Source organism: Neobacillus sp. PVCKKU3 (genome assembly GCF_058323225.1).
The window spans coordinates 1-57,671 of record NZ_JBLVQN010000037.1 but is presented as its reverse complement, the minus strand read 5'-3'; the positions used below and the strand labels follow the sequence as shown (position 1 = coordinate 57,671).

Genomic DNA, 57,671 nt, shown 5'->3' with positions numbered 1-57,671 from the left:
CTAAAGAATGATTTACTATTTACTTTTTTCAATCCAAAATTTGATCATATTTCTTTCGATTTCCGTTTTAAGGATGGTATGACCTGCATTTTTAGACCAAGCTGGCAGATCGTTTAAAGCTCCCATATCTGTAACATGCAGCTCCAATACTTGTCCGGCTTCCAATGACTCAAGACCTTTTTTTAATTTGATGATTGGCATTGGACAAGTTAGGCCAGTTACATCTATAACTGAATGGACTTTTATGTCATTTGTATTGTTTACTACAGTTTCCCCAAGGTCGTTTGTGGAGGTTTCAACATTTTTGTCTAAATTGCTTCCGTATACGGAGGAATATGTTTTCCAGCCGCCATCCACATTTTTAACCTGATAGCCGTAGTTTTTTAGAATCCTGGTCGCTAAATATCCTCTTAAACCGACCTGGCAACTGACATATATGGTCTGATCCTTAGGAAGCTCTTCTAATCGATTCCTTAAATCATTTAAAGGAATATTGATGGACCCTTCGATAAAACCAAACTCATGCTCCATTGGTTCACGAACGTCGATTAATACCCCTCCGTCTACCACGATTTTGTCAATTTCATGCCATTGTACCATTTCCAGCTCGCCTTCCATGATGTTGGAAGCCACATAACCAGCCATATTAACTGGGTCTTTTGCAGATGAGTATGGCGGAGCATAGGATAATTCAAGGTTGGTCAAATCTTCTACTGACAATCCACCTTTAATGGCGGTTGCAATCACGTCGATGCGCTTATCCACACCATCTGCCCCGACTGCTTGGGCGCCGAAAATTTTCCCGTTTTCTTTATCAAAGATTAATTTTAAAGCAATTGGTGCTGCTCCCGGATAATATCCTGCGTGTGAACTTGGGTGGATATGAACAACTTCATATGATACCCCTAAACGTTTTAATGTTTTTTCATTATTTCCAGTAGCTGCAACTGTTAGATCAAATACTTTGGCAATCGAAGTACCCATTGTTCCTTGATACTTCTCTTTTTTCCCCATCATATTATTTGCTGCAATCCGGCCTTGACGGTTTGCTGGCCCTGCGAGCGGAATCATGGCCTTTGTTCCGCTAATATAATCGACAACTTCAACCGCATCGCCAACGGCATAAATATCCTCATTAGAAGTTTGGTGGTATTCATTGATAATAATACCTCCACGCTCTCCAAGTTCTAACCCTGCAGTCTTGGCTAATTCATTTTCAGGTCTGACTCCGATAGATAGGATCGTCATATCGGTTTCTATTTCTGTTCCATCAGAAAGAATAACCTTCTTCCCTTGATCAGCAAATGATTGCACACCATTTTCTAAAATCAACTTTACGCCTTTTTCTTTTAAATGAGTGTGTAAAATACTGGCCATTTCAAAGTCAATAGGTGCCATAATTTGATTTGCCATTTCAATAATGGTCACTTCGATTCCTCTATCTACCAGGTTTTCTGCCATTTCAATTCCAATAAATCCGCCGCCAACCACAACAGCTTTTTTAGGGTTTTCGGAGTCAACATAATTTTTGATTTTATCGGTATCCGGTATATTTCTTAAGGTAAATAGTGTCTGATTTTCATTTAACCCTGGGATCGGTGGTACAATTGGTCTTGCCCCAGGTGATAATAATAACTTATCGTATGTTTCCTGGTAAACCTCACCATTTTGCAAATTCTTGATAGTTACTTTCTTATTTTCTGGATCAATGCTCATTACTTCACTTAAATTGCGAATATCAAGCTTGAAACGCTCTGACATTCCTTTTACCGTTTGTACTAATAACTTGCTTCGGTCTTTAATCGTTTCACCGATATAATAAGGTAATCCACAATTTGCAAACGAAATATGTTCCCCACGCTCTACAAGAATTATATCGACGTCTTCACTTACTCTTCTTAATCTGGCAGCTGCAGTAGCGCCGCCAGCAACTCCGCCTACGATGATTATTTTCTGTGTCATATTTGTTCCCTCCAAGTAATATTTATAAATCTTAACAACTAAGAAATAAAATTAAACATTATCAGATATACCCCAACGGGTTTTATACCTATATGGGTATTATAGAACGTAATAAAAAAATGTGAAGTTTCTTCATGAGATTTTCACATTTTCTTCACATTTAATTTTCACTAATTATTCACATTTAAGGAAAAGTGGGAGTCTAGTTTTTTAATATTAATAAAGTAAATATAATAATGCCCAAACCTGTTCATCTTAATTGGCTGATAGACAGAAATAAAAAATAGCGAAAAGCAGCAAAAATAGTATTTCCCATTAACACTGCAATCCGCCATTTTGAATTTTATCCTGAAATTGCCGGTAAAGAAAGGATGACCTCCGTACCTTTACCGGGTGAACTATGAATCTTAATCTTGCCATTCATACTTTCAATAATTCTATAAACCACCATCATCCCCAGCCCAGTTCCGTTTCCCGTCATGGTAAAATAGGGCTCGCCTAGCCTTTCAAGCACTTCTCTGCTCATTCCAACACCATTATCCAGTATATGGATGTGACATTTCCTTTCCTTGAGATCAGTTTTAATGGTGATATTTCCTCCATTCGGTAGGGCTTCAATACTATTTTTTAAGATGTTTCCCAATGCCTGTACCATTTTTGCTGGTTCTCCAAGTACATAACATTGGCAGCTATAGTGACGATTGGAGATTTGGACGTTAAACTGATTGGCATAAGGTTCCATAACCGAAACCGCTTCCTTTATGGAAACTTCTATATCCATTTTTTCCATTTGGTTTGGGTAAGGTCTTGCAAATGTTAAATAGTCTGTTACGACCCGGTCAACGCGATCCATTTCATCTAGAGCTAATTGAAATAATGAGTCCCTTTTTTCCTGAGACATGGTTTGGTCATATTTCAGTAATTGCATCATCCCGCGGGCAGTGGTTAACGGGTTTTTAACCTCATGGTTGACTGCAGCTGCTAAGTGGCTCACCGTCTCGAGCCTGGCCGCTTGAAATAGCTCCATCCGCTTTCGATAATTCTTCCGTATCGCTTCCTCAGACAAACTTACTAGAATGATCCCTAAAAGGTTCACAATGAGATAGTTAATCGAAAAATTTATGGTGTCTGATTGAATAAGGTGGTCAGATCCATAAAAAAGAACAACAACCGAAAAAAGCATATTAATGCCGGCAGCCAAAAACACTTTATTAAAAGTTTTCAATCGAAAATAAATAGGTCTAAAAAAATGACCAATGAAAAACAGTAAAATTGTACTAATGATAGAACCGAGTATACCCGGACCACCTTGAATGATTCTAATGAAAACGGTTTCGATTGCGAGTAAAAATCCGATGAAAGGGCCGCCATACAAGGTACCCAACCATAGTGGGATCCTCCGCAAATCAAAATTCAAACCGTTATCTTTATAGAAGGAAAATACCATACAAAACAATATAGCGATTCCATAGGTGATGAGAATTCCATACTTTTTTACAAATGGACTTTCAGGCTTACTTTCATTCCAAAATTGATGAACAATCATTGCGATTATGATAACCAATAAGTTAAAAAGCATATTACTGCTTTCATTAATCATTAAAAATTCCCCTTCATCTGCATTTCCTTCTATTAATTCTGCATCACATTTATTTAGTTCTTTTTGGATTAAAAACGGTTAACCTAAAAAGATATTATCATAGACGAAATAGATTTCCCATATTAGTTTAATCAAAATAGAGTGAATAATTAATCAAGAGTAGAAACGATCTTATCCTAATTTATTGTTTTAGAATTATGGTGAGTTTTTTGTGTTTTTTTTATTAATTTTTGCTGTAGAAAATAACTTCATTTAATTTGGAGAAAAATAATGAAGGATTAGCATGGATATGTTAATAAACAACATTTAGGAAAGGAAGGATGAAGCCATGTCGATTCAATCCTTTCAACCGGGACAAATAGTATATGTAATCATTCGCAACCCTCATGCACAGGATGTGGCCAATGTCCAAGAAGCAGCGGTTGTTCAAAATCCCGAGTCACCAGGTGATTTGGCGCTGTTTGTGTATGAAACCTATTATCCATTAAATGATGAAGTAGCGGTATTTAGCTCTTCTTCCGAGGCGGAAAATGCCTTTCAGGAAGCATTCGGCTACACAGAAATCGAGGGTTATTATGGTTAAACCCTTTGTCCCTCAACTTGTCTATGTAGAACCCGATGCATTGACCTATCCACTTGGAAAAGAGCTTGTGTCCAAATTTGAGAATATGGGGATTGAGATCAGGCAAACCACCTCCCATAATCAAATTCGGAATTTACCCGGGGAGAATGACTTTCAAAGGTATCGAGTCGCCAAATCAACACTCGTGGTCGGAGTAAGAAAAACGCTGAAATTTGATACCTCCAAACCTTCAGCAGAATATGCGATTCCCTTTGTGACTGGCTGCATGGGTCATTGCCATTATTGTTATTTGCAAACGACGATGGGCAGTAAACCCTATATCCGCACCTATGTCAACATTGATGATATTTTTGAAGCAGCCGAGAATTATATGAAGGAACGTGCTCCGGAACCTACACGATTTGAAGCATCCTGTACTTCGGACATCGTCGGTGTGGATCACTTAACCCACACCTTAAAAAAAGCGATTGAGTTTTTTGGTGAATCTGAATATGGAAAGCTTCGGTTTGTCACAAAGTTTGCCCATGTCGACCATTTGCTCGATGCCAAACATAATGGAAAAACCCGCTTTCGGTTTAGCATGAACAATGATTATATCATCAAAAATTTTGAGCCAGGCACCTCCCGCCAACAAGAAAGAATTGAAGCGGCCGGAAAAGTTGCGAATGCAGGATTCCCATTAGGTTTTATAATCGCCCCTATCTATTTACATGACGGTTGGAAGGAAGGCTATAAGGAAATGTTTGAAAAATTAGAGGCCGAACTTCCAAATGCAGCGAAAAAAGACTTAACCTTCGAACTGATTCAACATCGCTTTACCAAACCGGCAAAAAAGGTTATAGAAAAAAACTATCCGATGACGAAATTGGAATTGGATGAGTCGAAACGGAAATGGAAATGGGGACGCTACGGGATCGGAAAGTACGTGTATACCGACCAAGAGCAAGAGGATATCAAAGATACCTTGGGTGCATATATTCATAATTATTTCCCTGAAGCAAAAATTGAGTACTTCACTTAAAGGAGTAGATTTTCATGACAAATTCAGATCTAAAAGAAAAGGTCCAGAAGGTTATCTCTGACCACAAAAGGGGCATTCTATCGACAGTTGAAAATAATAAACCCCATTCCCGGTATATGACTTTTTATAACGACGAATTAACCTTATATACACCAACAAAAAGGGATACTGAAAAAATCGGGGAAATTGAGAAAAATCCGAACGTATCTGTTTTATTAGGCTATGAAAAAAAAGGACAAACTGATTCCTATGTTGAAATATCCGGAACTACCGCTGTTAATGATTCTGCTCAGCTGAAACAACAATATTGGGAAGAGTCATTTAATCAATGGTTCAACGGCCCTGACGATCCGAACTATATTTTTCTGGAGATAAAACCAGAAACCGTTCGTATTATGAATCTTAATGGTGAACCATCACAAGAATTGAATTTGTAGTTTCTCCCCCTTAAGGATTCAGTCGTGTAACTGAATCCTTTTTGTCTTCACGAACATATACCACATATTTGTGACAAATTTAAAATATTTTTTGACAATTTTGTGAACAAAGTTTTGACAATTTTGTGAACTCAGTGAATAATATATAGTATAAGAATTTTGGAAGTGTAAATATCCCATCCCAAGGAGGTCGTAATAATGAATTCACGAATGAAAATATTACATGCAACAAAATGGGCCGGCAGTGTTACCTTGCTAACAGGTATCATGATTTTTTTATACGGAATTGTAAGCGGTTTAATGCCGGTCACCGGGATTGGGATTGGTACCATTGTAGGAGCGGTGATGTTCTTTCTGATGGGAATGTTTTTTATCGCGACTGAGGAAATGGTAGAAAAGACGGATAAGGGATTAGAAATCACGACAATGCCAGTGAAACCGAGATTATATTTAGTAAAAAGATAAATGAAAACTCGCCGATTGGCGATTCCGATAGGACGAAGACAGAGGAGTAGTTGAATTTCATATTAGCAAAAAAGAGAGCGTCTGTAAAAGACGCTCCCTTTCTTCATTTATCTACATATCCCAAAGGAAAATGAGTAATGTTCCAAAAACGGTAATCAGGGCCATGGCAATCATAAAAAATACCTTGCCATAAATTACCCACTTATCTTCTGATTCGCCAGCGTGCATAAATACAACAAGCTGCAGAAGAGCCTGAACAAATGCTGTGGCAACTAGGACAACCATTCCTTGTGCAAAGGAGAGTTTCAAGAAATAGACTGCCAGAGCAGCTGCCGTTAGGACTAAGGAAAAGACAAAACCGATTATTTGTTTTCGTGGGAATAATTCGCTCATCTTACATCATTCCTTTCAAATAGATGAAGCTGAAGATGAAGATCCAGACGACATCCAAGAAATGCCAGTAAAGTGAAAAGATAAAGGATTTATTCGCAGTTTCAGGCGTTAAGCCGCGTTTTTTCACTTGCAAAAGGATAGCTGTTCCCCAGAATAATCCGAAGGTAACGTGCAGTCCGTGTGTACCTAATGTAGTCATCAGCATGGCAGTAAACGCGCTAGTCTGCAATGTTGCACCATCATGGATATAGGTGATGAATTCATCAATTTCAAAGCCTAAGAACCCTAAACCAAGAAGAAGTGTAATTACAAAGAAAGTCATCATTGCTTTTTTGCGTCCTAGACGCATTGCGTGAACGCCAAGTCCAATTGTAAAACTACTTGTTAATAACAAAAGTGTTTCTATTATAACCGGAGCTATTTCAAAAATCTCTGTACCACTTGGACCGCTTCCGGTTCTATGCTCTAACGTAAAGTAAGAGGTGAACAGTGTCGCAAACAGCATTATTTCAGCTGCAAGGAAAACCCAAAAGCCAAAAATATTCAGTCCGTTTTGTTTTGTACCATATTCTAATGGCAGCGAGTGATCGACGTTCATTATTTAGCACCTCGCAGTTTTGTTTCAGTTTCTTCTATTTCTTTAACAGAAATATAACGGCCATGGTCCTGTTCGAATGAGCGAAGAGCCATACATGCCAAAATCCCAATTAGTGCAAGAATTGCCGGAATCCATAAGGAGAAGACCAGTGAAAATCCTAACACGAAGAAGATCGCGCCCATAATAAATGGAACTCCGCTGTTATTTGGCATATGAATTTTTTCCACTTTACCCGGGAACAGCACATGACCTTTTTTCTTAGCATCCCAGAATGCTTCACTAGAAGCAACCTGTGGCTCAACGGCAAAGTTGTATTCCGGTACAGGAGTATGTGTTGCCCATTCAAGCGAACGTGCATCCCACGGATCTGCACCAATGTTTCTTGGTGAATAACGAACACTGTAATAAACATTATAGACAATTAACGCAAAGCTGATGGCCATAACACCTGCACCAACGAATGAAACCATATTTAATGGTCCATAACCTGTTGCTTCTGAATAAGTGTACATACGGCGTGCCTGACCGTCTAAACCAGTAATGTACATTGGGAAGAACGCTAAGCAGAATCCGATCGAAAGCGTCCAGAAAGACCATTTGCCGATTCTTTCATTCAACATAAAGCCAAACATTTTTGGCCAATAATAGGTTAGACCAGCAAGCATAGCAAATACTACACCCGGGATAATCGTGTTATGGAAGTGAGCCACTAAGAACATTGTGTTATGGTACTGATAGTCAGCAGCTGACATCGCTAGCATGACTCCTGTCATCCCGCCGATTACAAATAGCGGAATAAACCCTAGTGAGTATAACATTGGAACGGTAAATCGAATTTTCCCTTTCCATAACGTAAATAACCAGTTAAAAATCTTAACACCTGTTGGAACGGCAATCATCATTGTTGTAATGGAGAAGAAGCTGTTTGCAACTGCCCCCTGCCCCATCGTAAAGAAATGGTGCGCCCAAACCATACAGGATAGTGCTGAGATAATAACCATGGATGCAACCATTGATTTATAGCCATAAAGGTTACGGCCTGCAAAGGTTGAGATAACCTCACTGTAAATACCAAATGCAGGTAATATAAGGATATAAACTTCAGGATGTCCCCAAACCCAGAATAGGTTGGCCCAGAGCATATCCATACCGCCATTTGTCGTTGCAAAGAAATGAGTTCCGAACAATCTGTCCATGGTTCCCATCGCAAGCGCAACTGTAATGACAGGGAAAACCGTTACGATGATAAGGTTTGTTACTAAAACAGACCATGTAAACATCGGCATTTTCATTAAGGTCATGCCAGGTGCTCTCATTTTCATGATCGTTGTAATCATGTTAATACCGGTCATTAGTGACCCAATACCGGATATTTGAATCGCAATCATATAATAGTTCGTTCCGACATGTTGGCTGAAATCATTCCCTGCGAGCGGGAAATAAGAAGTCCATCCTGCATCAGGAGATCCGCCGATAACAAACGAGATATTAAACAGCATCGCACCAAAGAAGAATAGCCAGAAACTTATTGCATTTAATCTAGGGAATGCCACGTCACGTGCGCCAATTTGTAACGGCACAAGGTAGTTCATGAAGGCAAAGATAAATGGCATCGCCATAAACATGACCATGATAACCCCGTGTGTTGAGAAAACTTCATTATAATGCTGTGGATCTAGCAGTTTATTATCAGGTACAGCCAGCTGGGCACGCAGCATAATCGCGTCCACGCCACCGCGGAATAACATAATTAAGGCAGAGAGTAAATACATAATCCCAATCCGTTTATGGTCAACTGTTGTTAACCATTCGCGCCATAAATATCCCCATTTTTTGAAATAGGTTAGGCCTGCAATAATGGCAACTACTGTTAGGCCAATCGCTACCATAGATGCATAGATTGCAAGACTTGGATTTGGTATGGCAAAACGTTCAAAGAACTCCATCCTTTATTAACTCCTTTCGAGAGATTAATTTTTTCAATAATTTGTTCCATTAACCTTTTAACAATTACTCATGATTTTGGTGGTCTGACATATCCATATCCATTTCCATTTTTGAGTGGTCAGTTTGACCTTCCTCTGGTTTTGCAGATGGACTGTGATCGTGTTCCGGTGCTGGACTAAATTTTAAATGAGTCCCTGTGAATGTCATTTGTCCAAGGTGTCCCGGTTTTAATAACTCATCAAACTTTTTCTCTGATAAAGGTTTTGCCGTTTTCTTAACGTCTTTTACCCATTTATCGAAATCTTTTTCAGACATTGCTGTGACATTAAACGTATTTTCAGCCGTACCTTTACCGCTAAAGTTCGCGTTACGGCCCATCATTTCACCTGGTTCATCTGCAGCTAAATGCAGTGTGGTCACCATATCGGACATGGCGTATTTTTGTCCGCCAAGTTGTGGAATCCAGAAGCTGGTGATTGGTCCGTAGGAATAAAGCTTAAATTCAATCGGCCGGTCTGTAGGAATATACAAATAGTTGACCGTTTCAATATTTTGTTCCGGATAACTAAAATGCCATTTCCAGTCAGATGAGGATGCATAAATGACTAAAGGATCTTTATCCTGATATTTTATTGGTTTTGCTTCGACAATATTGTTACTTTGAACAGAAACGATTGAAAAATAAGTGACAATGATAACAGGAATACCGACGCAAATAAGCTCAACCCATTTATTTCCTTCAATGTGAGGCGGTTCATAATCTGGGCTTGCCTTTGAGGCACGATACTTAATTAGCACATAAATCAAAATAGCGAAAACTACAATTACTATGAACGACATGATCCCAATAGATAACAAAATATCGTGGGCTTGCCTTTCGGCTTGCGGCCCTTTAGGATCCAGAACCATAAGTGGTTCACATCCTGTAAGCACTGTGACAATAGTGAGAACAAGCAGTAACAAAGCCGATTTTACTTTCATGCTAGTACCCCTTTCTTTTATTTAAAAAATATCATGTTAAAAAAATTTTTTGTTTGTGATTTACATCACATCATTAGTAACTATCTTAATACCAAACATTATTAAAAGACACCCATTCAGAAGATTTGTCACCAAATGTTCAAAAATAATTCGACACTTTGTAAAAGTTAGGTCTATACATTTGCTTTTTTAATATAGATTTAATATTGGGCTGCGGATAGTTGAGAATTATGGAAAAGCACCCTTAAAATCCCTTCACATTTATGTTTCAATTTAAAAAATTCAGATTCACTGTATTGAAAAAAACAAAGCAAAAAAGCGATCACTACGGATCGCTTCTTTGCTTTGTTTTTTATTGATTTAATGCGCTAACAGCATTGATTAACCCAAACCCTGCCTTTTCATCATAGCCTGGTTTGAACACATCTTCCGCTGAAGATTGAATGATATTTTTTACTTGTGAAGGTTTTAATACGTCTTTTCCGTACTTCGCGATGACCACTCCCGCTAAGGCAGCTGTTTTTGGTGAAGCCATTGAGGTGCCGGCATAACCTGCATACCCCCCCGGTACCGAACTATAGCAAAGATAAGAATTGTCTCTTCCTGTTTTTGTAGCAGGATCATAATTAGGACCTAAATCTCCGCCTGGTGCCATAACATCAATTTTTCCTACCCCATAATTAGAATAGAATGCTAGATTTTTTAGAGCTCCTCCCGCTGAAACCCGAATCATGGTTTGACTGCTAGGGCTTCTGTGAACAGCACCTTTGTCGTCTCCTGCTAATTGTCCAGGACTGCTAATATCCACGCCATTATTACCGGCAGAACCAACAACTGTTACCCCCTTTTGGATGGCATATTGAATGGCTCGGTTAAATAATCGAACATCTGCTACAACATCTTTTGTAGCATACTCTGGATCTTGGAACCAGTCATAACCGCCAAGGGACATATTGACAACATCGACATTGTCGTCCGCTGCTGTCATCAGAGCCTCAGCAATATGAGCAGTTTCAGCTCCGCCAGTTGGCCCGAACACACGGTATGCCGCTACTTTCAGGTCCGGTCCAATTCCTAAAATTCTCCCCTTACCGGCAATCGAGCCAGCAACATGCGTGCCATGGCCGTCTTCATCCATTGCATCTGGATATCCCGGCACAAATGATTTCCCGTAGACGTAATTAGGTTTAATATCTGGATGTGTGTAATCAATACCCGTATCAATAACACCTACAACGATGTCATTACCGGCAACTGGCTTGCCGGTTCCTCCAGGCAAATTCCACGACTCACCATTGTTCGTTACCTGTTGGATATCCCACTGATAATTTTTATAGACATCTGCTCCGTCAGTTATATCATCCAGTGCAACTGCTTCCTGATATACTGGTTTTTCAGGGTAAATGGTATTCTCAACCCCTGCATCCAAAACAAGACTCGATTTTTTCACCTTATCTAGAAACGCAGTATTCGTTGAACTTACTTCAACAGCCCCCAGCTTATCCAGCTTCCCTGTCACTTTCCCGCCGGCGTCCTTAATCATTTTTTCATATCCTGCCGGAAGCTGGGATTGATCCTTAAAAATTACTATGTACTCCTTGTTCACAGGTGCAGCACTGCTTTTTGAAATCCCTCCGCTAAATATAACGGATGCTCCCAAAGCAACGGATAAAGCGCTTCCAATAATCTTCTTCTTCATCGTTTCAACCTCTCCCTTTCTCTTTTTCTCAATTTTCATTATATTATTTTAAAGAGACTGTAGACATTCTACTAAAGTCCTCATTACAATCTTTTTATACGCCGCTTTTTTCCTATTTTTGAATAATTACCCACCAGGACTTCCACCGATACCCAAATTCGTCCAATTGTTTGGATAACCCATGCAGGACAAACACTTTCCCAATAAAATAAATTACAAAACTTTTTAATGCTCCATATTTTAGGGAGTGGTCAAATGGGAGCAATTAACGGAAAAGAATTTATCGAACGTATGGATCGTTTAAACAAGGAAATTTGGCTGGATGGAGAACGGTTGGAAGGGAAAATTTCTGAACATCCGGCATTTAGAGGTCTTCTTCAAAGCAAAGCATCTTTATATGATTTGCAGTTTGATTCGACCATGAAAGAAAAGCTAACCTTTTTATCCGATGAGACCCAAGAGCAGATTGGGCTATCCTATTTACAGCCACGGACGAAAGAAGATTTAAAAAGAAGGCGGACCATGATCGAAATTTGGGCCAGGCATACCAATGGGCTGATGGGTAGAAGTCCGGATTATATGAATTCAGTCGTTATGGCCTTTGCCTCCTCCGCCTTATTTTTAAAAGGGAGTGAGAATTGCTTTCCGGAAAATATTATTTCCCTCTATGAAAGAGCAAGGAATCAAGATCTCTCGTTTACCCACACCTTTATAACCCCTCAGGTTAACCGGTCGCAAATCAACTTTGAAAAATCGAAAGAACCAATTGCCGCCAAAATTGTCGGGAAAAATGAAAAGGGAATTATTGTCAAGGGGGCTCGCCTGTTAGCGACCCAAGGCGGTTTAACGGATGAAGTTCTGGTTTATTCAGCCGGCGGAGTGACAAATGATGCGGATGCCTACGCATTTTCCATCCCTTCTGATACGAAAGGACTTAAATTTCTTTGCAGGGAGTCGTTTGTAGGCGGTAAGTCAGCCTTTGATTATCCGCTCAGCTCGCGTTACGAAGAAATGGATACGATTTTAGTATTTGATAATGTGGTAGTTCCCTGGGAGAGAGTCTTTTTTTACGAAAATGTCGATGCAGCAAATGAATTCATGGAGAAAAGCTCATTCTACCATCACGCCTACCACCAGGCCATCACTAGGCAGGTTGTGAAAACAGAATTTCTATTGGGACTTGCCGAATCCCTTTCGGATACAATCAATGTTTGCGGATATCAGCATATTCAGGAAAAACTTTCTGAAATCATCATCGGACTTGAAACGATGAAGGCGCTGCTGCTCAAGTCTGAGGAAGAGGCAGAATTGGATGAATGGGGTTATATGAGACCAAGCCTCATTCCTCTTAAAGTCGCTAGCAATGTCTTTCCAAAAATTTATCCTAGATTCAGCGAAATCATTCAATTAATTGGCGCAAGTGGAATGGTTACCTTGCCGACTGAAAAGGACTTTAATTCCCCTATAAAACAGGATTTGGAATCCTATCTGCAAGGTACCAGAAAACATGCTGAGGACCGCGTCAAACTTTTTCGATTGGCCTGGGACTTGACGATGAGCTCATTTGGCACAAGGCAAACCCAGTATGAACGGTACTTCTTCGGCGACCCTGTCCGCTTGTCGAGCGGCTTGTATCAGACCTATCCAAAAGAGGAATATTGCAAGCGAATTAAAGATTTGCTTAATTTAAAAGAATAGGATATCCCTGCATACGGGATATCCTATTCTTCTAACTATTTTGATGTGTCACCTGCACCTTCGACAGCAATGGTCTTTTATTTTCCCAAGAAACCCGAACCGGCAGATTAAAAAATTGGGTAAGGCTCTCGCTCGATAACAGTTCATTGGTGTTTCCGTACGCAAAAACCTGCCCCTCCTTTAGCAACAAGGTTTTATTGAATACAGGCAGAATCTCTTCAACATGATGAGTAACATAAATAATCGCTGGTGCATATGGGTTTTTAGCAATCGTTTCGATTGTTTCCAATAGTTTTTCACGGGCAATAAAGTCCAGACCGTTCGTTGGCTCATCGAGAATCAGCAAAGACGGGTCAGCCATTAACGCGCGGGCAATTAACACCCGCTGTTTCTCCCCTTGCGATAAAGTTTCATAATTTCTGTTAGCATAATCGATGCAGCCAAGCTCCTCGAGTAAAGAAATGGCCTTGCTTCGTATTTCGTCTGTAGGAGCTTCATAGAGACCAATGGAAGCGTATGCTCCGCTTAGTACCACTTCAAAGGCATTATCGCCCGGGTGAAATTTTTCCTGAAGTGAGGATGAAACAAAGCCAATTTGCTTGCGCAGCTTTTCAGCAAGATAGGTTTTCCCAAACTCCATTCCTAAAACATTAATTTTTCCCTTTGTCGGGAAATTATAGGCGTTCAGCAAATTTAGAATGGCCGTTTTACCAGAACCGTTTAAACCGAATAAAACCCAATGCTCCCCTTTTTCTATTTGCCAATTGACATTTTTTAAAATCCATTTGTCGCCCCGTTTGAGCGAAACGTCCTCTAGTTGCAGAATCATTATTTTACTCCCCTCTTATGATGATCTTTATACATAATATAGTATCAAAATTTTCTAAAAGTAAAAATATTGAGAGTTTTCCACTCAAAAAAAAAGCAATTATGAACATTCTTTGAAACTATTCTATTTATAAGGGTTTCCCCAACTTTGGCCGCATAATTCTACAAATTTCTTGGTTTACGATTGCTATATTTTGAACGTAAGGAAAATATTAATTTCCTTTTGTTCAATATTTCACAATAAATGATTTTAGGGAGGAACAATCAATGGCAGTGGAAGAAAAAATGTTACAGCAAAAGCAAACAGTTTCGATGATTGACCTTTTAGCTGCAAATGCAGCTCAGGCAGCTAAAGAGTTTCGCAGCTTTACGCAGGAAATGGTCGATGAAATTGTCAAGCAGTTGGCACTTGTTGCACTTGAGAACCACGATAAATTTGCCAGAATGGCTGTTGAGGAAACGAATCGAGGCCTTTACGAAGATAAAATCACGAAAAATATGTTTGCAACAGAGATGATTTATCACACCATTCGAAATCTGAAAACGGTCGGCATTATCAGTGAAAACGAGCATGAGGGCAGCTATGAAATTGCCGAACCTGTCGGGGTCATCGCCGCGCTGGTGCCTGTGACAAATCCCACATCCACTGTCATTTATAAATCTCTTATTTCTATGAAAACAAGAAATCCGATTATTTTTTCCTTTCACCCCGTTTCACAGAATTCGGGAAGGTTCACAGCTGAACTTCTTAGAGAAGCCGCTGTCCGTGCAGGCGCTCCTGAAAATTGTATTCAATGGATGGAAACTACCACTCTGGATGGTATCAATATGTTAATGAAGCATCCAAAAGTATCGCTAATTCTTGCTACTGGAGGTTCTAGCATGGTGAAAGCCGCATATAGTTCCGGCAAACCGGCAATTGGTGTCGGACCAGGCAATGTACCTTGTTATTTCGAAAAAACTGCCAATATCAAGAGCTCCGTCCAAGACCTGATTATGTCGAAAACCTATGATAATGGAATGATTTGTGCCTCTGAGCAAGCATTAATCATCGATAAAGAAATCTATACTGAAGTCATTACGGAAATGATCGCCAATAACTGTTACTTTTTAAATGAGGAGGAAAGGAAACAGTTAGAAAAAGTAGCAATAAAAGAAGAAACCGGCTTCCTCAATCCGATGATTGTCGGCCTTCCAGCCTTTAAAATTGCCCAAATGGCCGGAATCGAAGTTCCATTTGATACCAAGGTCTTAGTAATCGAGTTGGAAGGCGTAGGACCGAAATATCCGCTTTCCTGCGAAAAACTAAGCCCTGTCCTTGCCTGCTATAAGGCAAATAGCACAGAGGAAGCCTTTAACCTGGCAGAAGCCACATTAGAATACGGTGGACTCGGCCACACCGCTTCCATTCATACGGCTAATGACCAGATTGTTGAACAGTACGCGATGAGAATGAGAGCAGGACGGATCCTAATCAATACTCCTTCCGCCCAAGGGGCTACTGGAAACGTTTATAACGATTTACTGCCAACACTAACCCTTGGCACGGGCACATATGGAGGAAACTCGGTTTCAGTCAATGTCGGTGCCATGCATTTACTTAATATTAAAAAGGTCGCCAAACGCAATAATAACGCCCAAATCCTAAGGACACCGCCACAAATTTATTATCGTAAGAATTCTGTTCAGGCATTGGAAATCATCCCGGATACTAAAAGGGCATTTATTGTCACAAGCCCAAGTTCGGTGAAAAACGGTTATGTCGATAAAGTGCTTCATTTTCTAACGAAACGACCTGATTTTGTCCACTATGAGGTGTTTTCTGAGGTGGAGCCTGACCCTAGCATCGAAACGATCATGGCGGGTGCTGAATTGATGAGACACGCTAAACCGAATATGATCATTGCCTTAGGAGGCGGTTCTGTCCTTGATGCAGCAAAAGCGATGTGGTTATTTTACGAGGATTCTGAGGCAAACTTTAACACTCTGAAACTGAAGACTCTTAATCCGAGAAAACGAGTTGTGACTTATCCGAAGCTTCGGGAGAAGGCTAAGTTGATCGCGATTCCAACTACTTCCGGAACAGGTTCGGAGGTTACCTCCTTTGCCGTCATCACGGATAAAAAAGCGAATATTAAATATCCGCTTTCCGACCCGGAACTATTACCAGATGTGGCGATCATCGATCCACAGTTCTCGATGACTGTTCCGAAGGAAATCACGGCAGACACCGGAATGGATGTCTTAACACATGCTCTTGAAGCTTTTGTTTCAGTCGTTGCCAATGATTTTACAGATGGACAGATTATTAAGGCCATTCAGCTAGTATTTGAGTATTTGCCAAGGGCGTACCGTAACGGTTCTGATGAGCTGGCCCGCGAGAAAATGCATTACGCTTCCACGATTGCGGGCCTTGCATTTAATAACGCCTATTTAGGAATTAATCACAGCCTTGCCCATGCGGTTGGCGCCGAGTTCAATATCGCTCACGGCCGCGCAAACGCAATTTTCTTGCCGCTTGTTATTCGCTATAACGCGGTGAAGCCGACGAAATTTACGCCATTTGCCGGTTATGAGTATTATAAGGCTGATAAACGTTATGCTGAGCTGGCAAAAATGCTGGGGCTTCCGGCACGGACAACGGAAGAAGGTATTGAAAGCTTGGTTGAAGCGGTGATTAGTTTGGCAAGAGAGCTCGATATGCCTTTAAGTGTCGAGGAATGCGGTGTGAGCCAACCTGTATATGAAAGGAAGATTGCCGAGATGGCCTTACATGCCTTTCATGATCCTGATACAAACGTCAATCCGAAGCGTCCATTAACTAGAGAACTGATGGAAATCCTGCGTCAAGCTTATAAAGGGGTATTGTTTTAATATATGGGAGGTGCCTCAAGCGGGGATTTGAGGCACTTTTTTGTTTGGGTTTATCCAATATAACGATTCGCAGATATATTCGGGGATTCGCAGATATAATTGGAAATTCGCAGATATATTTCAAAATTCGCAGATATCCCTTAAAAATCCGCAGATATATCTCGGAAGCCGAATACGAGTATTGGGAATTTACCTATTTTTAATAAAAATTTTAAATTTCTCATAGATTTAATAATATCTTTCCAGTCTCTTCCCCAATATTAGCCCTACTTGATTAAAGAAAACCACTAAGATGACGCCAACTGGGATGCTGATCCATATCATTGGCCAATCAATAGCCTCAATCTCTAAGGTGAATTGGTAGAAATATAGACAAAACGGAATCAATAAAATAACGGCAGTGACTACACCAGGAGTATATCTTCTAAGAATGATAGCCTGGCCAATGTGGGTAAAGGTATGGATAAACAAAATAGAAACGACCGAAAGAATTCCTATCAAAGTCCAATCCTTTTCTTTCGCACCCATTGCCAGAATAATAGTTAGCAAAATACCCATATACTCAACCAATACAGCCAAAGCAAAACCGGCTGTATGCCTTGGAAACACACGAATGAAGTAGTTGTTGAACCTTTGCGGAAGGACCTTTAGGATATCCTTCTCATTCCGCTTTAGCCAGCCTTCCATGACAATGATTTCTTCAAAATCGTGGATGATAAAAGCACTTGCCACCGCCCAAATAAGCATGGTTAATGTCATCTTCCTCCTCCTCTCACAATAATAACTTATTATGCTAAAACCATGATATCAAATTGGGCAAATTATCCAAAACAAAAAAAGCCAGCCAATCAAACAGTTTTGATTTAGGCTGGCTTAATCCATCTTTTTATATCCTATTCTACTAGAGACCTGTATTTCCCGCTAAAATAAATAAGCGGTCCGGCGTTTGATTCTTCAATGGAAATTTCAATTACCCTGCCTATAAATAGAGTATGGTCCCCTTCCACATGTGCAGCTGTTACTTCACATGCAACCTGCGCCAGTGCCCCGGCGATAACAGGCACCCCGCCAAGCCGGTCAAACACCACTTCCCGATGCTCCTTCAGCTGCCCCGCGAAAATCATCGACAACTCCTGCTGTTCAGCCGACAGGATATTGACCGAGAATGTATTGGACTTTTTTATTTTTTCAAGCATAGATGCTTTTTCCGCAATTGATACGACAACAAGTTTTGGGTTGAGCGATACAGACATAAACGCATTTGCCGTCATCCCATGAGCCTTGCCATCTACCTCTGTTGCCACCACTGTTACCCCTGTTGCAAACTTCCCCATCGCATTTCGAAATAAACGATCATCCATTAGCAGTCCCTCCCAGCTTTCCACATTAATTTATAACTATGTTGCAAAACCAATATAAATGAATGGTAAAAGCAGGTACCTTATAAAAAGCACCTGCTTTTACCATTCTATAAACCACCCAGCCCGGAAATCAGGATCCCAAAACAAGCTGTAAATAATAGAATATTAATCCCGAGACCAATCAATGCCCCCTGGCCCATCCGCTTCCTTCCCTTTGTAAAACAAATGATTGGAATCACAATCAAGGCAATGGCGGCTATACATAGATAAGCAAAAAACATCGGGGAGAAAACTAACAAAACCAATAACCCCAGAAGATAAATCCCGATGGTGATGCCAATCCCAATCCATAGGTCTTTTAAACTCCCATCCTTTGAATTGTTCCCATGATTTTGGTTCATGCCTATTCCCCCCTTAAAGCTCAAAACTACTATTTTATGAATGTTCCTTCCAATTCCTGCTGAATTTTCTTCAATTCTTGTTCCTTTTCATCCCGATAAAATAAATTGTACGTATCAAACGGAATAATCCGGCCATCTGGATGGGCGATATGGACACAGGATTTTTTTACGGAGCGGACATCAAAGTTATGTGCATCTAAGAACTGCATAATAATCACCCGGAAGACGTTGTCATAGCCGATTTCTCCCGGCATTGCCACCTTTGGCAGGCAGCATAACAAGTCCTTCAAGGACAAGGCCGAGGAATCCGGAGAATGGTTCAAGGAGAACAATTTAAATATCATATTTTTAATATTATCGTCCTGTTCAAAAACGATGGTGTTGCGCTCACCTTCCAGCAAAATATTAGGATCGATTAATCCTGTTAGCGGCGTCACATCCCCATTAAGCTTTAAGGCATAGCCCATTGCCAGGCAATCAGGATGGCATGGGACTGGAATAATATCCTTTGAACCAAATACATTCGATTGGTCAATAATCATTTGCCGTACTTCACTCAGCGTTAAGCGGTTAACAGAAGGATCATATTCCTCCAATCTACCTGCTGCTTGAATCGGCTGAAAGGTCACCCCGCGGACACACTTCTGCTCCAGGCCGTATTGAATGATTTTGCCTACTTCATGATCGTTTAATCCCTTTTTCAAGGTGACAACAAGTGTAGTAGATATATTAAATTCATTTAAATGGTCAATCGCCTTTTGACGAATCTCTCGTAAATCTTCTCCCCTTAATTCCTCCAATGCTTCTTTTTCAAAGCTGTCAAATTGAAGATAGATTTCAAAGCCAGGAGAATACGAGGCTAAGCGCTTGACGAATTCCTTGTCATTTGCGATTCGGAGTCCATTTGTATTCACCATTATATGACGGATTGGCCGTGATTTTGCCATGTCCAGGATGTCAAAGAACTGCGGATGAATCGTTGGTTCGCCGCCGCTAATTTGGACGATATCAGGCTCACGCTCATTTTTAATAATGCTATCTAGCATAAATTCTATTTTTTCTATGCTGCGGAAGGTCCCTTTAAGCGGCGAGGAATCCGCATAGCAAATCGGGCATTTCAGGTTGCAACGCTCGGTAATCTCCAATAATGTCAAACAGCTATGCTGTTCATGGTCCGGACATAGGCCACAATCATAAGGGCAGCCGTATTTAATTGGAGTATTCCAGCGATATGGCATTTCCGAGGGCTTAATAAATTCACGGCACCACTTATAATAATCCACGTCCGTAGAAATCAATACCTTTTCCCTGCCGTGCTGCAAACAATTCTTAACCAAGTAAACCTTTTCATTTTCAATGATGACCTTGGCTTCCACTTTGTGGTGACAGGTCGAACAAATGCTGTTTGTTAGTTCATAAAATAAATAAGGCCGGTTAGGCATGGATTTCTCTCCTCTTCTCTGTTTGTTTTTTACTAATGAGCCATATGTAATACAGAATCCCCAGCAAGCTTGCCACTTGAATATTGTTTAAAAGCCAATAGGGGTGCGGGGTTGGTTTGATAAAATCAATCATGAAACGAAACGTTAAATAACCAAGCATGTACAGTTGAAATAGCAGGCCATCCCAGCCGATCCTATTTCTCTTTAGCTGAAAAAGCGCAAAGCCAAGAGCACCCAAAAAAGCTATTTCATAAAGCTGTGTGGGGTGACGCTTGATTCCGTCCCCAAAGTCCACCCCGGTGATCCAGGTCGTGGCGGTCCCATATGTGTGGTCATCCAGGCCTGTTAAAAAACAGCCAATTCGGCCAATCATCATTCCAACGGCAAGTGGCAAAACAAAATCATCGCCGGTCGAGCGCGTCCAGCCAATGCATTTTTTGGCTGTTTCGACACCGATTAGGCCGCCTAACAAGCCGCCGACGATTGTTTTTCCTTCCATTAAATAAATAAGATTATGCCAATTTTCCAGCGTTTCCTTAGGGTCTTCAAGCCAATAGAGAAATTTGGAGCCGAAAGCAGCGCCTAAGATTGCCCCAACAATGACCCAAAGGGCTTTATCCATTGGGATTCTATCTTTATTTCGTGTATATAAATAAACCCGGAAGCCGATAAAATAGGCTAATGATTCTAATAATAGATGGGGGTGAATGCCAAAAATATAGAAAGGGAAGTTCACTAAAACGTTATCCTCCTTTCAAAAAATACTCCATGTTTTCTTCTTTATCTTATCAGAATCATAGGAAAAAATTATCATATTTTTAAAAATTTTCTAAACGTTATTGTATTTCTTTCTTTTTTTCGATCCTCGATATAAACTGATAGATGAACAAGTTTTATCCGAGGTGAATCTGTGAACTTTCCAATCCTTGAAACCAAAAGATTACAATTAATCAAACTCACCCATCGCCATGTCGACAGTTTGTTTGAAATATTTTCGCAAGATGAAGTAACGAGGTTCTATGGAACCGAACGGTTTACCCTGCCAGCCGAGGCCATGAAATTAATTGATTTGTTTCAAAAGAATTATCAAGATAAACGGGGAATCCGCTGGGGAATTAAGCTGAAGGAAAATCAAAAGATTATTGGAACCATCGGTCTTAATAACCTGCAACTGAAAAACAAACGGGCCGAAATTGGCTATGAACTGCATCCTGCCTATTGGAGAAAAGGGTATGCGACTGAGGCCATTAGAGGAGTATTACAGTTTAGTTTTACGCAAATGGATTTGTATCGGGTCGGGGCCATCGTCTATCCGGAAAATGCAGCCTCGGTCAACCTGCTTCAAAAAATGGGCTTTACGAAAGAGGGCATTCTACGGGGCTATATGCATCAAAACAATCATATTCATGATACATATGTATTATCGATACTAAAGCCAGAATGGGAAAAGAGCCAGGAAAATAAGTAACCTGGCTCTTTTCATTCTTCAAAGTAATCTTTAAATTCCTTCGGATCCTTAGCCATTTCATTATGATAATAAGGATTATTTTCGGTAACGTTCTTTGGGTCCAAATTTGTTTTAATCACAAACATGGGTCCGGACGGATTTTCCGCGATGATTCGGTCATTTAACTTATCAAAATCAGGCATATTGCTATTTCCCGGTTGTTTTGGTTCCAAGTGATTACCACCTCCTAGAAATTAGCATGCTGATTTTAACCGTTAAACATGCATTCAAACATCTCTCGAAAAAAGAAAAACTAGGAAGCAAAAACCTCCTAGTTAAAGTTATTCTTCTTCGCCACCTACTAAGAAATCCGGACTTAATTCTTCGAATTCCTCGTCGTCAACATCCATGCCCCATTCATCATCATTGTCTCTGCATCCTTCAGGATTTACGCGAACACAAACCTTGGTTTCGCCAATGACTTCAACCAAGAACTCCCTTTCGACATGAACGATGATTTTGTTGCCATTTGGGGAAATGACGGCTTCACAGGTGTTTGGCTGCTGCAGTACTTTTGCTACAATTTCGCTGTCGTCCATGCAGTCATGGTCACGGTATTTTAACTTAATGACATCTGTGTATTGTACCCGTTCCGTAACCACTTCTGTTCTTGTGTTATCGTTAAAGGAGTACCAAGTATTGATGTCATAATGTCCGTGTATCTCAACTGTTTTACCAACTTTTTTCGCGTTATATTTATGGTTGATAACCCAACAGCCGAGAACGCTGGATGGATTGTGTGCCGGGCTAATCGTATGATTGGACTTTGTAAACTTCCGTCCCTTCGCTACTACGGCCTTCGCAAATATCTCTCTATATTCTCCCATTTTGCGCGAACCCTCCTCATTCAGTTTCATTTCATCCTATGCGAATGTCTATACTAGTGTGATATCTAAATCTGCGAATACTGGATAAAAGTTTAGTCATGATTCATCTTATGCGGGATGTCTAGGTGTGTGCCTTAAGGGGGTAGTCTTTTGCGGGAGGAATCCATATTAGGAAAAAAATAAGCCAGACTTCCGAAAGTCTGGCTTACATTTTTTAATGCTCGTGATCGCAATCATCGTGTCCCGCGCAAGACCCGCCATTTTTCATGCTGGCGCCGGTTTCCCCAAGCAGCACATCGCCGCCTGTTGAAATAATGATTTCATCTGTGACAGTATTTGAAATGGTTGTCGCAATTAACTGAAGCAATTCATTTACTTCGATTTGCGATTCCTTGAAATCTTGAACAACTGGAATGTCATCCAGCTCTTGTTCGATTGAAGCGATTTTTTCTTCAACCTTTTTCAATGCTTCCGGTTTGCCATAATGCTGCAGGTTTACAGCTTGCTTTTGCAATCCCTTAATATCAGCAATTAATGTTTTTACCTTTTGATTATCATGAATTTGCGCTTCTGCCCGTTTAAAGAAATCCACTTCCTGAGTATCTGCAATCATGCGAGCCAATTCTTTTGCACGAGCGACGATATCGTCTTTTGTATACTTCGTCACTTTAGTTCACCTCTGCTGGTTCTAGTTCTTCCACCATTTCTCCGTTTAATGACCATGTTTTTGCTTCATTAATTCTTACTTTTACAATTTTGCCAATCGCTGACTTAGGACCAACAAAATTGACTAATTTGTTCTTGCTTGTATAGCCGGCAAGGACATCCGGATTGTTTTTACTTTCCCCATCCACTAGTACCTCGACAATTTGGCCCTGATATTTTTTCATAGCCTCAGCAGAAAGCTCGTTTACAAGGTTGTTTAAGCGCTGTAAACGTTCTTTTTTTACTTCCATTGGGACGTTATCCTCCATCTTGGCCGCTGGAGTGCCTTCACGTGGAGAGTAAATAAATGTATAGGCAATTTCAAAACCTACTTCACGGTATAGTGACATTGTTTCTTCAAATTGTTCGTCGGTCTCGTTTGGATAGCCGACAATAATATCCGTTGACAATGCCACATCCGGAATTGCGGTTTTGATCTTTCTAACTAGCTCTAAATATTGTTCTCTTGTGTACTTACGAGCCATAATTTTCAGTACATCGGTTGAGCCTGATTGTACTGGCAAGTGAATGTGATTCATTAAATTGCCGCCCTTTGCTAGGACTTCAATTAAATGGTCATCAAAGTCGCGCGGGTGACTTGTTGTGAAACGAACTCTTGGAATATCAATTTTACGGATTTCATCCATCAAATCTCCAAGTCCATATTTCAAATCCTCAAAGTCTTTTCCGTAAGCATTCACGTTTTGACCAAGTAAGGTGATTTCCTTGTAGCCCTGTGCTGCTAACTGGCGCACTTCCTGGATGATTTCTTCAGGACGACGGCTGCGTTCTTTACCGCGTGTAAATGGAACGATACAATACGTACAGAACTTGTCACAGCCGTACATAATATTTACCCATGCCTTGATATTGCCGCGGCGTTCCTTTGGAAGGTTTTCAATTACGTCGCCTTCCTTGGACCATACTTCTACTACCATTTCCTTAGACATGTATGCTTCATGAAGGATATTAGGCAGTCGGTGAATATTATGAGTACCAAAAATCATATCAACTTGCTGATATGTTTTTAAAATTTTATTAACGACTGACTCTTCCTGTGACATACAGCCGCAGACGCCAAGAAGCAGGTCCGGCTTTTCCATTTTTAATGCTTTCAGGTGGCCAAGCTCACCGAATACTTTATTCTCCGCATTTTCGCGAATCGCACAAGTATTCAATAGAATAACATTGGCATCCTCAGTACGGTCAGTCGGCTCATAACCTAAAGCTAAAAAGATACCTGACATTACTTCTGTATCGTGTTCGTTCATTTGGCAACCGTAAGTGCGAATATAAAACTTACGGCCTTTACCCATTCCGCGAAATTCTTCTGGAATAGCAAAATCATTTTGGTACTTTACTTCTTCTTTACCACGCTTTTTTGCATCTTTTAAGGAAGGCCCAGTAATTACTTGTTCGAAGTATTTGCTGTAATCCTTGGCGGATTTTTTGTCCGAAGAATTAGCAGCGTTTACTTGCTGACCTTCTAATCGTTGCTTTTCGTTCATGTGGGTTAATCCCCTTTCTTTAAAAAATTACTTCTATTATTATAAAGAATGCCAATTTTTTACTGTGCATAGAATTAACGGTTAATCTGCACATTATAATAGTATAAAGGTTTACGAACCTGAAAACAATAGAAAATCTAGGCTGCTTTCGACAATCACACTCTATAAAAAAAATCCCGAGGGAGTGCCCCCGGGATTTTCTTCACCATTACATGAATTCAGCAACTAATTTATCGAAATAATTTTGATCAAGCTCAAGGTCTGCTTGAGTTAATGGAGTTTCTTTGTACCCATGAACTAATTCTTGGTAAGATTTTTGCTCCGTATTTTGATAAATAAGACCAGTTACTAAACCTTTATGCTTCATTAATGTTTGCATCGCTGCTTCGCGGTTATGTGGATCATAACCCTCGATATCGCTAAGCTTAGTAAGATTTTCTTTGAACCAGTCATAAGTGTTAACTTTATTATAAGTTACACATGGGCTGAATACGTTGATTAAAGAGAAGCCCTTGTGATTAATACCAGCTTCGATTAACGCAGTTAAATCTTTCAAATCTGTTGAGAAGCTTTGAGCAACAAAAGTTGCACCCACTGTCAGTGCCATTTCCATTGGGGAAATCGCTTGTTCGATAGAACCTGCTGGTGTTGACTTTGTTTTAAAGCCAGCAGCTGAGCGCGGAGAAGTTTGACCTTTTGTTAAACCGTAAATTTGGTTGTCCATAACGATATACGTAACGTCAATGTTACGACGGATTGCATGGATAGTATGACCCATACCAATCGCAAAGCCGTCACCGTCACCGCCGGAAGCGATAACTGTTAAATCACGGTTGGCCATTTTCACACCTTGAGCGATTGGCAGTGAACGGCCATGGATTCCGTGGAAACCGTATGAATTGATATAACCGGAAATACGACCGGAACAGCCGATACCAGAAATAACCGCTAAATTTTCAGGTTCTAAACCAACGTTTGCAGCAGCACGTTGAATTGCCGCTTGTACAGAGAAGTCGCCACAGCCAGGGCACCAGTTCGGTTTTACATCATTTCTAAAGTCTTTAAAAGTGGCCATTTAGAACAACTCCTTTGCTTTTGTATAAACTTCGTGAGGTAAGAATGGATTACCATCATATTTCACATGCTTTACAATCTTGTCTGCATGTCCAACGTTCATTTTGATAATATTAGCCAATTGACCAGTCGCATTATTTTCTAACACGACAACCTTCTTCGCTGATTGAATAAGCGGAAGAACCTCATTAGTCGGGAACGGATGGATTAAGCGAATATGAGCATGGTTCACTTTTAAGCCGTCATTTTCAAGACGTCCCATTGCTTCTTCAATAACACCGCGAGTCGAGTTAAAACCAACGAATAAAACGTCAGCTTCTTCATGCTTCGCATTTTTATACACAGGTGTATTAAAGCGAATATTATCTAATTTACGCATACGCTTATCCATCTGCGCTAGACGGTTTGCAGCTGATTCAGATGGTTTACCAGTTTCAGCATGCTCAACACCTGTTACGTGGTGAATACCATTTTTCATACCAGGGATAACACGAGGTGAAACACCATCTTCAGTTACCTCATAACGTTTGAAGTAGCCTTTTCCATCAATCTCTGGAAGATCGCCATTTAACAGCTTACCACGACGAATTTCAACGTTATCAACGTTTAATGGTTCTACAGTTTGCTTACCTAAGGATAATTGCAAGTCTGATAAAATAATTACCGGAACTTGATATTCTTCAGCAAGGTTGAAAGCTTCTGCTGTATCATAGAAAGCTTCTTCTACTGTACTTGGAGCCATAACGATTTTCGGAATCTCTCCATGTGTTCCATAAATCATGGCCATAAGGTCTGATTGTTCTTGTTTTGTTGGTAATCCTGTTGAAGGACCACCGCGCTGTGTATCAACGATAACTAACGGGACTTCAGTCATGCCAGCAAGGCCAATTGCTTCCATTTTTAAAGACAAACCAGGGCCTGCAGAAGCAGTAATTGTACGAACACCGGCATAGTTAGCACCAATCGCCATTGTAGCTGCAGCAATTTCGTCTTCTGTTTGAATTACAGTACCGCCAAGAGCAGGAAGCTTCTTAATTAAGTATTCCATAATCTCAGAAGCTGGTGTAATTGGGTACGCTGCCATAAAACGACATCCGCCTGCAATAGCACCTAGGGCAATCGCATCGTTACCGATCATAAACATGCGCTGTTTGCCGTCAGCTTTTTCAAGATGCATTGGCTCGACGCCTTGTCCAAGCTTATCTTTCATATTGTCAAAGCCAGCTTTAATGGCATCCATATTCTTTGCAACTACCTGGTCGCCCTTTTTGCCAAAAATTTCACGTACAACTACCTCAAATACTTGGATATCCAAATCTAAAACGGCCGCGGTAGCGCCAATTGCAACCATGTTCTTCATTAATGAAGTACCAAGCTCTGTTGCAATTTCCGTAAATGGAACTACAAATAAAGAAGCTTCTGTATCTTCAGGCTTAGTTGGACCAAATTTAGCATCAGCAAGGATTAGTCCTTTGCTGTGAAGTTCTTTGTAGTTTACATCAATTGTTTCTTGGTCAAAAGCGACTAGGATATCAAGATCATCAGAAATAGAACGAACTTCTGTCGTGCTTACTCTGATTTTATTATTCGTATGGCCGCCCTTAATACGTGATGAAAAGTGACGATAACCATACAGGTAATAACCTAAGCGATTCAGTGCGATTGCAAAGATTTCACCGGTACTCTCAATACCTTCACCTTGTTGCCCGCCAACTTTCCATGAAAGTTGCTTAATCATGACTTACACCCCTTTGGATATGTAAAAGATAATTAAATAAACATGTAGATTATAGCACATTTCCGAGTAAACCACTAGAAATTGTGATTTTTAATGCTTTAAAGCCCAAAAACTAGAGTCACGGAGATGTACTAAACGCTTACAATTCTAGACCTATAAAGTAAAAAATGCAACCCTTTGGCTCGAAATAATGTCTAAAATATGAATATTTTTTTATTATTTTAAATTACTTGATTTACCTTCTAAAAATATCAAGAATAAAGGGACAATTACAGTATTTTTAAACAGTTTTGCCAATTCTTCTGCCTTTTCGGTTATGCCCCAGTATTCCATTTTCAAAATATTCTATCATATATCAGAATAGTATTCTTTAATTATGGTAAGCAAACAATGCATTCACAACGAGAACATAAAAATACCTGCTTGTATAAAACAACCAGGCACATAAAACTTTAAATTTTTTATACCCACGGCTTTTTTCTACCGCGGTTCTACAATTAACTTTATAGCTGTGCGTTCTTCCCCATCGATTAAAATATCGGTAAACGCAGGGACACAAATCAAGTCAACTCCGCTAGGCGCTACAAATCCTCTTGCAATGGCTACTGCCTTAACGGCTTGATTTAATGCACCCGCACCTATTGCCTGTATTTCTGCTGCACCTCTTTCACGCAGAACTCCGGCAAGTGCACCAGCTACAGAATTAGGATTAGATTTTGCTGAAACTTTTAATATTTCCATTCCTAGCTCCCCCTTGTAATAATCCCGATCCCGCATGAGCAGTTTCATGAATCAATCAGGTATAACATTCCACTGCTACTATATTCACGAATCAAATAACATATTCCAGCTTGGACAAAAATAAGGCATATAAAAAGAGCAAACAAAAGTGTTTGCTCCTATGAATACCAAGGATGGTCATCATTGATTAAGATTGGTTCAATTTTTTTGGCAAGGCCTGTCTTTTGATCCAGAACGATATGCACTGCGCTTAATAGATGTCTTCCGCCTGTTGGGACTTCAAATCGCACAGGCAGACTTGTAAGAAACCGTTTCAAGACCGCTTCCCTTTCCACGCCAAGAATGCCGTCATACGGGCCCGTCATGCCCACATCAGTTAAATAGGCTGTTCCCCCTGGAAGAATGCGGTTATCGGCTGTTTGGACATGTGTGTGGGTCCCTACAACAGCTGATACCCTTCCGTCCAAATACCAGCCCATGGCCTGCTTTTCACTCGTCACTTCAGCGTGGAAGTCAACGAAAATGAATGGTGTTCGTGTCCGCGCCAATGCAACGAGCTCATCGGCCTTTTGAAACGGGCAATCAATTGGATTCATAAATGTCCTTCCCTGTAAATTAATGACTGCCACTTCAAAGCTGTTTATTTTTAGAAAAATAATTCCTTTTCCAGGAGTGTCCTTCGGAAAATTGGCCGGGCGGACTAAATATTTGGCTTGATCGATAAATTCAAATATTTCGCGATTATCCCAGGCATGATTGCCTAATGTTACAGCCTGTGCACCCTGCTCTAAAAATTGCCGGTAAATTTTTTCCGTAATTCCTTTACCGCCTGCGGCATTTTCACCATTAATAATCGTTATTTGCGGACGATATTTTTCTTTTAATCTTGGCAGATATTCTTTCACCATATCCCTGCCTGGAGAACCGACGACATCGCCGATAAAAAGTATGTTCATGTTTTTGCCCTTTCGTAAATAAAATGTGTTATTTAGAAGTTTAGCATATTTTTTTATGCAAAAAAATAAAGCGATGCAAAAGCACCGCTTTATTTCGCGTATTCAACAGCCCGAGTTTCACGGATAACTGTTACTTTAATATGACCTGGATAGTCAAGCTCTTCCTCAATTCGCTTCCGGATATCCCGTGCCAGGCGGTGTGCAGCCAAATCATCAATTGCTTCCGGTCTGACCATAATCCGAACCTCACGGCCTGCTTGGATAGCGAAGGATTTCTCAACACCCTCATAGGATTCGGAAATCTCCTCAAGCTTTTCAAGGCGGCGGATGTAGTTTTCGAGAGTTTCACTTCGTGCACCTGGTCTTGCTGCTGACAAGGCATCAGCTGCTGCAACAAGGACCGCAATAATCGATGTTGGTGCAGTATCACCGTGGTGTGAAGCGATACTGTTGATGACTACTGGATGTTCCTTGTATTTAGTCGCAAGCTCAACACCAATTTCGACATGGCTTCCTTCCACTTCATGGTCAATTGCTTTCCCGATATCGTGGAGAAGTCCGGCCCGTCTTGCGAGTGTTTCATCCTGTCCAAGCTCTGCGGCTAATAATCCCGAAAGCTGCGCTACTTCCATTGAGTGTTTTAACACGTTTTGACCGTAGCTTGTACGGAACTTCAGGCGGCCAAGGATTTTGATCAGGTCTGGATGGAGTCCATGAACACCGACTTCAAAGGTGGTCTGTTCGCCAACCTCACGGATATATTCATCCACTTCACGGCGTGATTTTTCCACCATTTCCTCAATCCGGGCTGGATGGATGCGGCCGTCTTGAACAAGCTTTTCAAGCGCCAAGCGAGCGGTTTCCCGACGAATAGGATCAAAGCCTGATAGAATGACAGCTTCAGGAGTATCATCAATGATTAAATCAATACCTGTTAACGTTTCTAGGGTACGGATGTTTCGTCCTTCACGTCCAATGATACGGCCCTTCATTTCGTCGTTTGGAAGGTTTACGACTGAGACAGTGGTTTCCGCTACATGGTCAGCTGCGCAACGCTGGATAGCCAAGGAAAGTATTTCTTTCGCTTTCTTGTCAGCTTCCTCTTTTGCACGATTTTCGCTTTCCTTAATCATCATCGCGGTTTCATAAGCGAGTTCATTCTCAGTCCGATCTATAATGATCGACTTCGCTTCCTCACGAGTTAAGCCCGAAATTCGTTCGAGTTCTAATTGTTGTGTACGTACCAACTCGTCCACTTTGCTTTCCATCTCTTCAATATGCTGTTGTCTTTGATTTAGAGAATCATCCTTCTTTTCTAGAAGAACTTCACGCTTGTTTAACGTTTCATCCTTCCTGTCTAAATTCTCTTCTCTTTGCAGTAAACGGTTTTCTTGTTTTTGCAGTTCATTTCTTCGTTCACGAACCTCACGTTCTGCTTCGGTACGAAGCTTGTGAATTTCATCCTTTGCCTCTAACAGGGCTTCCTTCTTTAAGGATTCAGCATCGCGTTTTGCATCCTCTAAGATTTGCTCTGCAGCATTTTTAGCTCCTGCTATTTTTGCTTCAGCAATGGATTTACGAATAAAATAGCCAACAACGGCACCGACGATAAGGCCAAGCAAAATGGAGATGATAGTAATTAAATCCAATCGTTACACCTCCTCTTGCTATGAACTTTTCTTACATTTTTTAAGTGTCGGCATGTACATTGTTTAGACTCAACATACAGCAAGCACTACGGCTTTTTCGCAATGTAATATTTTCAAAAATGTAAAATATACATGTTAATTGTAAATGTGGTGCCAATCATTGTCAAGGTTTAGTCCAATTGGCATTTTGAAATATTTTGAATTTAGTATGACGGGACTGGGACATGGGCAATTTTTACAGAAGTATTTTTCATGTATAATACTGAATAAAAATACATTCCGTTTCAAAAAGAGCAAAACCTTAGAGAAAGGCTTTGCTCTTTAAAATTAATCTAGTAGCTCAATTTGATCATCGTCATCCACTTCGGTGACAGTTTTTTCACCATCCAACCCGTAGTGTTCACGGATTTTTGTTTGGATATCAAGGCGGATATCAGGGTTTTCCTTTAGGAACAATTTTGCATTTTCCCGGCCCTGTCCGATTCTTTGATCGCTATAGGAATACCAGGAACCACTTTTTTGAACAATTTCTAGTTCCGATCCCATGTCGACGATTTCGCCTTCTTTTGAGATGCCTTCTCCATACATAATATCGACTTCAGCTGTACGGAATGGCGGCGCAACTTTGTTCTTAACAACCTTAATTTTTGTCTTGTTACCGACCATTTCAGTGCCTTGCTTAAGGGTTTCAGCACGGCGGACTTCAAGACGGATTGTCGAGTAGAACTTCAATGCCCTACCTCCAGGAGTTGTCTCTGGCACACTCTATAGATTTACCATTTCTATAGCACGGACTATCTCTTCATCTCTATTTAAAAAATAGAGAGCCTTGCACTTCCGGCAGCAGCCTATCCTTTGCCGTACCCTACTCAGTTAGCTATCTTAATAGCCCCTTTTGGTAGTCTCTACACCTTCCTCACACTTATGTAAGGCTCGGCACGGTATTACCCATTTAGTGGCGGGCTTCACCGTTAGCGATGTTTCCATCACACCCCTAGGCAATCGGGTTCACAAGGTATTTTGCATGCTATCACTAGCAAGGGAAACCCAGTGTAAACTCCTTAATCTTTAATAGATTAAGCAACTACGAGTTGATTTCCGAACATAACTCCGACTTTTTCACGAATTTGGTTGATAAATACCGCAATTGTTTTTGATTTGTTGATTGCACCTGATAGTTTACGAAGTGCTTGGGACATCAAACGGGCTTGTAAACCTACGTGGGCGTCTCCCATTTCACCTTCGATTTCAGCTTTTGGAACTAGAGCAGCTACTGAGTCGATTACGATGATATCAACTGCACCGCTTCGTACCAATGCTTCGGCGATTTCAAGTGCTTGTTCACCAGTGTCCGGCTGGGATAATAATAGTTCATCAATGTTTACGCCTAGTTTTTGGGCATAAGTTGGGTCCAAGGCATGCTCAGCGTCAATAAACGCCGCTTGTCCGCCTTTTGCCTGCACTTCTGCAATTGCATGCAGGGCTACTGTGGTTTTACCGGAGCTTTCCGGTCCATATATTTCAATTATACGTCCTCTAGGGTATCCGCCAACACCAAGTGCTACGTCCAGTGCTAGGGAGCCGCTTGGTACTGTTGAAATTCTTGTTTCCTGCTGCTCTCCCATTTTCATGATGGAACCTTTACCGAATTGTTTTTCTATTTGTTTTAGCGCCATTTCTAAGGCGGCCTTTCGGTCACTCACAAATAGTTCCTCCTTTTATATATAAAATAATATTATTGCTGGAATCTATTAAACGAAACCTATTATTAATATAACCTCTTTTTGAGTTTTTGTCGAGAAAAAACACGAACATTTATTCTGCCTTTTTCTGAGTAATTAAAGCAGGGAAAATGACAAAAAATCTTGTGGAATTGTATTTTTCGTAGGGGTTTCTGAATAAAAAAGGGGAATTCACTTGTTGTCAGAAAACTAAAAAAGACTAGAAATCACTATCTTTTACCAATGCATGCTTTCAACCAGCTTACTAGGTAATATTACCTTTCTATTTTTTACCGTTGCCCCTCTCCTTCACGTTCAACGGGTAAAATGATCGCTCTATTTTTACCGTTGCCCTTCTTCTTCACATCTAACGGGTAAAATAACCCCTCTATTTTTACCGTCGCCCTTCTCCTTCACGTCCAACGGGTAAAATATCCTCTCTATTTTTACCGTTGCCCCTCTCCTTCACATCCAACGGGTAAAATATCCTCTCTATTTTTACCGTCCCCCTTCCCCTTCACGTCCAACGGGTAAAATATCCTCTCTATTTTTACCGTCCCCCTTCCTCTTCACGTCTAACGGGTAAAATATCCTCTCTATTTTTACCGTCGCCCGTCTCATTTACGTTCAACGGGTAAAATAACCCCTCTATTTTTACCGTTGCCCTTCTCCTTCACATCCAACGGGTAAAATAATTGCTCTATTTTTACCACTAGTGATAGTCTTCCTTCCCATCTATTGCCCTCATGCCCCCTTTATGAGAACATTCTCCGCTCTTCCTTCTCATACATTGTCCTCATGATATTCCCGCTCTTCCCATACCTTTAAAAAACAAAAAAACCACAAAACACCTAAACGGTATCCTGTGGTTCAGCTTTTAATAATTTTAATAGAAAATAACACCCAAATTTAACAGCCCTCACCCTGTTGGCGGCCCTTCCACCGGCAAGTGTTAATTTTTCAACGACCGTCGGTTTACCAGCAGCAGCGATTCCAATATAAACCGTCCCAACCGGTTTCCCTTCGAGTTCAGCTGGTCCGGCCACACCGGTAAAGCTAATTCCAATATCAGTTCCAAACATTCGAGCCGAATTTTCCGCTAGTTCACGAGCACACTCTTCGCTTACAGCCCCATGCTGATCAAGCGTTTCCTGCCTAACCCCGACAACATCCCGCTTAATTTCATTGGCATAACAAACAACGCCGCCTTTGAATACAGAGCTTGCTCCGGAAATCGAGGTAATCTCCTGCTGGAACAGCCCGCCTGTTAGACTCTCAGCTGCCGTAATGGTTAATTGCCCAGCCTTTAATGTCTTCGTCAGTTCCTCTAACAATGAGGCATCGCCATACCCATAAATATACTGCCCGACACGTGTACGAATCTTCGTCTCCACTTCATCCAGCATAGCCTCTGCGACCGCGGTATCCACGTGCTTTGCGGTCAAACGCAACGTCACTTCCCCATCACCGGCAAGCGGCGCAATCGTCGGGTTGCTTTGAGCATCAATCAAATCAATAATTTCCGTTTCTAGGGCGGCTTCGCCAATCCCAAAAAAGCGCAGCACCCGGGAAACAATTTGTTCCGTCGAGCCGGTTGCCAAAGCAAGCGCCTGTCTGCCATAGCGGGAAAACATCGGCTCCATTTCCTTCGGCGGTCCTGGGAGGAGCATATAAATATGACCGCCCGTTTTCATCACCATACCCGGAGCCATGCCAAAGTCATTCGGCAAAACTTCAGATCCCTTCAAAACCAATGCCTGTTTCCTGTTATTCTCCGTCATTACTCGGTTAGTTCGTTTAAAATAATCCTCAATCGATTCTAATGCTGTTTCATCATGCGCAAGGTCTGTACCAATATGGCGGGCAATTGTTTCCTTCGTTAAATCATCCTTGGTCGGTCCCAGTCCGCCGGTAAAAATAATGATTTCCGAACGCTTCTCGGCAATGTCAATCGCTCCCTTAAGCCTCTCAGGATTGTCGCCAACCACCGTATGAAAATATACATCCACTCCGAGCTCAGCTAATTGCTGAGATAGAAACCGTGCATTCGTATTCACAATCTGCCCGAGTAAAAGCTCTGAGCCAACTGCAATAATCTCAGCATTCACATCTATCGCCCCTTACAAATCAAATTTTACTTCGAATTCTTCAGCACATGGCTATTTTTCGCAAAATAATCCCATCCTGACCAAATCGTGAAAAACATCGCGACCCACAATGCCAGAATATCAAAGCGGAAAGGGATCAGCGTAAAAATAATGTTATGTAATAGTAACGCAGAAATCGCAATAATTTGTGTCCAGGTTTTAATTTTCCCAAGCATATTGGCTGCGACAACCTCTCCTTCGCCTGCAAGCAGGAGGCGGAGGCCTGTGACAGCAAATTCCCGGCTGATGATGATGATGACAATCCAGGACGGTGCATACCCCAGTTCCACAAGAACAATCAAAGCCGCTGAAACAAGCAACTTATCGGCAAGCGGATCGAGAAATTTGCCCATGTTGGTTACAAGGTTATACTTTCGGGCATAATGGCCGTCTACCCAGTCAGTCGTGGAGGCTAATATAAAAATCAACGCCCCGACGAAATGCGTAACAGGCATGTCCGCCCCAAGTAAGGACATTTGTCCCCAATTAAAAGGAACCAACATAACAATCATAAATATTGGGATTAAAAATATTCTTGAAACAGTAATTCTATTAGGTATATTCATCAAAATTTCCTCCTAAAAAACCAGCGTGCTTTCAGAGCACTATAAAATACACGCCAAAAATAGCCATCGAAAGGATGACTATTGTTGGACCTTCGGAACATATTGGATCGTAATGTCCTGACGAACCTTCTCAGTTGGTGCGACTGCATACTCAAGCTTTTGATCATTGACATAAATGTCCGCATCTACCGTTTTTCCAACGATAATAACAGCTTCAGTTTCTGCTGATAAATCAATAGTCTGGGTATCAACACCGCCTGCTTGCAGTGTTCCGGAATAGAAAAATTTTCCTTTGCCATTCTTTACACTGACCCAGGATACACCCCTAGAAACAATCTTTACCACAAATTTATCAGCATCACTTAACGAATAAGTCGAATTTCTTCCACTAGTTTGTACTACTGATAAAACTTGCTTCGGAGTTTCCTCAACAGGTGTTGTGGTTTCTTCCTTTTTTGGTTCTTCCTTAACAGTTTCTTTTTTCTTTTTATCTTCCTTTGCCTTTTCCTCGGCTTGTGCTTTTTCAAGCTTCTCGTTCTTGACTAATTTAACCTGCTCATTATCCTTGTTCGTTGATTGATTTGCACCTGTACCCGCATTCGTTGCGAAAAAATAATATAAAAGACTAGCAATACCAATGACAAAAACACCAATTAACACCTTTGGCAGCACATCAAAAATTTTCGAATTTCCTTGTGAAATTTTCTTGTGCGTCGTTACTCTTGATAATTGCTGAGGCAGTTCATCGCTATAGGAAGCCGGGATTTCACTTTTATACGTTTCAAATAGCTCTTCGGGATTTAGATGTAAGGCTTCTGCATACTGCTTAATAAATGCCCGCACATAGAAATTTCCGGGCATGGCTGAATAGTTGCCTTCCTCAATTCCAACTAAATAACGCTTTTGGATTTTTGTCATAGACTGCAAATCATCAAGACTCAAACCTTTGGCTAAACGGGCTTCTTTTAATCGATTCCCTAATTCAGTCACCGTTAACACCTTCCAATTTTTTAAAAATCAAAATCTCCAAAATCCGAACCGGAGAACATATTGTGTTGATCAACTACCTCATATGTAATTTCTTCGTCAGCGTGATTCCTTAACTCAATAATATAATCAAAATCATCAAGCGTATACTCGGAGTTTTGGACGAAAATATCCGGATGCTCAATCACCTTTACAGAAGGGAGACGCATAATTTCACGGACTAGCTGCCAATGCCGCTCATTTGCCCTTCGGGTCGATACAATGCCATCAAGAATAAACAGATTATTTGCATTGTATTCGTCTTCGATTAGCTGATTGCGAATCGTTTGCTTAAGCAGGGTTGAAGAGACGAACAGCCAGCGCTTATTGGCACAAACGCTTGCGGCAACCAGTGATTCCGTTTTACCGACACGGGGCATGCCGCGAATGCCAATCAGCTTGTGGCCTTCCTCCTTAAATATTTCTGCCATAAAATCCACTAAAACCCCAAGCTCGCTTCTGATGAATCGGAATGTTTTTTTATCATCTGCATCCCGTTGTATATAGCGGCCATGTCTGACAGCAAGACGGTCCCGCAGTTTTGGTTCTCTTAATTTTATTAGTTTTATTGTGTCCATTGTATTTAAAATTGACTCAAGACGTTTAATTTGATCATCATCTTTTGCCAGTATAAGCAAGCCGCGTCTTCCTTCATCGACACCATTAATAGTTACAATATTAATAGCAAGCATTCCTAAGAGGGATGAAATATCACCTAACAAACCCGGACGGTTTTTTGTAATTTCATATTCTAGATACCATTCTTTCTTCATGCTTTAACCCCCATTTAGGATATCAATCATTTTCTATTTCAAAAACGCCCTAAACCTTATCATAAATGATTTTGATAGAAGATGAAAGAAAAAACATGTCCAAATAGTAATTAATATCTATCAAAAAAGAGAGGAGATTTCTCCTCTCTTTACCCATTATTGTTTTACAAGCTTAACCATTACGTTGGCAATGGCTTGCTGCTCCTGCGGATCGGCAACTGACCACATATCGGAAAGAACTCTTTCTTGCTCATTTTTTGGATCAACGTTCCTTGCCAGATAGTCGCCAATTTGGTAAGCAATGGTGTTGATTGCTCCTTCACTCATTCCTTGAGATTGTGCGTTGTTTAGGCGATCCCCAAGGAAGTCCTGCCATTGTTTCCAGTTATCTAAAACAGACATAATTTTGCCTCCTTTTAAGATGGTACAAGTATATTTTGCAAAACGAAGGCAGTTTCTATACATCCTGAAAATATGAATTTTTAGGTATACCAGCCGCCATTAATGGCAAGCACCTGTCCAGTAATATAACTGGAATCATCAGATAAGAGGAAAACTGTACCCTTAGCAATTTCTTCGGCCTGCCCCAGCCTGCCCATTGGAATTTCAAAGGCAATTCTTTCGGTTTCTTCCTCCGTAAATCCGGCCATCATCGGCGTATCTACCGCCCCAGGGGCGATGGCATTCACGCGGATCCCATTTAATGCAACTTCCTTGCTTAGGGCCTTCACAAAGGAAATCTGCGCCCCTTTGGCTGCAGAATAGGCCACTTCACAGGCGGCACCAGTCTGCCCCCAAATGGATGTGATCACGACAATATTTCCTGACTTTTTACTGATTAGTTTTGGCAAAAGTTCTTTTGTCAGCATTAAGGGACTTAATACATGGACATTCATGAGTGCCATCGCTTCGTCAAGCTTTAAATCCATTAACAATCCATATTGCCCCATTCCTCCGCAATGGACAATCGCATCCAGCGAAAAGATTTGCGAGCTAACCTTTAAATATCCTTTAGGCTCAGCCAAATCGGCATGAATCGGTATGTACTCCCCCTTAAAGGGGGAAAGCTTATTCAGCAGCTCTTTAATCGATTCTTCATTTTGATTGTAATGCAAGTAAAGATGATAGCCTTTTTCTGCCAAATGGTAAGCAACCGCCTGGCCGATTCCTCCGCTCGCTCCCGTAATAAGAACATATTTATGCATATTGTTCACTCTCTCTTTATATAAGGAGGCCTGATCCCTAGGGGGCAGGCCTCTGGATTTCTATTGTTTATTTTTGGGCACGACCTGACAGACTGAAATCCGCTCGTCGGCAATTACTTCCGAAGCCAGTGACTGAACGTCAGCCAGAGTGATTTTTTCAAGTGTTGGCACGACATCAAATAGGTTCATGTCGTTAAAGGCGTAGCGGGTAAATTGGTTTGCGATATATTCAGGAGAGTTAACCGCCCTCAAGAATGCACCAATTTTCTTTTTCTTAGCCCTTTCGAGCTGTTCTTCGGTAAATGTGTGGGCACCCTTTGCATCCAACAGGATTTTTTGAATTCTGTCCGCTAGCTGGTCAGGATTATTCGTATCGCCGCCGATCATCGCAAAGCCAAAGCCCTGCTCCTGCGTGTAATCGAAGGAGAAGGATTCATCGACCAATCCGTCATTATATAGCTCGTAATAGTTTTCAGAGCTCTTCCCAAATAGTAAATCAAGGAGCACATTCATGGTTAACTCGTTTTTCAACATTTCCGGGCCTTGCTGATCCACATGCAGCGCCTTCATGCCAACCAAGCATTTCGAGGTTTGCACATTCATTTGCAATACCTGTTTTTTCTCAGCAGCCTTCAATGGCTCCTCTTCGAACTTCCGCTTAATTTCAGGCATTTCCTTATAGTCCTTCTTGGCCTGATTATCTTTTACCTGTTTCATGATTTTGTCCGGGTCAACCGCTCCGACAATAAACAAAAGCATGTTGCTTGGGTGATAAAAAGTATTATAGCACTCATACAGCCATTCTTTTGTGATTTCGGAAATGGACTCAATTGTTCCCGCAATGTCAATTTTGACAGGATGGTTTTGGAATAGATTTTCAATGATCCCGAAATATAAGCGCCAATCTGGGTTATCGTCATACATCGTGATTTCTTGCCCAATGATGCCTTTCTCTTTTTCCACTGTTTTGTCGGAGAAATATGGGTCCTGAACAAAATCCACCAAGGTTTCTAGGTTTTTTTCAACATCTGAGGTGCTCGAAAACAAATAGGCAGTCCGTGTAAATGATGTAAAGGCGTTGGCCGATGCTCCCTGTTTACTGAATTGCTGAAAGACATCGCCATCTTCTTTTTCAAACAGCTTATGCTCCAAAAAATGGGCAATCCCATCCGGAACCTTGACAAAATCGTCTTTTCCCAAAGGTACAAACGTATTATCAACCGAACCGTACTTAGTTGTAAAGGTTGCATAGGTTTTATTAAAGCCTTTTTTCGGTAAGATATAGACGTGTAAGCCGTTTGACATTTTCTCGTGATAAAGATCTTCTTGAAGCTGGTCAAAGCTGATTTTCTCCATTACTTGCCCGCCTCCGTTCCTGTTAAGAAATAAATGGTATCAAGATTTATCTTATTAGCCACTGCGATGATTTCTTCTTTGGTTATTTTCAGCATATCTGTAATCCATGATTCGAGCTTAATATCTTGGTTTGCAACGACGTTATGATAGAGAAGCTCGAGCAATCCCCGCGATGTATCAATAGTTTCAAGAATTTGGTTGCGAATGACGGCTTTTGTTTGATTTAGCTCATCGTCCGTAAAGTCACCCTTTTGCATTGCTTCCATTTGTTCGCGGATGATTTTAATAGCCTGATCATAATTTTTATTATCAATACCCGACATGACCATCATCAGCCCCTTATGGCTTTCAAGCCGGCTGGCTGCATAATAGGCGAGACTTGCCTTTTCCCGGACATTGATAAACAGTTTCGAATGGGCAAAGCCGCCAAAAATGCCGTTAAAAACCTGCAAGGCAAAATAATCGGGATTGCCAAAGACGATATTTGTCCGGTAACCCATATTTAATTTTCCCTGTTTGACATCTTGGGTTTCCTTGACTTCATTTACGTCTGTTCTGTTTTGAATCTCAGCAGCGGAAGCCTTTTGTGGAGTGCGATCTTCAAATTGCAGAAGCCCTTCTGCAATAGTCTTCACTTCTTCTTCCTTTACATCGCCAATCACGTAAAGGTCCATCTCATCCTCTTTAAAGGCCCTCTGGAAATATTCGAATAAATTTTCTGGAGTAATTGCATCGACTGCTTCAGCCTCGCCATTAACCTCTAAAGCATACGGCTCTCCTTTGCACATTTCCTGAATAAGGCGGACATTGGAGTATCGCATTTTATCATCATAAACTGATTGAATTCTTTGCCTTTGTGTGCGTTTTTCTTTTTCAACTGTTTCCTTATCAAACGCCTGGCCAGAGACATTGGGTTTTGTCAATATTTCTGCTAATAATTCAAATCCCTTTTTCAATAAAGGACTATGGTCTGTCAAGAATTTTTCATTTGCAATTTCTATCAGAAAGCTGACAATATGATACTCGCCCTTTTTTCCTAAATCGACGTAAAGAGTAGCTCCGTATAGGTCATCCAAATAGGAACGGAGCTGTGTCGTCGTAGGATATTTGGCAGAACTGGACTGCAGGACATAAGGAAGAAGCGCTCTTTTCGTGACATCCTCCTTTGATAAAGGCGCCTTCATTCTCCATACCAAGGTATTCGTTTTATATTTATCAGTTTCAACAACATGGAGTTTATAGCCTTGCATTTGCGTTATTTTTTCAACGACTGCTTCCATTTATTTTCCTCCTGTCTGTTAAAGGGTCTTAACATATGATATGAAAACATTTTTCTTTATATTTTTTCCTTTCAAATAAAACCTATACTATAGAACCTGTACAATTCAAGCTTAAAAAAAGAACCCCCAGAAAATCTGGGAGTCCAAGCAAGTATCTACCTGCTTCCTTTTATATAATGCGTTCCAACTGCCTTTGGGGCATCGGCGCGGCCGATGAATCCAGTTAAGGCTAGAATAGTTAAAACGTATGGAGCAATTAACAGATACACGTTTGGTATTTCTTTTAAGAATGGCAAGCTTGAACCGATTATACTAATACTTTGTGCAAATCCAAAGAAAACAGCTGCTCCAAGTGCTCCAAGTGGATGCCATTTTCCGAAAATCATGGCCGCCAGCGCCATGAAGCCCTGTCCGCTGATGGTAGCATGACTGAAATTAGAAGTTATGGATTGTGCATAGACAGCACCGCCGATTCCGCCAAGTGCTCCAGAAAGCATTACACCTAAATAACGCATTTTAGTTACATTGATTCCCATTGTATCTGCCGCCATTGGATGCTCTCCGACGGAACGAAGACGAAGGCCGAACGGTGTTTTATAAACAATATACCAAGCGATAATGGCAACGATAATCGCTACAAAGGATGTCCAATAAGTATTTTGGAAAAAGATTTCCCCAATAACTGGAATGTCCTTTAAAACAGGCACATCAATTTTGCTGAAACCCTTGGAAATAATCCCAGTTTCACCTTTACCATAAATTTGTTTAACAAGGAACATTGTTAAACCAACTGCAAGTAAGTTAATAGCTACACCAGAAACTGTGTGATCGGCTCGAAAAGTGATGGACGCTACTGCATGCAATAGCGAGAAAATAGCACCGGCAACCATCGCCACTAAGATGGCAATCCAAGGGGTTGCATTTCCGAATGTATCAAAAAATGTTAAGTTAAACACGATGGAAGTAAATGCCCCAATAACCATTAATCCTTCGAGACCGATGTTAACGACACCGGATCGCTCTGAAAAAATACCGCCTAACGCAGTGAAGATAAGTGGAGCAGCCCATAAAAGTGTAGATGGAACAACAATTGTTAAAATGTCCATTAAGCTCACTTACTTCACCCCCTTCTTACCGATTCGATCAAGAAATGCCCTGATTATATAGCTGGATGCAACAAAGAAAACAATAAGTGCGATAATAATATCAACAAGTTCATTTGGCACACCCGCTTCAAGCGGCATGTTTAAAGCCCCTACTTTTAAGGCACCGAATAAAATCGCTGAGAAGAATACCCCTAATGCCGTGTTAGAACCAAGCAAGGCAATTGCGATTCCGTCAAACCCTACACCGGTAAATCCGCCTTTAACGGCCGCATATCCGAAGGTTCCGAGTCCCTCCATCGAACCGGCCAAACCAGCAAAAGCACCGGAAATTACCATAGAAAGTATGATATTTCTATTTACATTCATCCCTGAGTAGTGCGCTGCATGCTGGTTAAAACCAACTGCCCGCAATTCGAATCCTCTTGTTGTTTTTTCTAATAAGAACCACATGATAAAACAGCAGGCAATTGCAAGGATAATCCCCCAGTGAAGACGGGAATAATCTGTCAGGCTTTGAAGCCATTCTGAACGCAAGCTTGCAGATTCATGAATCATTTCTGTCTTATCACCGCTCTTAGCAGCTAGAACATTTCTTATAATATAGTTAGTCACATGCAAAGCAACATAGTTCAACATAATGGTGACAATAACTTCATGGACACGAAAACGCGCCTTCAAAAAGCCAGGGATAAAGGCCCACAGGGCACCTGCAACAATAGCTGCCAAGATAGCAAGCGGCAGGTGAATGACTTTTGGAAGGTCAAAAGCAACCCCTACCCAGACCGATGCCAGCCAACCGACAATAAATTGTCCCTCTACCCCGATGTTAAATAGGCCAACACGGAAAGCAAACGCTACCGCTAAACCAGCCAAAATATACGGTGTAAACTGGCGAATAACTTCCCCAACATAATAAACTTCCCCAAAAGCACCGTTCCAAAGTGCTGTATAAGCGGCAACCGGGTCATATCCGCTGATTAACATAATAATGGTTCCCACGATGATTCCTAATAACACCGAAATGATCGGTGTTAAGATACCTGTTAAGCGCTTAGACATTTGCACCCGCTTCCTTTCTATTCGATCCTGCCATTAACAATCCAAGTTCTTGTTCGTCTGTCTCTTTTGGATTGACTACAGCAACAATCTTCCCCTCATAAATAACAGCAATCCGGTCGCTGACATTCATAATCTCATCTAACTCAAAAGAAACAAGCAATACAGCCTTGCCATGATCGCGCTGCTCAATCAGGCGTTTGTGGATAAATTCAATCGCACCCACATCCAAGCCACGAGTAGGCTGAGCGGCAATCAACAAATCAGGATTCCTGTCCACTTCACGGCCGATGATTGCCTTTTGCTGGTTACCCCCAGAAAGAGCGCGTGCCAACGTATATTCACTAGGTGTACGTACGTCGAATTCACTAATTAATTTTCTAGCCTTATTATAAATTTCCTTAAAATTTAATACTCCGCTTTTAGAAAAAGGCTTCTGATAATAGGTTTGTAAAACCATATTTTCAGCAATTGGGTAATTCAAAACAAGTCCATGTTTATGGCGGTCTTGTGGAATGTGGGCTACTCCAGATTCCGTAATTTTTCTAGGGGTGTGGTTAATTAATTCTTTGCCATTTAATTGAATGCTGCCACTATCAGATTTGCGCAACCCTGTAAGCGCTTCAATTAACTCAGACTGTCCATTACCGTCAATCCCGGCAATCCCGACTATTTCACCGGCACGAACTGTTAAATCCAAACCATTAACAACCGTAACACCACGCGAATCCTTCACCACTAAATCTTTAACTAGCAATACGTCTTGCTTTGGTTCAGCAGGCTTCTTTTCTGTTTTAAAGACAACTTCCCGTCCAACCATCAGGCTTGCAAGTTCATTTGGATTGGTTTCACTAACATTTACCGTACCAATCCCTTTTCCTTTGCGAATGACGGTACAACGGTCGGCGACCTGCATAATTTCTTTTAACTTGTGGGTAATAAGAATGATAGATTTACCCTCTTTAATAAGAGTTTTCATAATTTGAATTAACTCTTTAATTTCTTGCGGTGTCAGCACAGCAGTCGGTTCATCAAAAATTAAAATCTCCGCTCCGCGGTATAATGTTTTTAAAATTTCAACCCTTTGCTGCATACCTACAGAGATATCGGAAATTTTCGCCTGCGGGTCAACTGACAATCCGTAACGTTCGGAAATTTGGCGAACTTCCTGTTCTGCCTTTTTAATGTCAATCCGGCCAGCAGATGTAATCTCTCTGCCAAGGATAATGTTTTCCGTTACTGTGAAGGTATCCACTAGCATAAAGTGCTGATGGACCATCCCGATTCCTAGGTCATTGGCAACGTTAGGATCGGTAATTTTAACAGGCTTTCCTTTTACTCTAATTTCTCCTGCTTCTGGTTGGTACAAACCAAAAAGCACGTTCATCAAAGTTGATTTGCCTGCTCCGTTTTCGCCAAGCAAGGCATGAATTTCTCCCTTTTTCAATTGGAGAGTAATGTTATCATTTGCAACAAAGCTGCCGAATTCTTTCCGAATGTTTAGCATCTCGATTACATAATCCATTTTTTCTCACTCCCTGTAATGAAGGTGATGGAAATTCCGACCAATAAAAGTAAGAGGTCAGACCTTTCCAAGATTTAAAAAACAGGGATATCTCCCCATTAAAACCTTAATTGAAAGGCGGAAAATCATTTCTGCACTTCAATTAAGGTTCATTAAGAAGGAATAAGCGGATTATCTTGATAATATCCGCTTATTCCCTGTTAGTAGTTTTATTTTGCACTAAAGTTTTTCAATTCATCACGAGTTTGAGGAACTTTTAAGTCACCAGATTTGATTTTTTCAATGTAGTCTTTAACCGCTTTATCAATCGCATCTTTGTTTGGAGCCTTTGCGTTAACTGGTGCTAAACCTACGCCATCTTCATGTAAGCCGTATAATACCACTTCTCCGCCTGGGAAGTTGCCATCCATTGCCTTTTTGGACAAGTCTTGAACTGCTACATCAACACGCTTTAATGCAGATGTTAAGACTACGTCTGGACCCATGTCAGCTTGGTCACGGTCAACCCCGATTGCCCAGAAGTCTTTGCTTGGTTCTTTCGCTTTACGGTCAACAGCTTCTTTGAAAAGACCATTACCAGTCGCACCAGCTGCGTGGAAGACAACGTCTGCACCAGAAGAGTACATTTTAGAAGCGATGGATTGCCCTAATTCAGCTTTGTCAAATGCACCAGAATATTGAACGTCAACCTGTACATCCGGCTTAGCAGCCTTTACACCAGCAAGGAAGCCAGACTCAAAGCGCTCGATAACTGGAATTTCCATACCACCGATGAAACCGATATGGTTTGTTTTAGTTGTTAAAGCAGCCGCAACACCCGCAAGGAAAGCTGCTTCCTGCTCTTTAAAGAGGATGCTTGCTACGTTTGGCTGTTTTACTTCAGCATCAACGATTGCAAAATGATGGTCTTTTTGTTGTTTTGCAATTTCTTCAACGGCTGCCTGCATTAAGAAGCCGATCCCATATACTAAGTCAAAATCTTGGCGAGCAAGAGTATTTAAGTTTGTTGCATAGTCAGCATCTGATTTGGACTGAAGGTAAGAGTAACCGCCTTTTCCTTCTTTCATGCCGTTATCTTTACCGAACTTTTGAAGGCCTTCCCACGCTGATTGGTTAAAGGATTTGTCATCTACACCGCCGACGTCAGTAACCATTGCTACAGAGAATGATTTGCCTTTTTCTCCGCCTTTTGATGTTTCAGTTCCTTTGTTGTCATCACTTTTTCCACAAGCACCTAATAGTGTTCCAGCAGCAAGAACAAGTGATAGCGCCATTCCAACTTTACGCTTTTTCAAGGTATCTTCCCCCTAAGAATGTTGTTTGATAGTAGAAATGGTATAAAACTGGACTGATTGCGTTTTCATTACCATTAAAAATTTTTACACTCGTTTCCTAAGTACATGAAAACTAAATTTGTCCGCCTTAAAATAGTTTACCGAAAAAAGGACAGGTTCATCCGTTTCATCGAAATGCATTTGTTTTAATACCAATAATGCAGTCTCCGGGTCACATTCTAAAATTGGGGAAATTTTTTCATGATAGCCAATTGGCTCGATTTGGGCAACCGCGTATGTAATCCTTCTGTTGGCCTCTTCTACCAAAATGTTGAAGATTGATTCTTCACCATGTAAAAAGGTTTCAGGCAGTATGTGTGATGGAACCTTGTCAATGCAATAAACGACCGGTTCCCCGTTAGCGGTTCTTACTCTCTCAATCACGACCATTTCCTCATCAGCAGAACATGAGAAACGACGTATATCCTCTTCCGTTGGACTTTGAGTTGACGATTTTAAGAAAATGGTTCCTGGTTTCATGCCAGCCTGTTTAATCATGTCAGTAACACTGCTTAACTGTTCAATCCCCGATGTGAACAATGGCTTTGCGTTAACAAACGTACCAACCCCATGGCGTCTGATAATCACATTTTCCTCTTCAAGAATTCTTAATGCTTCTCGAAGTGTAGCCCTGCTGACACCAAGCTGTTTGGCAAGATCGAATTCTGATGGCAGTTTCTCTTTTTCTTTGTATACACCATCTTCAATATCCTGCTTAAGCCGATCGATTACTTGTAAATATAAATGCCGGTTATCTGACTTGATGGACATGCTGCTTTCCTCCAGCCTTTTCCTTAGACATCAGACCTCTGATATCATTCCTACTAATCGCAATAATCTTATCATGTTTTCTGCGATAAATAAATAGAAATCCATGATTTTGTCGAAAAAAGACGAAAAGATAAAAATCATCTTTAACGCCTATTACTATTTTATCAACTTTCCATAAAAGTAGAATAAAAAAAGAGCCATTAGGCCCTTTTTTCAAGAGCTCTTTTCCTCGTTTGGCTTCGTAATTAAGACCGCACGAGGTTTACTTCCTTCATATGGCCCTACCACTCCGCGGAGCTCCATTTCATCTATCAGTCTTGCCGCTCTTGTATAACCAATCCGGAAGCGGCGCTGCAGCATCGAAACTGATGCCGTTTGCATGTCAACAATTAATTCAACTGCCTCGTCATATAATTCGTCTTCAACCTCTCCAGTAGCCTCCGGGATATCATCTGGGATCATTTCCTCCTGATATTGAGCCTTTTGCTGGGAGATAACAAACTCAACCGTGTCCTCCACTTCTTGATCTGAGAGGAAGGCACCTTGGACACGTACCGGTTTTGTCGCACCGACCGGCATAAAGAGCATGTCCCCTCTGCCGAGAAGCTTTTCCGCCCCGCCCATGTCGAGGATTGTCCGTGAGTCTGTTCCACTTGATACTGCGAAGGCGATGCGGGAAGGAATATTGGCCTTGATGACCCCGGTGATGACATCGACGGATGGACGCTGGGTCGCAATAATAAGATGAATTCCGGCCGCACGTGCCATCTGCGCCAATCGAGTAATCGAATCCTCTACATCTGAAGAGGCAACCATCATTAAATCCGCCAACTCGTCCACTATGACAACAATATACGGCAATAACGGCTGCTTATCATCTTCTTCGAGATTATGTTTTCGAACATGGTCATTATAGCCTTCAATATTCCTTGTTCCAGTATGGGAGAATAACTCATATCGTCTTTCCATCTCGCTGACAACCTTTTTCAACGCTTGTGAGGCCTTTTTGGGTTCTGTCACTACTGGCGCAAGCAAATGGGGAATTCCATTATAAACATTTAACTCGACCATCTTCGGGTCAATCATCATTAATTTTACTTCATGGGGCTTTGCCCGCATTAAAATGCTCGTAATTATTCCGTTAATACATACACTTTTTCCGCTTCCTGTTGCACCAGCGACAAGAAGGTGGGGCATTTTATTTAATTCTGCCAGCACGGCCTCGCCCGTGATATCCCTGCCAAGTGCAATCATTAGCTTGGCATCCGGCTTATCATTTTGCGTTGCTTCCAAAACCTCTCTTAGTGAAACCATTGCAACTTCGGAATTTGGAACCTCTATCCCAATTGCTGATTTTCCGGGGATTGGGGCTTCCATTCGAATATCCTTTGCTGCTAGTGCTAATGCAAGATCATCGCTGAGGCTGACGATTTTGCTGACTTTAACACCGACATCAGGATGGACTTCATATTTTGTCACCGCAGGTCCCAGGTGCACTTGTGTAACACGTGCTTTAACTCCAAAGCTTTGAAAGGTTCTTTCCAGTTTGGCTGCATTCTTATTGATCAGCTCATATTCACCGCTTTGGTCGGTTTTCTTTGGAAGTTTCAGAAGCCTGAGCGGCGGCAATTCATAGGAGGCATTTTCCACTTCGGCAAATGAGATAGGAGGAGTATTGTCTTCCTCGGGTTCCTCTTGTTTGCTCCGTCTGCTCTTGGCCGGTTCTCGCTGCGGTCTTTCCCTAGGCAGATCCTCCTGATATGCCCGATCCGCAAAATTGGAGATTAACGGTTCAGGGATGACAGCTTCGTCTATATCAGCCTGTGGTTCGGGAACGTTTACAGCAGTCTGCTGAATCCGCCTGTTTTCTTGTGCCTGCCTTCTTTGATTGCTCCGCTCAGTCCGCCTTTCCTGCTGTTTCTGTTTCCATTCGGCTACATCCGTTTTAAAAGCTTGCCACTGGGTTTTTGAAAAGCCAAAAACCCCCATCAAGATTTTTGCTACAAAATCACCAAATGATTTGCCGGTTAGTAAAATAAACCCTACTAAAATAAAAATAAAGGCAATGATTTTTGTACCGGTTTCTGCAAATAAATAATGAAACAAAGCAAACAATATGGCCCCAAGAATTCCTCCACCGAGATCATGTGTACTGGTTTCCCCCCGGACCTCCATCATGAATAACTCCCATGTATTGTTGATGACACTAGGGTTCTTAAATTTTCCATTATTGCTCAGCAAATCAAACAATGTAACGTGACTCAAAAGAAGAATAGCTGAAACAATAAAATAACTGCCTACAAGCTTAATATGAAAGAAAAATGGAATCTCCCTTTTCCACATTAAATAAATACTTAGTATAACCAGCCCCAGTAAACTAAGCATGTACCATTCACCCATCCAAAAACGGAAGAACAGGACGGTTGCTTTGCCGACGGCCCCAAGCTTTGCAATTGAAATAATCGCTAATGCTAGGATTGCCAGTGCCGATAATTCATATTGGACCGTCCGTTTTAGCTGGGTATCTCGTCTTTTCGGTTGTCGTTTCTTTTTTTTGGCCATGCAATCACCTTTATATTATTGATTTTATTCTAATGATGCCTCGACTTTTTTGTGATAAAGGCAGAAAAGCAGCCTTATTTTGGCTGCTCTTGTCTCTTTACCCTTATTATACCATAACGTGTTAATAGTTTTCCCTTATCCTTATAGATTTGAAAAAGAAATTTTTGCACCAGGGCAAATCTGATCATTCAAAAAATGCTGCGGATCACTACTTAATACTCGAATAACTTGATAATTTTGCTGGTCTGTTTGTTCGACCAATAAAGGGATGCCCTGGTAGGAAACCGTTTGCTGATTTTTGAAGGCATCTTCATCATAAGGGAATATTAGCTCCTGCGGCATCATCGTATATAAAATCATTGAATCAGTCCCTTATTTTCATCCTTTTTTAACTCAATCAATTCATTTAGTTTTTTCATCGCATGGCCGAGGCCCCCTACTTCATCAATCAACCCATATTTCACAGCTTCTTCTCCAATCACGTTTGTTCCAATATCCCTCGTTAAATTCCCTTTAGCAAACATTAATTCTTTAAAGGTTTCTTCCGGTATTTTTGAATGCTTTGTTACGAAACTAACAACCCGCTCCTGCATTTTGTCCAGGTATTCAAAGGTTGCAGGGACGCCGATGACCAGCCCTGTCAAGCGGATTGGATGGATTGTCATCGTTGCGGTTTCAGCAATAAAACTGTACGTGCAGGAAACAGCGATCGGAACTCCAATTGAATGACCGCCGCCAAGGACAATCGAAACGGTTGGTTTCGATAAAGTGGCCAGCATTTCCGAAATGGCGAGTCCTGCCTCAACATCACCGCCTACCGTATTTAAGATAATCAATAATCCTTCAATATTCGGGTTTTGTTCAATCGCTACAAGCTGGGGAATAATATGTTCATATTTTGTCGTTTTATTTTGCGGTGGAAGCGCCATATGCCCCTCAATTTGTCCCACAATCGTCAAACAGTGAATTTTTGAATCTGGGGATAATTGTGGGACATTCGTTTGTCCAAGCTGCTGTATTTTTTCTACTAAAGGAGAAGCAGGTTTTTCCTCTTTTTGTGGCTCGGTGCTCCCTGGATTCTCCGCATCATTTTTAATAAAATTGTTATTCATCCCAATACTCCCTTCAAGCATGATATCTTTTAGTATTCGCCTATGAAATAAATTCATGCTTGAAAAATAAACATCAAAATGGGCCTGTCCCCCGCTGCGTGGATCATAAGCAGCGGGGGCAGGCCCTTATAAGATTATACTTCCATTATAATTGGCAGAATCATCGGCCGTCTTTTTGTTTTTTCAAAGAGGTAACGATTTAAATCATCTCTAATTTCCTGCTTTAAGCTTGACCATTCAAAGCTTTCCTTGGCAATATTTCTTTCAACGATATCACGGACTAATTTAGTGGAGTCATCCATTAACTTTTCAGACTCCCGAACGTAAACAAATCCCCTTGAGATAATTTCCGGTCCGGCGGCAATTTTCTTTTCCTTCTTTGTCAGGGTGACGACAACTATTAATATGCCATCCTGAGACAATAATTTACGGTCCCGCAGCACAATGTTCCCTACATCGCCTACGCCAATTCCATCAATCAGGACATTTCCGGATGGCACTTTACCTGTAATGGCAAACTTCCCATCCTTCCACTCCACCACGTCACCGCGATCAGGAATAGAAATCTGCTCATCGCGAAGACCGCATTCCATTGCAATTTTCCGATGGGCTTTCAACATCCGGTATTCGCCGTGAACAGGAATAAAGAATTTAGGCTTCATCAGGTTAATCATAAATTTCAATTCTTCTTGGCTGCCATGGCTTGAAACATGGATGGTCCGTTTCCCTGAAACAACATTAGCGCCCGCTCTAAACAGCATATCAATTGTTTTAAATAAAAATACTTCGCTGCCCTTTAACGGCGAGGCAGCTATCAAGACAGTATCACCCGGCTGGATATTGATCAGCTTATGTGTCTGCTTGGCCATTTTTTGCAGCGCCTCAATTGGTTCGCCCTGGCTCCCTGTCATCAAGACGGCAATTTCCTTGTCTTGATAATTCTTAATCTCATCAATAGATATGATTAAATCATCCGCCACCTCTAAATAACCTAAATCCATGGCAATGTGGTAAATTCGTTCAAGACTTTTTCCAACTACTGCTACTTTACGTTTGTTCTCCTTGGCTGCATCAAAAATATGCTGAATTCTATTAATATCAGATGCAAAGCAGGCAGCAATAATCCGCCCCGGTGCATTGTAAAAAGCGTTCGATAATTCGCGCTCGACGATTGCTTCAGACGTCGTATAACCCGGTTTTTCCGCTTCGGTACTGTCTGATAGCAAGCATAAAACACCCTGCTCACCGATAGCTGCCATTTTTCCAATTTCCGGCTTATAAAGCCTGGTGGCTGCCTGATCAAATTTAAAGTCGCCCGTGTAAACAATGATTCCTTCTGAAGTGTGAATACAAACCCCAACTGAATCTGGAATACTATGATTGGTCCTGAAAAAGCTTACCTGAACAGTATCTAAATCGAGAACCATATTGGAATCTATCTCGATAAAGTCAGCTTTTCCATTAAAGTCCTGCTCCTTTAATTTGGCTCCTGCCAGTGCAAGTGTCAGTTTCATCCCGTAGACAGGCGCATCGATCTGCCGAAGTATGTATGAAAGAGCCCCGATATGATCCTCATGTCCATGCGTTAAAAATATTGCTTTAACCCGGTCCCTATTCTCCTTTAAGTAGGTGATATCAGGTATTACCATATCAATGCCCAGCATTTCTTCCTCGGGGAACATTAGCCCGGCATCAATGACGAATATGTCCTTGTCCACTTCCACCAAATACATATTCTTTCCGATTTCCCCTATTCCACCAAGTCCAATTATCTTGATGGATTGATTTTTTTTCTTTATCAAATCCTTTTCCTCCTAAACCTAAGTTGCTCCGATCGAAATCAGTTAGGTTTATTATACTTGAAATCGGAAAACCTTTACAATGGTAAAAAAGGAAAAAACCAACCGAGCTTTTGTCGGTTGGTTTCTTCGCAATTATTTATGATTTAAAATTTCAATCAAATTAGCACGTTCCTGCTCTGTCAATCCCACTAGCGGCAATCTAACTGATCCAACATCCAAGCCTTTGATTTGCAGAGCTGTTTTCACAGGTGCTGGACTTGGTGCAGCAAATAATCCCTGCATCATCGGGAGCAGACGCTGATGCAATTTGGCTGCCCGTTGATTTTCTCCGTCAAAAAATGCTTTTACCATCTCTTGTAATTCATTGCCAATGACATGGGAGGCGACTGAAACAACCCCCGCACCCCCGATAGACAGCACTGGCAGCGTGACCGCGTCATCGCCGCTGTACAAAGCAAAGTCATCATCGGTATTGGCAATTATGTGCGTCATGGCATTTAAATCCCCACTCGCTTCTTTCACAGCCACAATATTTGGTATTTTTGACAAGCGGATAATCGTATCCGGGTGAATTGTCACAACCGACCGGCTCGGGATATTGTAGACCATTACCGGAAGGGTAGTTGATTCGGCAATTGCTTTAAAATGCTGGTATAGACCCTCTTGATTCGGTTTATTGTAATACGGTGCGACCAGCATAATAGCGTCCACACCGACCTGCTCCGCTTTTTTTGTCATCTCGATTGATGCGTACGTATTATTACTGCCTGTTCCGGCAATAACAGGGATTCGTTTATTTACAGCTTTCACAACATGGCTGAATAATGCCAGTTTTTCTTCTTTCGATAAGGTTGGTGATTCACCTGTTGTACCTGCCACAACAAGTGAATCTGTACCATTATCAATTAAATAATTGATTAGCTTCGTGGTTTTGCCAAAGTCAATATGCCCTTTATGATCAAAAGGCGTTACCATTGCAGTGGATACTCGCCCGAAATGAACCATTTTATTTCTCCTTTCGAAACTTTCGCTCCCTAAATCCGGTGCTTCTAACATCCTATTCAAAAGGTTTTCTTAAAAATCCAAGCTATTTAATTCTAGTGATTCATCTTCAAGGTGAAAGGCACTATGCAAGGCGTTTACTGATTTTACTAAATCCTCCTGCTTGACGAGGACCCAAATCGTCGTATGGCTGTCTGCCGATTGCAGAATCCGGATTCCTTGATTTGAGAGGGCCGTTACAATTTTTGAAGTAACCCCCGGAACTCCCGCGATCCCGGCTCCCACTACGGAAACCTTGGCACAATGACGTTCAACCTCTGGCTCGTGTCCCAATTCATTTAGTACCCGGATTGCTTTATCTGTCATTTCTTCTGTAACCGTATATACAACTCCGCTTGGAGAAATGTTGATAAAATCCACACTTATCTTCTCATTTGCCATCGCTTTAAATACTTCTGCCTGCAGGTAGTACTGTTCCTTTTTGGCAAAAACCTTTATTTGCGAAACGTTCGAAACATGGGCAATTCCCGTTACCAACCGTTCCTTGATGTCACTGCCGCGATTATTTTTATTTAAGGTAGTCACCAATGTTCCCTCGGATTCTGAATAAGTGGAACGAATCCGAATAGGCACCTTTGCTTGCATTGCAATTTCAACTGCCCTAGGGTGAATGACCTTTGCCCCCTGATAGGCCATATTACAAACCTCTGTATAGGTAACAACTGATAACGGCCGGGCATTTTCGGCAATGCGCGGGTCAGCAGTCATAATTCCTTCTACATCGGTAAAAATATCAATCCACTCAGCATTAAGTGCGGCTCCCAAGGCAGCAGCGGATGTATCGCTGCCGCCGCGGCCAATCGTGGTCACATCGCCATTTTTTGCTGCTCCTTGGAATCCGGCAACCACGACAACATCATGGCTTTCCAGTTCCCTAAGCAAGCGATCGCACTTCATTTCAACAATTTTGGCATTGGTATGGTCGTTATTGGTTCTAAACCCTGCTTGAGCCCCAGTTAATCCCGTTGCATTAATACCGCTCTCAAGCAACATATTCGTAAACACAATGCTAGAGATTACTTCTCCGCAGGACAGCAATAAATCATGCTCACGTTTAGAAATGTTACTTGTATTGCCGCCAATCAGGGACAGTAACGTATCGGTTGCATATGGATCGCCCTTTCTTCCCATCGCGGATACGACAACGACTACTTTATAGCCCTCAGCCAGTGCTTTTTCGATATGTCCCTGCGCATATTTCCTACTAGATTCATCTTTGACGGAGGTCCCGCCAAATTTTTGAACAATGATTTTCATGGTAAACACCAAAACCTGCCTTCTCTATTTTACAAGTCCTAATTCAACTAATCGTTGTGCAATTTGGACCGAGTTCCAGGCTGCTCCTTTAAGAAGATTGTCTGAAACTACCCACATGTGAAATCCCTTGCTATTATCGATGTCATTTCTAATTCTTCCGACGAAGACTTCATTCTTGCCAACACAGTCGGCTGGCATTGGGTATACTTGGTTTTCTGGATCGTCTTGCAGAATCACCCCAGGTGCATCTTTAAGAAGCGCTTTGATTTCTGCGGCGCTCACATTATCCTCTTCAATTTCAAAATAAACAGATTCAGAATGTCCTACAGCTACCGGCAGACGAACACAAGTCGCGGAAACCTGAAGCTCCGGAAGATGCATGATCTTTTTTGTTTCATTAATCATTTTCATTTCTTCATAGGTATAGCCATTTTCTTGGAATTTATCAATTTGCGGAATGGCGTTAAAAGCAATTTGATAGTGCTTTTCATCAGATTTCACAGGTAAAATTTTGGGTTCATATGGTTCTTCATTTAAGATTGCTTTTGTCTGCTGAAGAAGCTCTTCTACTGCTGCAGCACCTGAACCGGAAACAGCTTGATAAGTGGAAACGATAATTTTTTTCAAGCCAAACTTTTGACGGATTGGTTCTAAAGCAACCACCATCTGGATGGTTGAACAGTTTGGATTAGCAATGATTCCATTATGTTCAAATAAGTCTTTTTCATTAACTTCCGGAACAACTAAAGGAATATCGGCGTCCATACGGAATGCACTGGTGTTGTCAACGCAAACTGCACCGCGTTTTGCTGCCTCAGGAGCCAATTCTTTGGAGACACTTCCGCCCGCACTGAACAATGCGATATCTACACCCTCAAAGCTCTCTGGCTTTGCTTCTTGCACTGTATATTCACGGCCATTTATATCGACCTTTTTTCCTGCCGAACGAGCGGAGGAAAGCAGGGTTAACTCTCTAATTGGAAAATTCTCTTTCACTAAAGTTTGGATCATTTGTTGGCCAACAGCGCCTGTTGCTCCGACAACTGCGACGTGAAATCCATTTTGATGACTCATTCTTGTTCCCCTTCCTATTCACTGGCCGGTTATTCCCTTAAGTTTAAGTTTTCTTGCTGCCAGTATAGTAATATTTTATGGTTGTTTTCATCAGCGGATTAACTTATTAACCCACTGATGAAAGATTAATTTATTTTATCATATTATTTGAAAGAAATAACCTTTTTTAATGAAGGGAAAGGAAATTAGTCCTCATCTTTGTATCTTTCAACCAATACCGGCTGAATCTGTCTGCCTTCCATTGCTGCTTCCACTGTTTCCGGAAGCATTGTCATTCTCGCCACCATTGAATTCGGTTTATTAATAGGGTCATCCTGTCCGTAAGGAATAAAGTAAATGTGTTTAGTGGCCATCAGTCTCATCAGGTTTACCCCATTTAACCCTAATGCATCATTCGTGGAAATACCTAAGACAACCGGCTTTAAATTTCGAAGCGTTGCTTTTGCCGCCATTAAAACAGGGCTGTCATTCATGGCATTGGCAAACTTGCTCATCGATACTCCTGTTAAAGGAGCAATTACCATACAATCAAGCGGCATTTTCGGTCCTAACGGTTCTGCTTTTACAATGGAATCAATTAGGTTATTGCCAGTTAAATCGACAATTCGCTGGACCCAATCTTCGCCTTTTCCAAAACGGGTATCGGTGTTTTTAACCGTAAAGGTTACAATCGGAACCACCTCTGCGCCGGCCTGCACCAGTTTTTCAATTTCCGGAAATACAGCGTCATACGTACAATGTGAACCCGTTAATCCAAAACCAATTCTTTTACCTTTTAAACTCATTTTCCATTCCCCTTTCGATCTGGTTCTGTCTCTGAAAGCAGCTGGGATAGGACATCTGCTAAAATTTGCCCCGCTGTTTTGGGAGCGACAATTCCAGGCAGGCTGGGTGCAAGGAGGGCTTTGATTCCTCTCTTTTCTGCGTAACGAAAATCGGTTCCTCCCGGTTTCGAGGCAATGTCGATTACAATGGTATGTGCGGGTAGTTTAGCAATGACTGATGCATTAACAATTGGCTGCGGGATTGTATTGATTAAAATGTCTGTACCCGACACTTCCGTTTCAATATTGCTTAATTGAAACGGTGTCAGTGCCATTTCCGTAATTCTAGCAAGATGTTCGCTTTTTCTTGCCCCGACTTTTACTTTTGCCCCTAATGCATGGAAGGCCCTTGCAATACTCATACCGCACCGTCCCAATCCTAGGACAGTTACATTAGAACCATGAATCGTAAAGTCAGTATGCTGGATGGCCATCATAAGTGTTCCTTCAACAGTCGGAATCGAATTATAAATGGCTACATCGTCTCTTGAAAATAACTGGACTAGTTTTTTGCTTGTTTGCTCAGTAATCCCGTTTAAATAGGAATTGCTGATTCCTGAATAAATGGTACAATGCTCAGGAGTTTTCGAAAGAATATCCTCTGTTAAGACCACTTTCTCGTTGGAGAATATCGTCTCTACTTGACCTTCTAAATTTGTGCCAGCAACTGGCAGTATAATGGCATCGATATTCGAAAAGTCAACCTCGGATATTTTCTCCTTGACTGCACCTGTAAAGGCGTGGTCAAGCTGTTCAAATCCAATTAGCGCTAGTTTAGCGTCTAATTCCGTTAACTTTCGGATAATTTCCAGCTGCCTGGCATCACCACCAATAACGGCTATCTGCATCCCTGTCAGCATGAAAACATTCACCTTCTTTTTTAAAGAATCCATTCAATTTTTCCTTTGTTCTTTATCACTTCCCCATCTTATGTAAGAAAGTTTCAATCGGTGAGTTTTCCACGCGGGAATATGCAAAAAAGCCCAAGCAAATTAAATTGCTTGGGCTTCAGGCTATCTTTTATACTAATTATTTTTTATTATTCCACCATGTTAATTTGTTCTAATGTTATTAATATCACGGTTTTTCAAAAGGTCTGTTGATTTCCGCTCCAGGT

General features: G+C 41.2%; 52 protein-coding genes and 1 pseudogene. 7 read left to right on the top strand and 46 right to left on the bottom strand.

Annotated elements, in window-relative coordinates; translation table 11 throughout:
• Nucleotides 1-15: 15 nt before the first annotated feature.
• On the bottom strand, nt 16-1,962 hold the full coding sequence (locus ACNQGS_RS21795; protein WP_491489172.1) for a CoA-disulfide reductase: 1,947 nt from the start codon (nt 1,960-1,962) through the stop codon (nt 16-18).
• A gap of 343 nt (nt 1,963-2,305) precedes the next feature.
• Nucleotides 2,306-3,562, bottom strand: coding sequence for an ATP-binding protein (locus ACNQGS_RS21790; protein WP_491489171.1), 1,257 nt, complete (start codon nt 3,560-3,562; stop codon nt 2,306-2,308).
• Between the two features lie 328 nt (nt 3,563-3,890).
• Here ACNQGS_RS21790 and ACNQGS_RS21785 point away from each other — a divergent pair, with 328 nt between their 5' ends.
• The 4 genes from ACNQGS_RS21785 (at nt 3,891) to ACNQGS_RS21770 (ending at nt 6,068) form a co-directional block, all read left to right on the top strand.
• The gene (locus ACNQGS_RS21785; RefSeq protein ID WP_213116252.1) at nt 3,891-4,145 is read left to right on the top strand and encodes a transcriptional regulator SplA domain-containing protein; all 255 of its coding nucleotides are present in this window, start codon (nt 3,891-3,893) and stop codon (nt 4,143-4,145) included.
• Nucleotides 4,138-5,166, top strand: coding sequence for a spore photoproduct lyase (splB, locus tag ACNQGS_RS21780; RefSeq protein WP_491489170.1), 1,029 nt, complete (start codon nt 4,138-4,140; stop codon nt 5,164-5,166). The genes ACNQGS_RS21785 and splB overlap by 8 nt, the downstream gene beginning before the upstream one ends.
• 14 nt (nt 5,167-5,180) lie before the next feature.
• Nucleotides 5,181-5,603: a pyridoxamine 5'-phosphate oxidase family protein gene (locus tag ACNQGS_RS21775; protein ID WP_491489169.1), complete on the top strand. Its 423-nt coding sequence runs from the start codon at nt 5,181-5,183 to the stop codon at nt 5,601-5,603.
• Between the two features lie 198 nt (nt 5,604-5,801).
• Nucleotides 5,802-6,068, top strand: coding sequence for a hypothetical protein (locus ACNQGS_RS21770; protein ID WP_491489168.1), 267 nt, complete (start codon nt 5,802-5,804; stop codon nt 6,066-6,068).
• Nucleotides 6,069-6,179: 111 nt separating this feature from the next.
• Here the strand turns inward: ACNQGS_RS21770 and qoxD are convergent, their stop codons facing one another.
• The 5 genes from qoxD to ACNQGS_RS21745 all read right to left on the bottom strand — a co-directional run bounded on the left by qoxD (nt 6,180) and on the right by ACNQGS_RS21745 (nt 11,725).
• Nucleotides 6,180-6,461, bottom strand: coding sequence for a cytochrome aa3 quinol oxidase subunit IV (qoxD, locus tag ACNQGS_RS21765; RefSeq protein ID WP_213140715.1), 282 nt, complete (start codon nt 6,459-6,461; stop codon nt 6,180-6,182).
• Between the two features lies 1 nt (nt 6,462).
• The gene (gene qoxC / locus ACNQGS_RS21760) at nt 6,463-7,059 is read right to left on the bottom strand and encodes a cytochrome aa3 quinol oxidase subunit III (RefSeq protein WP_378581131.1); all 597 of its coding nucleotides are present in this window, start codon (nt 7,057-7,059) and stop codon (nt 6,463-6,465) included.
• Nucleotides 7,059-9,005, bottom strand: a complete 1,947-nt coding sequence (gene qoxB, locus ACNQGS_RS21755; RefSeq protein ID WP_491489167.1) for a cytochrome aa3 quinol oxidase subunit I — start codon at nt 9,003-9,005, stop codon at nt 7,059-7,061. The genes qoxC and qoxB overlap by 1 nt, the downstream gene beginning before the upstream one ends.
• 64 nt (nt 9,006-9,069) lie before the next feature.
• The gene (gene qoxA / locus ACNQGS_RS21750) at nt 9,070-9,987 is read right to left on the bottom strand and encodes a cytochrome aa3 quinol oxidase subunit II (protein WP_464493623.1); all 918 of its coding nucleotides are present in this window, start codon (nt 9,985-9,987) and stop codon (nt 9,070-9,072) included.
• A gap of 352 nt (nt 9,988-10,339) precedes the next feature.
• On the bottom strand, nt 10,340-11,725 hold the full coding sequence (locus ACNQGS_RS21745) for a S8 family peptidase (protein WP_491489166.1): 1,386 nt from the start codon (nt 11,723-11,725) through the stop codon (nt 10,340-10,342).
• A 216-nt stretch (nt 11,726-11,941) separates the two neighbouring features.
• On the opposite strand from ACNQGS_RS21745, the gene hpaB reads away from it, so the two are divergent.
• The gene (gene hpaB / locus ACNQGS_RS21740; RefSeq protein ID WP_491489165.1) at nt 11,942-13,384 is read left to right on the top strand and encodes a 4-hydroxyphenylacetate 3-monooxygenase, oxygenase component; all 1,443 of its coding nucleotides are present in this window, start codon (nt 11,942-11,944) and stop codon (nt 13,382-13,384) included.
• Nucleotides 13,385-13,415: 31 nt separating this feature from the next.
• Here hpaB and ACNQGS_RS21735 read toward each other — a convergent pair whose 3' ends face one another.
• Complete coding sequence (locus ACNQGS_RS21735) at nt 13,416-14,213, bottom strand: ABC transporter ATP-binding protein (RefSeq protein WP_491489164.1); 798 nt, start codon at nt 14,211-14,213, stop codon at nt 13,416-13,418.
• Between the two features lie 266 nt (nt 14,214-14,479).
• On the opposite strand from ACNQGS_RS21735, the gene adhE reads away from it, so the two are divergent.
• A complete protein-coding gene (gene adhE / locus ACNQGS_RS21730) occupies nt 14,480-17,086 on the top strand; it encodes a bifunctional acetaldehyde-CoA/alcohol dehydrogenase (RefSeq protein ID WP_491489163.1) in 2,607 nt (868 codons plus the stop codon).
• Between the two features lie 228 nt (nt 17,087-17,314).
• Here adhE and ACNQGS_RS21725 read toward each other — a convergent pair whose 3' ends face one another.
• The 5 genes from ACNQGS_RS21725 to ACNQGS_RS21705 form a co-directional block, all read right to left on the bottom strand.
• Nucleotides 17,315-17,845: an HXXEE domain-containing protein gene (locus ACNQGS_RS21725; protein ID WP_491489162.1), complete on the bottom strand. Its 531-nt coding sequence runs from the start codon at nt 17,843-17,845 to the stop codon at nt 17,315-17,317.
• A gap of 134 nt (nt 17,846-17,979) precedes the next feature.
• The gene (locus ACNQGS_RS21720) at nt 17,980-18,447 is read right to left on the bottom strand and encodes a flavin reductase family protein (protein WP_491489161.1); all 468 of its coding nucleotides are present in this window, start codon (nt 18,445-18,447) and stop codon (nt 17,980-17,982) included.
• Between the two features lie 107 nt (nt 18,448-18,554).
• Entirely contained in the window at nt 18,555-18,848 is a 294-nt protein-coding gene (locus ACNQGS_RS21715) for a hypothetical protein (protein WP_491489160.1), read from the bottom strand.
• Nucleotides 18,849-18,877: 29 nt separating this feature from the next.
• The gene (locus tag ACNQGS_RS21710) at nt 18,878-20,290 is read right to left on the bottom strand and encodes a radical SAM protein (RefSeq protein WP_491489159.1); all 1,413 of its coding nucleotides are present in this window, start codon (nt 20,288-20,290) and stop codon (nt 18,878-18,880) included.
• Nucleotides 20,283-21,026: a prolipoprotein diacylglyceryl transferase gene (locus ACNQGS_RS21705; protein WP_491489158.1), complete on the bottom strand. Its 744-nt coding sequence runs from the start codon at nt 21,024-21,026 to the stop codon at nt 20,283-20,285. The genes ACNQGS_RS21710 and ACNQGS_RS21705 overlap by 8 nt, the downstream gene beginning before the upstream one ends.
• A gap of 174 nt (nt 21,027-21,200) precedes the next feature.
• Between ACNQGS_RS21705 and ACNQGS_RS21700 the strand changes: the two genes are divergently transcribed.
• Nucleotides 21,201-21,758 (top strand): GNAT family N-acetyltransferase, encoded by a 558-nt coding sequence (locus ACNQGS_RS21700; protein WP_491489157.1) that lies wholly within the window; start codon nt 21,201-21,203, stop codon nt 21,756-21,758.
• Nucleotides 21,759-21,769: 11 nt separating this feature from the next.
• On the opposite strand, the gene ACNQGS_RS21695 is transcribed toward ACNQGS_RS21700, so the two are convergent.
• The 33 genes and pseudogenes from ACNQGS_RS21695 to dpaA all read right to left on the bottom strand — a co-directional run bounded on the left by ACNQGS_RS21695 (nt 21,770) and on the right by dpaA (nt 57,414).
• Nucleotides 21,770-21,970, bottom strand: a complete 201-nt coding sequence (locus ACNQGS_RS21695; RefSeq protein ID WP_491489156.1) for a hypothetical protein — start codon at nt 21,968-21,970, stop codon at nt 21,770-21,772.
• Nucleotides 21,971-22,078: 108 nt separating this feature from the next.
• On the bottom strand, nt 22,079-22,624 hold the full coding sequence (locus ACNQGS_RS21690; protein WP_423801724.1) for an outer spore coat protein CotE: 546 nt from the start codon (nt 22,622-22,624) through the stop codon (nt 22,079-22,081).
• 214 nt (nt 22,625-22,838) lie between these two features.
• Entirely contained in the window at nt 22,839-23,291 is a 453-nt protein-coding gene (locus ACNQGS_RS21685; protein ID WP_491489155.1) for a YlbF/YmcA family competence regulator, read from the bottom strand.
• Between the two features lies 1 nt (nt 23,292).
• Entirely contained in the window at nt 23,293-24,837 is a 1,545-nt protein-coding gene (gene miaB, locus ACNQGS_RS21680; protein ID WP_464493612.1) for a tRNA (N6-isopentenyl adenosine(37)-C2)-methylthiotransferase MiaB, read from the bottom strand.
• Nucleotides 24,838-25,045: 208 nt separating this feature from the next.
• Complete coding sequence (locus ACNQGS_RS21675) at nt 25,046-25,912, bottom strand: 2-oxoacid:ferredoxin oxidoreductase subunit beta (protein ID WP_213140732.1); 867 nt, start codon at nt 25,910-25,912, stop codon at nt 25,046-25,048.
• Nucleotides 25,913-27,649, bottom strand: a complete 1,737-nt coding sequence (locus tag ACNQGS_RS21670) for a 2-oxoacid:acceptor oxidoreductase subunit alpha (protein WP_491489154.1) — start codon at nt 27,647-27,649, stop codon at nt 25,913-25,915.
• Nucleotides 27,650-28,129: 480 nt separating this feature from the next.
• Nucleotides 28,130-28,390 carry a stage V sporulation protein SpoVS gene (spoVS, locus tag ACNQGS_RS21665; RefSeq protein ID WP_038541258.1) on the bottom strand — a complete coding sequence of 87 codons (261 nt, stop codon included), beginning with the start codon at nt 28,388-28,390 and terminating at the stop codon, nt 28,130-28,132.
• A gap of 158 nt (nt 28,391-28,548) precedes the next feature.
• Entirely contained in the window at nt 28,549-29,346 is a 798-nt protein-coding gene (locus tag ACNQGS_RS21660; protein ID WP_491489153.1) for a TIGR00282 family metallophosphoesterase, read from the bottom strand.
• Between the two features lie 89 nt (nt 29,347-29,435).
• Nucleotides 29,436-30,995, bottom strand: coding sequence for a ribonuclease Y (gene rny, locus ACNQGS_RS21655; protein WP_213140735.1), 1,560 nt, complete (start codon nt 30,993-30,995; stop codon nt 29,436-29,438).
• A 327-nt stretch (nt 30,996-31,322) separates the two neighbouring features.
• Nucleotides 31,323-31,757 carry a recombinase RecA family protein gene (locus tag ACNQGS_RS21650; protein ID WP_491489152.1) on the bottom strand — a complete coding sequence of 145 codons (435 nt, stop codon included), beginning with the start codon at nt 31,755-31,757 and terminating at the stop codon, nt 31,323-31,325.
• Between the two features lie 332 nt (nt 31,758-32,089).
• Nucleotides 32,090-32,698, bottom strand: a pseudogene (gene recA / locus ACNQGS_RS21645) (recombinase RecA); the annotation flags it as partial.
• Nucleotides 32,699-33,567: 869 nt separating this feature from the next.
• A complete protein-coding gene (locus tag ACNQGS_RS21640) occupies nt 33,568-34,824 on the bottom strand; it encodes a competence/damage-inducible protein A (RefSeq protein WP_491489151.1) in 1,257 nt (418 codons plus the stop codon).
• A gap of 26 nt (nt 34,825-34,850) precedes the next feature.
• Nucleotides 34,851-35,429, bottom strand: a complete 579-nt coding sequence (gene pgsA, locus ACNQGS_RS21635) for a CDP-diacylglycerol--glycerol-3-phosphate 3-phosphatidyltransferase (RefSeq protein ID WP_491489150.1) — start codon at nt 35,427-35,429, stop codon at nt 34,851-34,853.
• A 78-nt stretch (nt 35,430-35,507) separates the two neighbouring features.
• A complete protein-coding gene (locus ACNQGS_RS21630) occupies nt 35,508-36,419 on the bottom strand; it encodes a helix-turn-helix domain-containing protein (protein WP_491489149.1) in 912 nt (303 codons plus the stop codon).
• A gap of 20 nt (nt 36,420-36,439) precedes the next feature.
• Nucleotides 36,440-37,228, bottom strand: coding sequence for a DUF3388 domain-containing protein (locus tag ACNQGS_RS21625; RefSeq protein ID WP_213116298.1), 789 nt, complete (start codon nt 37,226-37,228; stop codon nt 36,440-36,442).
• Nucleotides 37,229-37,384: 156 nt separating this feature from the next.
• The gene (locus ACNQGS_RS21620; protein ID WP_213116299.1) at nt 37,385-37,630 is read right to left on the bottom strand and encodes a DUF3243 domain-containing protein; all 246 of its coding nucleotides are present in this window, start codon (nt 37,628-37,630) and stop codon (nt 37,385-37,387) included.
• A gap of 80 nt (nt 37,631-37,710) precedes the next feature.
• Nucleotides 37,711-38,433 (bottom strand): elongation factor P 5-aminopentanone reductase, encoded by a 723-nt coding sequence (ymfI, locus tag ACNQGS_RS21615; protein ID WP_491489148.1) that lies wholly within the window; start codon nt 38,431-38,433, stop codon nt 37,711-37,713.
• Nucleotides 38,434-38,493: 60 nt separating this feature from the next.
• On the bottom strand, nt 38,494-39,789 hold the full coding sequence (gene yfmH, locus ACNQGS_RS21610) for an EF-P 5-aminopentanol modification-associated protein YfmH (RefSeq protein WP_491489147.1): 1,296 nt from the start codon (nt 39,787-39,789) through the stop codon (nt 38,494-38,496).
• A complete protein-coding gene (gene yfmF, locus ACNQGS_RS21605; protein ID WP_491489146.1) occupies nt 39,789-41,069 on the bottom strand; it encodes an EF-P 5-aminopentanol modification-associated protein YfmF in 1,281 nt (426 codons plus the stop codon). Before yfmF ends, yfmH begins: the two co-directional genes overlap by 1 nt.
• Before the next feature lie 155 nt (nt 41,070-41,224).
• A complete protein-coding gene (locus ACNQGS_RS21600) occupies nt 41,225-42,184 on the bottom strand; it encodes an ABC transporter permease (RefSeq protein WP_491489145.1) in 960 nt (319 codons plus the stop codon).
• Nucleotides 42,185-43,234 carry an ABC transporter permease gene (locus ACNQGS_RS21595; RefSeq protein ID WP_491489144.1) on the bottom strand — a complete coding sequence of 350 codons (1,050 nt, stop codon included), beginning with the start codon at nt 43,232-43,234 and terminating at the stop codon, nt 42,185-42,187.
• Nucleotides 43,227-44,756, bottom strand: a complete 1,530-nt coding sequence (locus ACNQGS_RS21590; RefSeq protein WP_491489143.1) for an ABC transporter ATP-binding protein — start codon at nt 44,754-44,756, stop codon at nt 43,227-43,229. Before ACNQGS_RS21590 ends, ACNQGS_RS21595 begins: the two co-directional genes overlap by 8 nt.
• A gap of 209 nt (nt 44,757-44,965) precedes the next feature.
• Nucleotides 44,966-46,051 (bottom strand): BMP family lipoprotein, encoded by a 1,086-nt coding sequence (locus ACNQGS_RS21585; RefSeq protein ID WP_213140747.1) that lies wholly within the window; start codon nt 46,049-46,051, stop codon nt 44,966-44,968.
• A gap of 84 nt (nt 46,052-46,135) precedes the next feature.
• A complete protein-coding gene (locus ACNQGS_RS21580; RefSeq protein ID WP_491489142.1) occupies nt 46,136-46,861 on the bottom strand; it encodes a GntR family transcriptional regulator in 726 nt (241 codons plus the stop codon).
• 213 nt (nt 46,862-47,074) lie between these two features.
• Entirely contained in the window at nt 47,075-49,423 is a 2,349-nt protein-coding gene (locus tag ACNQGS_RS21575; RefSeq protein WP_491489141.1) for a DNA translocase FtsK, read from the bottom strand.
• 141 nt (nt 49,424-49,564) lie between these two features.
• Nucleotides 49,565-49,783 (bottom strand): YlzJ-like family protein, encoded by a 219-nt coding sequence (locus tag ACNQGS_RS21570; protein WP_491489140.1) that lies wholly within the window; start codon nt 49,781-49,783, stop codon nt 49,565-49,567.
• The gene (locus tag ACNQGS_RS21565; RefSeq protein WP_213140751.1) at nt 49,780-50,535 is read right to left on the bottom strand and encodes a ClpP family protease; all 756 of its coding nucleotides are present in this window, start codon (nt 50,533-50,535) and stop codon (nt 49,780-49,782) included. The genes ACNQGS_RS21570 and ACNQGS_RS21565 overlap by 4 nt, the downstream gene beginning before the upstream one ends.
• Before the next feature lie 134 nt (nt 50,536-50,669).
• Nucleotides 50,670-52,337, bottom strand: coding sequence for a ribonuclease J (locus ACNQGS_RS21560; protein ID WP_277398235.1), 1,668 nt, complete (start codon nt 52,335-52,337; stop codon nt 50,670-50,672).
• Nucleotides 52,338-52,469: 132 nt separating this feature from the next.
• A complete protein-coding gene (dapA, locus tag ACNQGS_RS21555; protein WP_423801708.1) occupies nt 52,470-53,342 on the bottom strand; it encodes a 4-hydroxy-tetrahydrodipicolinate synthase in 873 nt (290 codons plus the stop codon).
• Between the two features lie 69 nt (nt 53,343-53,411).
• The gene (gene dapG, locus ACNQGS_RS21550; RefSeq protein WP_213141300.1) at nt 53,412-54,656 is read right to left on the bottom strand and encodes an aspartate kinase; all 1,245 of its coding nucleotides are present in this window, start codon (nt 54,654-54,656) and stop codon (nt 53,412-53,414) included.
• A gap of 24 nt (nt 54,657-54,680) precedes the next feature.
• On the bottom strand, nt 54,681-55,730 hold the full coding sequence (gene asd, locus ACNQGS_RS21545) for an aspartate-semialdehyde dehydrogenase (RefSeq protein ID WP_491489139.1): 1,050 nt from the start codon (nt 55,728-55,730) through the stop codon (nt 54,681-54,683).
• 185 nt (nt 55,731-55,915) lie between these two features.
• Nucleotides 55,916-56,515, bottom strand: coding sequence for a dipicolinate synthase subunit B (gene dpaB, locus ACNQGS_RS21540; protein ID WP_491489138.1), 600 nt, complete (start codon nt 56,513-56,515; stop codon nt 55,916-55,918).
• Nucleotides 56,512-57,414 (bottom strand): dipicolinic acid synthetase subunit A, encoded by a 903-nt coding sequence (gene dpaA, locus ACNQGS_RS21535; protein ID WP_491489178.1) that lies wholly within the window; start codon nt 57,412-57,414, stop codon nt 56,512-56,514. The genes dpaB and dpaA overlap by 4 nt, the downstream gene beginning before the upstream one ends.
• Between the last annotated feature and the right edge of the window lie 257 nt (nt 57,415-57,671).

What these genes read in the sequence shown, in the direction of transcription:
- ACNQGS_RS21625 (WP_213116298.1), bottom strand. Translation starts at nt 37,228, where the DNA reads ATGAAGAAAGAATGGTATCTAGAATATGAAATTACAAAAAACCGTCCG.
- ACNQGS_RS21575 (WP_491489141.1), bottom strand. Translation starts at nt 49,423, where the DNA reads ATGGCCAAAAAAAAGAAACGACAACCGAAAAGACGAGATACCCAGCTA.
- ACNQGS_RS21580 (WP_491489142.1), bottom strand. Translation starts at nt 46,861, where the DNA reads ATGTCCATCAAGTCAGATAACCGGCATTTATATTTACAAGTAATCGAT.
- ACNQGS_RS21710 (WP_491489159.1), bottom strand. Translation starts at nt 20,290, where the DNA reads ATGCCTAACCGGCCTTATTTATTTTATGAACTAACAAACAGCATTTGT.
- pgsA (WP_491489150.1), bottom strand. Translation starts at nt 35,429, where the DNA reads ATGAATATACCTAATAGAATTACTGTTTCAAGAATATTTTTAATCCCA.
- ACNQGS_RS21590 (WP_491489143.1), bottom strand. Translation starts at nt 44,756, where the DNA reads ATGGATTATGTAATCGAGATGCTAAACATTCGGAAAGAATTCGGCAGC.
- dapA (WP_423801708.1), bottom strand. Translation starts at nt 53,342, where the DNA reads ATGGTTCATTTCGGGCGAGTATCCACTGCAATGGTAACGCCTTTTGAT.
- ACNQGS_RS21565 (WP_213140751.1), bottom strand. Translation starts at nt 50,535, where the DNA reads ATGAATAACAATTTTATTAAAAATGATGCGGAGAATCCAGGGAGCACC.
- dpaB (WP_491489138.1), bottom strand. Translation starts at nt 56,515, where the DNA reads ATGAGTTTAAAAGGTAAAAGAATTGGTTTTGGATTAACGGGTTCACAT.
- yfmH (WP_491489147.1), bottom strand. Translation starts at nt 39,789, where the DNA reads ATGGAGAAAATCAGCTTTGACCAGCTTCAAGAAGATCTTTATCACGAG.
- qoxB (WP_491489167.1), bottom strand. Translation starts at nt 9,005, where the DNA reads ATGGAGTTCTTTGAACGTTTTGCCATACCAAATCCAAGTCTTGCAATC.
- qoxD (WP_213140715.1), bottom strand. Translation starts at nt 6,461, where the DNA reads ATGAGCGAATTATTCCCACGAAAACAAATAATCGGTTTTGTCTTTTCC.
- spoVS (WP_038541258.1), bottom strand. Translation starts at nt 28,390, where the DNA reads ATGGAAATATTAAAAGTTTCAGCAAAATCTAATCCTAATTCTGTAGCT.
- ACNQGS_RS21670 (WP_491489154.1), bottom strand. Translation starts at nt 27,649, where the DNA reads ATGATTAAGCAACTTTCATGGAAAGTTGGCGGGCAACAAGGTGAAGGT.
- ACNQGS_RS21725 (WP_491489162.1), bottom strand. Translation starts at nt 17,845, where the DNA reads ATGACATTAACCATGCTTATTTGGGCGGTGGCAAGTGCTTTTATCATC.
- ymfI (WP_491489148.1), bottom strand. Translation starts at nt 38,433, where the DNA reads ATGCATAAATATGTTCTTATTACGGGAGCGAGCGGAGGAATCGGCCAG.
- yfmF (WP_491489146.1), bottom strand. Translation starts at nt 41,069, where the DNA reads ATGGAAGCAGTCGTTGAAAAAATAACGCAAATGCAAGGCTATAAACTC.
- qoxC (WP_378581131.1), bottom strand. Translation starts at nt 7,059, where the DNA reads ATGAACGTCGATCACTCGCTGCCATTAGAATATGGTACAAAACAAAAC.
- ACNQGS_RS21620 (WP_213116299.1), bottom strand. Translation starts at nt 37,630, where the DNA reads ATGTCTGTTTTAGATAACTGGAAACAATGGCAGGACTTCCTTGGGGAT.
- ACNQGS_RS21675 (WP_213140732.1), bottom strand. Translation starts at nt 25,912, where the DNA reads ATGGCCACTTTTAAAGACTTTAGAAATGATGTAAAACCGAACTGGTGC.
- ACNQGS_RS21570 (WP_491489140.1), bottom strand. Translation starts at nt 49,783, where the DNA reads ATGATTTTATATACGATGATGCCGCAGGAGCTAATATTCCCTTATGAT.
- ACNQGS_RS21690 (WP_423801724.1), bottom strand. Translation starts at nt 22,624, where the DNA reads ATGGGAGAATATAGAGAGATATTTGCGAAGGCCGTAGTAGCGAAGGGA.
- ACNQGS_RS21775 (WP_491489169.1), top strand. Translation starts at nt 5,181, where the DNA reads ATGACAAATTCAGATCTAAAAGAAAAGGTCCAGAAGGTTATCTCTGAC.
- ACNQGS_RS21790 (WP_491489171.1), bottom strand. Translation starts at nt 3,562, where the DNA reads ATGATTAATGAAAGCAGTAATATGCTTTTTAACTTATTGGTTATCATA.
- ACNQGS_RS21715 (WP_491489160.1), bottom strand. Translation starts at nt 18,848, where the DNA reads ATGAACCAAAATCATGGGAACAATTCAAAGGATGGGAGTTTAAAAGAC.
- splB (WP_491489170.1), top strand. Translation starts at nt 4,138, where the DNA reads ATGGTTAAACCCTTTGTCCCTCAACTTGTCTATGTAGAACCCGATGCA.
- asd (WP_491489139.1), bottom strand. Translation starts at nt 55,730, where the DNA reads ATGAGTCATCAAAATGGATTTCACGTCGCAGTTGTCGGAGCAACAGGC.
- dapG (WP_213141300.1), bottom strand. Translation starts at nt 54,656, where the DNA reads ATGAAAATCATTGTTCAAAAATTTGGCGGGACCTCCGTCAAAGATGAA.
- ACNQGS_RS21745 (WP_491489166.1), bottom strand. Translation starts at nt 11,725, where the DNA reads ATGAAAATTGAGAAAAAGAGAAAGGGAGAGGTTGAAACGATGAAGAAG.
- qoxA (WP_464493623.1), bottom strand. Translation starts at nt 9,987, where the DNA reads ATGAAAGTAAAATCGGCTTTGTTACTGCTTGTTCTCACTATTGTCACA.
- ACNQGS_RS21785 (WP_213116252.1), top strand. Translation starts at nt 3,891, where the DNA reads ATGTCGATTCAATCCTTTCAACCGGGACAAATAGTATATGTAATCATT.
- hpaB (WP_491489165.1), top strand. Translation starts at nt 11,942, where the DNA reads ATGGGAGCAATTAACGGAAAAGAATTTATCGAACGTATGGATCGTTTA.
- ACNQGS_RS21720 (WP_491489161.1), bottom strand. Translation starts at nt 18,447, where the DNA reads ATGGATGATCGTTTATTTCGAAATGCGATGGGGAAGTTTGCAACAGGG.
- adhE (WP_491489163.1), top strand. Translation starts at nt 14,480, where the DNA reads ATGGCAGTGGAAGAAAAAATGTTACAGCAAAAGCAAACAGTTTCGATG.
- dpaA (WP_491489178.1), bottom strand. Translation starts at nt 57,414, where the DNA reads ATGCTGACAGGGATGCAGATAGCCGTTATTGGTGGTGATGCCAGGCAG.
- ACNQGS_RS21735 (WP_491489164.1), bottom strand. Translation starts at nt 14,213, where the DNA reads ATGATTCTGCAACTAGAGGACGTTTCGCTCAAACGGGGCGACAAATGG.
- ACNQGS_RS21795 (WP_491489172.1), bottom strand. Translation starts at nt 1,962, where the DNA reads ATGACACAGAAAATAATCATCGTAGGCGGAGTTGCTGGCGGCGCTACT.
- ACNQGS_RS21660 (WP_491489153.1), bottom strand. Translation starts at nt 29,346, where the DNA reads ATGAACATACTTTTTATCGGCGATGTCGTCGGTTCTCCAGGCAGGGAT.
- miaB (WP_464493612.1), bottom strand. Translation starts at nt 24,837, where the DNA reads ATGAACGAAAAGCAACGATTAGAAGGTCAGCAAGTAAACGCTGCTAAT.
- ACNQGS_RS21770 (WP_491489168.1), top strand. Translation starts at nt 5,802, where the DNA reads ATGAATTCACGAATGAAAATATTACATGCAACAAAATGGGCCGGCAGT.
- ACNQGS_RS21595 (WP_491489144.1), bottom strand. Translation starts at nt 43,234, where the DNA reads ATGTCTAAGCGCTTAACAGGTATCTTAACACCGATCATTTCGGTGTTA.